This is a genomic window from Schumannella soli (assembly GCF_006517435.1).
GTDB lineage: Bacteria > Actinomycetota > Actinomycetes > Actinomycetales > Microbacteriaceae > Schumannella > Schumannella soli.
In genome coordinates this window covers 896,493-952,784 of record NZ_VHQG01000001.1, presented here as the reverse complement: position 1 = coordinate 952,784, position 56,292 = coordinate 896,493, and the positions used below count along the sequence as shown (strand labels likewise).

Below are 56,292 nucleotides of genomic sequence, written 5' to 3'. Positions count from 1 at the left end.
CCCGCTCCGCCCGGATGCACGTAGCGCGAGAGCTCGAACGCCGAGCTGCCGGGCAGGGCGACGCCGGACGCATCCACCCCGCCGGGAACCGTCAGATAGACCATCTCGGTGCGCACCCCCTCGAGCGCGAGGATGTCGTCAAGATAGCCGCCCTCCATCTGCTGCACGGGCGACGCCTCGAGGCCGAGCGCGACGAAGAACGCGACCGCCGCGTCGAGGTCGTCGACGTTGATGCCCACATGGTCGAAGCGCCGGATGCCCATGCGGCGAGGGTAGGCCCGCCCCGCACTGCATGAAAGTGTCGTCAGACTCGCGGTGTCGACGGGCCTGAGTGATCGCTCCACGATCCGGCCCTGATCTGGGGTTTACGCGAGCATCGTGCCGCGTGGCGTCCGGCTGAGCAGCGCTGGGAGAAACCCGGATGCGAGCGAGCGCCCCGCGCATCCGTCCCTAACTTCATCCCCACGAAGCGCGACGCCGGGAGCGACACGCGAAGCAGAACCGATCGGCGACGGCCAGCGCCGCCGACAGCACCATCCGCTCCCCCGCCGCCCACCGACCGACCGACACCGGGGGGATGATCGGATGGACCTCCAGCAGCTCTGGAATCAGCTCGCCGGCGGGCTCGGCCTGTTCATCGACGGCCTCGGCGGCGTGTTCAGCGACATCCGACCGTTCATCCCGATGGCGATCGCCGGCACGATCGTGTGGAGCATCTGGTTCGTCCGCTTCGTCATGTCGCACTCGGCGAAGCCGATCGTCAACGACTTCTCGACGACCACGTCGATCGTGGTGCCGTCGTTCCACGAAGACCCCGACATCCTGCTCGACTGCCTCGAGACCTGGCGGGCGCAGGCTCCGACCGAGATCATCATCGTGCTCGACGTCGCCGACCTCGAGGCCTATGACCGCATCACGGCGGTCGGGGATGCGCGGGTCACCCCGGTGCTCTACGAGCACGTCGGCAAGCGCTCGGCCCTCGGCGTCGGCATCCGCATGGCGAAGGGCGAGGTGCTGGTGCTCGTCGACAGCGACACCCGCTGGACGCCGGGCCTGCTCGAGAACGTGCAGATGCCCTTCGTCGACCCGGAGGTCGGCGGGGTGAGCACGCAGCAGAACGTGTTCCAGCGCGAGACGAGCGTGTGGCGTCGCATCGCCGACTGGATGGTCAACCTCCGCTACGCCGACTACGTGCCCGCGCAGGGCAAGGCCGGCGCCGTGGCGTGCCTCTCGGGACGCACCGCCGCCTACCGCCGCGCGGCCGTGATGCCGGTGCTCGATCAGCTCGAGAACGAGTTCTTCCTCGGCACGCGCTGCATCGCCGGCGACGACGGACGCCTCACCTGGCTGGTGCTCGCGAGCGGCTACACGACCCGCCACCAGTCGTCGGCGAAGGCGCTGTCGATGTTCCCGGCCACGTTCCGCGCCTTCGTGAAGCAGCGGGTGCGCTGGAGCCGCAACAGCTTCCGCTGCTACCTGACGGCGATCTACAAGGGCTGGCTGTTCCGCCAGCCGATCATCACCCAGCTGACGGTGCTGCAGATCCTGCTCACGCCGGTGACGATGGGGATGAGCCTCACCTACCTGATGTTCTCGCGCCTCGATCTGACGCCGATCGGCATCGCGCTGACGCTCGGCTGGGTGCTGCTGGGCCGCGGCATCCGCGGCGTCTCGCACCTGCGGCAGCATCCGCGCGACCTGCTGCTGCTGCCGCTCATGACGCTGACCGTGATCCTCGTCGCCCTGCCGATCAAGGCCTGGGCGTTCGTGACCATGAACAAGCAGGGCTGGCTGACGCGCAAGGCGGGCCAGATCGGCGGCGACGGGCAGGATGCGGCGAGCCTCGAGCCGACACCGGCGACGTCGTCGACACGTCCGGCCCGTCCCGCGTCGGCGCCCGAGCGCGAGCTGGAGCCCGAGGAGGTGGCGGCATGATCCGCCCGACGAAGCCCGACACCACGAAGAAGCCCACGCGCCCCGGCCGCTCGGCCGCCCGCACGCTCGCGATCGTGGTCGCCGTCGGCGCCGTGATCGTGACCGTCGCCGGCATCGCCGGCCCGCCGATCGTCGGGCTCATCACGCACCCCGACGGCCGCCGCGACCTGCACTCGGCGGCCGCGGTGCCCGGTCGCGCCTACTCGGGCGATCCCGCGAACGAGGCGGCGCTCGTGAAGCACGAGGCGCAGCGCGTCGTCGACGCGCAGGCCGCCGCGGCCACGGCCGCGGGGCGCAAGGTCGACGTCACGCGCTCCTTCCGGGTGCTGACCGACGGCAAGCCGACGCTGGTGATGCCGGGCCGGGCGACGCCGTACTCGCTCGGCGAGCTCGCCTCCACCTCACCCGATTCGGTGCGCGACGCGGGCGGCGGCGTCTTCGACGTGGTCGAGCACCTGCTCGTGACGCGCGGGGCGACCCTGCTGCTCGGCGCCGGACAGACCGTGCGGCTGGCGAGCGACGCGAACGGCTTCGCGAGCCTCGTCTCGGTCGGCGGCACGATCGTGAGCGCCGGCACCGCCGCGGCCCGCACCGTGATCGAGAGCTGGGATGCCGCCTCCGGCGCCCCGGACCAGGCCACCGCCGACGGCCGCGCCTACGTGCGGGCCAACGGCGGCGCGCTGACGCTCGCGAACACGGATGCGAAGGGCCTCGGCTTCTGGAGCGGCGCGACCGGCGGCCTCTCCGCCTCCGCCGCGACCGGCACGACCCGCGCGCTCAACCAGATCGGCTCCTCCACCGCGGGAACGCCCTCGGTCTCGCTCGCCCCCTCCGGGTCGGCGACGACGACCGTGAAGCTCGACGGGGTGTCGACCGACGGCAACGCCTACGGGCTGTTCCTCGACGGCGTGAACGGCGCATCCGTCACCGGCGGCACGATCGCGAACAGCCTCGTCGACGGCGTCTACCTGCGAAGCTCGACCGACACGAAGATCACCGGCACGACGCTGAGCGGCAACGCCGTCGACGGGCTGGTCGCCTCGACCGCGTCGTCGCGCCTCGTGCTCGACACGGTGACGGCATCCAAGAACTTCCGCAATGGCGTCACGATCGACGGTCGTCCGGTCGAAGACGGGCCGAACCCGAGCGGCGCCGGGGTGAAGGGCGCCGTGAAGTCGGCGACGATCACCGGTCTCACCGCGACCGACAACGCGCGCTACAGCGTCGACGTGCTCGGCGGATCGCGCACCACGATCTCCGGAGGATCGCTGACCGGCGGGCTCATGGGCGTCGCCCTGCGCAGCGGCGCCGCGTCGACGACGATCGAGAAAGTCGCGATCCGCGGGCAGCAGCAGCACGGCATCGCGGTGCTCGACGACACCCGCGGCGGAAAGCTGACCGGCAACCGCATCGACGACACCGGCATCGGCATCTACGTGCGCAACGCCGGCGCCGTGCTCACGGGCAACCGGATCACGGATGCGGCGGTCGACGGCATCAGCCTGGTCGGCACCCTCGGCGGAACCCGCGTGACGGGCAACACCATCTCGGGAACCGGCGCCGGAGCGATCGACACGGATCGCGCCATCAACCCGCACGTCGAGAACAACATCATCGACGGCTGGGTCGCCAGCCAGTCGCTGAGTCGTGTCGTCGGCGGCATCTTCAGTCCCCTCACCGTGATCTGGTCGGCCGTGCTCGCGCTCGTCGCCTTCGCGGTCATCTACCGCCTCGGCGCCCGCGACCGGCAGCGCCAGCGCGCCCCCCTCCAGTCCTTCAGCCGCGGCGTCATGACGCGTGAGGCCGCCGGGAGCATCCGATGACCCTGAACCGCAGAACCCGCACCATCGCCCTCGCGACCGGCATCGCCGTGGTCGCCGCCGGAGCGCTCGTCGCCGGGGCCGCCGTCGCGGCCACGCGGTCGGCGGAGTCGGCGAGCGGCGCCGGTGGCGCCGCGTCCTCGAAGTCGGCGCCCGCATCCACCTCGCCCTCCCCGTCTCCCTCGGGCTCGGCGAGCTCCGCGGCGAGCGCCGTCTGCGCGAAGCCGACCGTCACGGTATCGAGCGCGAAGACGTTCACCGCCGCCCTCAAGGCCGCCAAGGCCGGAACCGTCATCAAGCTCAAGGACGGCACCTACAAGGGCGACTTCACCGGTCGGGCCGACGGCACCGCCGCGAAGCCGATCGCCGTCTGCGGCGGAGCGGATGCGGTCGTCACGACGGGCAGCACGAGCGACGGCTACGGATTCCACGTCGACGGCGGCGACTACTGGGTACTCGACGGCTTCACCGTGACGAAGTCGCAGAAGGGGGTCATGGTCGACGCGGCGAAGAACGTGACCGTGCGCGGGCTCACCGTGACCGGCACGGGCGACGAGGCCATCCACCTGCGTGAGAACAGCACCGACGCCCGGGTGATCGGCAACACGATCTCGAAGACGGGCCAGCGCAAGGCCGACTACGGCGAAGGCATCTACGTCGGCTCGGCCGAGTCGAACTGGAAGCAGATCACGAAGGGCCAGCCCGATCGCAGCGACCGCGCCCTCATCCAGGGCAACCGCATCAGCGCCACCACGGCCGAGTCGATCGACGTCAAGGAGGGCTCGACCGGCGGTCGCATCATCGGCAACTCCTTCGACGGGAGCGGCATGAAGTCCGCCGACAGCTGGGTCGACATCAAGGGCAACGGCTGGACCGTCACCGGCAACACCGGCACCGCCGCGCCCGAAGACGGCTTCCAGACCCACGAGGTCGCCGACGGCTGGGGCACCGGCAACGTCTTCTCGGGCAACCGGGCGGATGTCGACGGCTCCGGCTACGGCATCAACGTCACCAAGAAGCTGAGCAACGTCGTGCGCTGCGACAACAGCGCCACCGACGCGGCCAAGGGCCTGTCGAACGCCGACTGCACGCCCAACTGATCCCCTCACCCATCCGCAACACGACGAAAGGAACGATCGTGAGCACCTCGAACGAGAACGATGGCGCCGCACCTCAGCGCATCACCGTCGTCGGCACCGGCTACCTCGGCGCCACGCACGCCATCTGCATGGCGATCCTCGGCTACGACGTTCTGGGCGTCGACGTCGATCCGGGCAAGGTCGACCGTCTCGCCCGCGGCGACGTGCCGTTCTTCGAGCCGGGGCTTCCCGAGAAGCTGGCCGAGGCGCAGGCGACGGGACGCATCCGCTTCACGACCGACTTCGACGAGGCCGCCGACTTCGGCGAGGTGCACTTCATCTGCGTCGGCACCCCGCAGAAGCCCGACAGCTACGCCGCCGACCTGCGCTACGTGCAGTCGGCCGTGCGCGAGCTGGCCTCGCGCATCCACGGCGACGCGCTCATCGTCGGCAAGTCGACCGTGCCGGTCGGCACAGCGGCGGATCTGGCCGAGCTGGCCGACGAGGTGAGCCCCGAGGATGCGCGCATCGAGGTCGCCTGGAACCCCGAGTTCCTGCGCGAGGGCTTCGCCGTCGACGACACGCTGCACCCCGACCGGCTCGTGTTCGGCGTCGCGTCGGAGCAGGCCGAGGCGACGCTGCGCGATGTGTTCAGCCCGATCGTCGACGAGGGCGTGCCGGTGCTCGTGACCGACATCCCGACCGCCGAGCTGGTGAAGGTCGCCGCGAACTCCTTCCTCGCCACGAAGATCTCGTACATCAACGCGATGGCCGAGGTGTGCGAGGCGACCGGCGCCGACGTCGACTCGCTGTCGGCGGCGCTCGGCCTCGACGACCGCATCGGCTCGCGCTTCCTCAAGCCCGGGCTGGGGTTCGGCGGCGGCTGCCTGCCGAAGGACATCCGGGCGTTCCGCGCCCGCGCCGAGGAGCTCGGCGTCGGCGACGCGGTCGCGTTCCTCGCCGAGGTGGATGCCATCAACATCCGCCGCCGCACCCGCACCGTCGACCTCATCCGCGAGCTCGTCGGCGGCGACCTCGCCGGCAAGCGGGTGGCCGCGCTCGGCGCTGCGTTCAAGCCGAACAGCGACGATGTGCGGGATGCGCCGGCGCTCGACGTCGCGCGTCTGCTCTATCTCGAGGGCGCCCACGTCACCGTCTACGACCCCGAGGCGAACAGCAACGCGCACCGCGCCTACCCCGACCTCGACTACGCCGACTCGCTCGAGGAGGCGGTCGTCGACGCGGATGTGGTGGCCCTGCTGACCGAGTGGTCGGAGTTCCGCGAGGCCTCCCCCGCGTCGCTCGAAGAGGCCGGCGCGCATCCCCGCATGGTCGACGCCCGCGACGTGCTCGACCAGGAGGCCTACGTGGCAGCCGGCTGGGAGTTCCGCGCCCTCGGCCGACCCGCCCCGCAGGCTGGTCGGGTCGCGGCCCGGGTGCCCGCCCACTGACTCACCATCACTCGTCGACTCACCATCAACGACAGCGGGCATCCGACGGGGGGCCCGCGCGAAAGGATCAGGATTCCGATGAAGACGCTTCCTGCTGTCATCGCCGTGGGAGCTCTCGCGATCGTGGGGGCCGGAGCGGCCGTTCAGCTCAACACCGACACGCACGACGACTCGACGAAGACCCTCGCGGGCTCGGCGATCGAGGTCACCGAGACCGCGCCCGACAGCGCACCGGCTCCGGCCGCGCCGCTGCCGGTCGTCGCGCCGACCACGCCGCCGGTCGAGACGCCCGCGTCGAGCGGCACCGCCGCGCAGCCGGCGCCGGCGAAGGCCGCGCCCGCTCCGGCGGCTCCTGCGCCCGCACCGGCGCCCGTGCAGCAGCCCGCGAAGGCTCCGGCACCGCAGCCCGCCCCGCCCTCGAACCGCGGCAGCGGAGGCAACGGCGGCGGGCACGACGACGGCCATCGCGGCGGATGGGGCGGCGGAGACGACCACCGCGGCTCCGGCGGCGACGACCACCGCGGCGGCGGCAACGGCGGCGGATGGGGCGGGGGCGGCCACCGCGGCCGCTGACCTTCCGGCGTCGAGGCGTAGAGTCCGATCGTGAGGACTCGTCGGGCGCTGCGGTCCATCATCGGCGCGGTGACCACGGCTGCATGCCTGGTGCTGCTCAGCGGATGCCTGGCCGTCCCGGCTGCAGGCTCGCTCGGCGGCGGTGCATCCCGCGGACTCGTGCTGGACGCCTCCGAGCTGACCCTTCCGGTCTGCGACGCCGACATCCGCGTCGAGGTGGAGTCGCTGACCGCTGAGCCCGACTGCCGACTCGAGCAGCACCTCACTCTCGTCTTCCCCGATGGCACCGAGCTCGACGTGAGCCCGAACACCGGCGCGGCGAACCAGTGGGACACCGCGTCGCGCCGGCACTGGGCGTACGCGGCGGTCGGCGACTACGGCGCCGCCGCCGCCACCTTCACCGACGACTGCCACGACTACGTCGAGTGGGGTCGACCGGATGCGCTCCGCAAGCTCGAGGACGCCTTCGGCGCACATCACGCCTGGGCCTGCGACTGAGCCGACTCCGTGCCACTCAGGGCCGGACCCCGCCGCATCCGCTCGGCCGTTGATAGCGTCGAAGCACATGGACGGCGTCGATCCGGAGGATGCGGGACGCGGCCGACGCGGGTCGTCGGACCGCCCGCAGGGTGAGCCGTCGGGTGGTTCCCGGCCCGCGGAGGCGGGAGACACCGCGAGCGAGCGCGAACTGCCGAGCGAGAACGACGCGGTGCGCCGCCATCGTCGGCTGCGCGGCGAGGCCGACCTCGACGAGGGATCCAACGCGACCCTCTGGGCGCCCGACCAGCACACGGCGCGCATCGAGACCGAGATCCAGCAGGCCATCCGCCGCGGCGACTTCGACGACCTGCCCGGCGCCGGCAAGCCCCTGCGCGGCATCGGCGGGCGCATGGACGAGGACTGGTGGATCCGCCAGAAGATCGAGAACGAGGACCTCGGCGGCCTCGGCCCGCCCGCCCTCACCCTGCGCACCGAGAACCAGCGACTGGATGACCGGCTCGACCGCCTGCACCGCGAAGCCGAGGTGCGCGAGCACCTGGCCGACTTCAACGCACGCGTGATCGACGCGCGGCGCCAGCTGCTTGGCGGCCCGCCCGTCGTCACACCGACCCGCGACATCGACGCCGAGGTGGCGCGCTGGCGCGAGCGCCGGATCGCCCGCACTCAGGCGCGGGCTTCGCGCGAGGCCGAGGAGGCCCGCGCCGCCGCCGAGGCCCGCGAGCCGTCGTGGTGGGAGCGCGTCCGCGAGCGCCGCCGCGCCCGCCGCGCCGACCGCTGACCGCCCCCACGTGACGCGTCCCACGCGACGCAACTCAGGAGAAACGCGTCCATCCGGCCCGTTTCTCGTCACATCCGGCCGATTCTGCTGAGTTACGTCACCCTGGCGGTCACGCAGATGCGTCCGGCCGCTCCTCCGACTCCTCCGACGCGGCAGGCTCCCCCGCGTCCTCGACCGCACCCGGCATCGCCTCCAGCGCGACGATCCGCCGCGCTTCGATCACGGCGTCGTCGAAGTCGGCGTCGGGGTTCTCGAGCAGATGCGCGGTCGTGAGGGCGTGGATGCGCACGCCCTCATCGGCGTTCCGCGTCGCCGCGGCCACGACAGGACCGGCGACATCCTCCAGCATCCCGAGCGCCCGGCTCAGGCTGCGTCGCAGCGCGCGGTCGCCGCGCCCGAACTCGGCCGCGAGCTCGACGGCGAGCGCCGCGCGGTCCTCGGTGGTCGATGGCACGAGTCCCGCTGAGGTGCGCCACGCGGCCCGCGCCACCTCGTCCGACTCGTCGTGCAGCAGCTCGGACGTGATCGACGGCCACGCCCGGGCATCCCCGATCTTCGACAGGGTGTGAAGCGCCTGGCTGCGTGCCTGCGCGATCGGCGACGTCAGCTCCTGCACGACCCGGTCGACCGCGACCACCGGATCGTGACGGATGAGCGCCCACGTCAGCATCTCCCGCACGAAGAAGTCGGGCTCGACGGCGCAGCGCGCGACCAGCACGTCGACGTAGGCGTCGTTCGGGCGGGTGCCGGCGGTGAGCGCCGCCTGCAGCCGGTGGGATGCGTCGCCGACCTCGAGCGCCGCGGCGAGCCGCGCGGCGGCGGTCTCGGGCGCCGTCGCGCCGTCGCGCTTCGCGTCGCCCGCGGACAGCTCGCTCAACTCCTCGCCCTCCGACTCGGGCGTCAGGTCATCGGTCATCGTGTGCCTCCGCATCCATTCGACACCGTCCGACCGCGTTCCGGTCGGGTGTGACGCGGATCCCTCACACCCCGATCCGGTACCCCTCGCCGCGCACCGTCTCGACGACATCCGCGCCGAGGCGCCGGCGCAGGTGGCGCACGTAGACGTCGATGACGTTCGAGCTGCGGGCGGTCTCGATTCCCCAGATGTCGGCGAGCAGCTGCTCGCGAGTGACCGTGGCTCCGGGGCGGCGCATGAGGTACTCGAGCAGCTCGAGCTCGCGGATCGGCAGCGTCTCACTGACGTCGGGGGTGGATGCGGTGCGTCCCATCAGGTCGAGCGTCAGGTCGCCGACGACGAGCACGGTCTGCACGGCGCGGGCCTTGCGCAGGTTCGCCTCGACGCGGGCGACGAGCTCGTCGAAGCGGAAGGGCTTCGGGATGTAGTCGTCGGCCCCGGCGGCGAGTCCGCGCACGATGTGCTGGGGCGCGTTGTCAGCGGTGACGAGCAGGATCGGCAGCGAGCCGTCGAGGCGGCGGATGCGTTCGAGCACGCTGATGCCGTCGAGCTCGGGCAGCCCGATGTCGAGCAGCACGAGCTGGTACCTCCCCGACAGGGCGGCGTCGAGGGCGGCGGTCCCGGTGGAGACCCGCTCGACCAGGAAGCCCCCGCGGGTGAGCGCGCGCACGATGAGCGACGCGAGGCGGTCCTCGTCTTCGGCGACGAGGATCGAGGTCATGCGCCGCGGCCTCTCGATGAGGTGGATGCGCGCTCCCGTTCCTCCTGCAGCGCGCCGAGACCGGGCACGTCGTCGAGACCGGGTGCGGCGGCGTCCGGGTGATCGGCGAGGTCGGCACGGTCGGACTCCGCGCGGTCGTGTCCGCCCGCGCCCGCGCCCGGCCCGGCCAGCCGACCCGCACCCGCACCCGCACCCGCACCCGCCGCATCCGTCTCGGTCGAGACATCAGTCGCGGACTCCCGCGCCAGCCGCCGCTCCTCCTCGATGCGCAGCGCTGCCGCCGAGAGGCGGGGCAGCACGAGGCTGAAGGTGTTGCCGCTCTCCGACACGCTGAGCTCGGCCCGCCCGCCGTGCCCGGCCGCGATCGCGCTGACGATCGCGAGGCCGAGCCCCGTGCCGTCGGCGCGTTCGGCGTCGGCGCCGCGCACGAAGCGGTCGAAGATGCGGCCGCGCAGCTCCTCGGCGATCGGCTCGCCGTGGTCGCGCACCGAGAAGCGCACCGCATCCCCTTCTCCGACGCTGCTGAGCTCGACGGGGGCGCCCGCCGGGGAGTACTTGTCGGCGTTCTCGGCGAGCTGCAGCCAGGCCTGGATGACGCGGCCCCGCTCGAGCCGCGCTTCACCGGTGGCCCGTTGCGTGACCGTCCAGGGGCGGTCGGAGAGCATCGCCGCCCGCGCCAGCACGTCGTCGGTCAGCAGGGTCAGGTCGACGACGCCGAAGTCGGGGGTCGCCGTGCGCACCTCGGTCAGGTCGGCGAGGTCGTTGAGCAGCAGCACCATCCGGTCGATCTCCTCGATGCCGATGCGCCGCGCCTCCGTCACCTCGTGCTCGTCGGCGGCGTCGAGCAGTTCGAGCTCGCCGCGCACGATCGAGAGCGGGGTCTTCAGCTCGTGCCGCACATCCTCGAGCAGCTGCCGCTGCTGGTCGACGCCGGTCTGGATGCGGTCGAGCATCGAGTTGACGGTCACCGTCATCGCCGACACGTCGTCGCGTCCGGCGACGGGGATGCGCTCGTCGAGCGCGTCGGTGGAGATGCGGGCGGCGGTGCTGTTGAGCCGACGCAGCGGCTTGAGCAGTCGCCCGGCGATGAGCCAGCCGATGACGCCGATCACGACCCACGACAGGGCGGCGATGCCGGCGTAGACGCGGAACGTCGCGTCGAGCGAGGCGAGCTGCGCGTTCGTGTCGATCGCGACGACGTAGATGCCGGTGTCGGAGCTGGAGCCGATCGTGATCGGCGCGGCGAGGTAGCGCAGGCTGGTGCCGTCCGGCTCGCGGAAGGTGTTCAGCCGGGGCTCGCCCGTCGCCGCCGTGCGGATCACGGCATCCGTGAACCCGTCGACCTCGGCGAGGCGCACCGTGTCGCCCATGCCCGACTTGTCGTCGGCTTCGCCGTTGAGGATGCCGAGGGTTCCGCCCGCCTCGGGAGGGACCGACACCGACATCAGCCGGTCGAGCGCGTCGCCGACGCTGGGGAAGCTGTCTTCGGCATCCACGATCTGGCGCGCTTCGGCGAGCTGGCCCTCGAGCCGGTCGTCGACGGCCTGCAGCGTGGCGGTGCGCTGCAGTTCGTAGGAGACGACGCCCGCGACGCCCAGCCCGAAGGCCGCGGTCACGAGGATGCTCACGACGATGCGCGAGCGCACCGACCAGGTCGCTCGACGGATCCGTTCCCCCAGGTTCGGCATCACGTCAGTATCGAATCAGCCGCGCGCCCCTCGACCCCGCATTAAACATCTGTCACGCAGTTTCAGCGGGGGCACAGGTTCGGCTGCCGGCCCGCGGTCACCCCGGTTCGCCGGAGATCGGGTTCGGGACGTGTCCGAGGCCGCGTCGCGCGAGTGCCGCCTCGAAGGCGGCGTGAGCACGGATCCGGATGTACTCGTGACCGGCGGTACCCGCCCTGAACGCGATCACCACATCGCCGCCGTTCCGGGTGATCGTGTAGTCGCCGGAGCGGAAGTGCGTCTCGCGCCCGTAGCGGTAGCCGAGATCGCCCACCAGGTCGAGCTGTCCGTCGCGGCGTTCGTAGATCCATCCGCCTAGGTCGTACTCGGTGACCACGAATTCGCGACCACCGGTGTCGCCCTTCAGCGTCACCCAGGTGCTGGCGCTCGTGAAGGCGAAGATCCCGCTGAACAGCAGGCCGAACACCGCGTTCGCGGCGAAGCCGAGCACCAGCACGGTGCCGATCAGCCAGCGCGCGACGGCCGAGCGCACGCCGTAGCCGGTCAGGAGACCGGCGGCGCACAGCAGGAGTCCGAGAGAGATCGTGCCGAGGAAGAAGAACAGCGCGGCGACCTGCGACGAGTCGCCGATCGGGAACAGCGTCACGCGCAGCGACCCGGCGGAGCGATCCCCGAACCCCAGGGTCATGATCAGCCAGCCGGCCGCGCAGATCAGGGTGAGCTGCAGACTGATCGTCGCGAAGATGAGAGATGCCCGCACTCGCGGCAAGCTAATGACGAGGGCTGAGCGGCACCCGACCTCCGGCCGAGAGATCGTCGGCCGGGGTTGTCATCCCGTGGCGGCGGACGCGCCCGACCCGGAGACCTCCGCGTCCCCCGCATCCGCGCCGCCGAACACCGCCGGCAGCAGCGCCAGCAGTTCGTCGAGCCGACCCGGCGCCGCGAGGCCCGGCAGCACGATGCGCCACAGCTCCTCGAGGCGGTCGACGAGATCGACCCAGTCGGCGGTGACACGCGACGCGACCTGGATGCCGGTGAACGACGAGCGCAGAACGCGTCCGGCCGCCGCCGGGTCGAGGTCGGGCGCCAGCTCGCCGAGCTCGATGGCGCGCTCGATGAGCGCCGCCGACGCCTCGGCCCAGGCCTCGTAAGGGTGCGCGACCAGCTCGGGGAACTGCTCCAGCGACTCGGTCGAGAGCCTGAGGCCCGCCTGCACGATCCGGTCCGACTGGATCTGCCGCGCGAGCGCGAGACTCACCTCGATCATGGCGCGGGCGCCGTCGACCCCGGCCGGCAGCGCGATCGATCGGGCGTGCTGCTCGCGGATCAGGTGCGCCGCCAGCTCGTGCTTCGAGGCGAAATGGAAGTACAGCGAGCCCTGCGTGACGCCGGCCCGGGCGATCACGTCGGCGAGGGTCGCGCTCGCGAAGCTGCGCTCGGCGAACACCTCCGCGGCGGCGTCGACGATCGTCTCGCGGGTCGCGATCGCGCGGGCTTGCTTCGGCACGGCGTCAGTATGCCCGGGTCGAGCCCGGAACCCGTATCCCGCTCGCGACGACTGCGCGCCGACGGTGCGTCATCGCGAGCCGGCCGGCGCGACCGAGATCGAGGGATGCGGTGCGCTCGGCGCCGAGGAGTCGTCCGGGTGCGCCGAGAGGAACCCGGCGGCGACGCCGACCAGGACGGCCGCGACGATGTAGATCCCGCAGAGGATCAGCGCGCGGCGTCGGGAGTGGGGCACGCGCCCATCTAAACCGAGCGCTCTCCCTGTTTCGTCGAGATCGCACGCACCTCACCCCCGGTCTCGCCCCTCACGTTCCGTGGCGGCGCGATATGCACCCCGACCGGGGGCCACTCAGCCGCGGTCGGCGGCGTCGAGGTCGGAGAACGACTCCGGATGATCGTCGAGCCATCCCCACCGACTCGTCGGCCAGCTCAGCACGACGGCGCGCCCGACCACATCCGAGTAGGGCACGAAGCCGCCGCCCGACTCGTCGGCGTGCGCCCGCGAATCGAGCGAGTTGCCCCGGTTGTCGCCCATCACCCAGAGCGAGTCCTTCGGCACCACCACGTCGAAGGGGTCCGCCGAGTCAGCGCCCTGCTGCTTGTTCACGAAGCCGTCGTCGATGGGCTGGCCGTTGATCTCGATCTGGCCTGCGCCGTTGCAGCAGGTCACGTGATCGCCGGGCAGGCCGATGACGCGCTTGATGAGGTGGTCGTCGCTGTCGGGCGCGGTGAGACCGACGATCGAGAGCGTCCAGTCGAGCCAGGTCGGATCCGATCGCGGGGTCGCCGAGCTGTCGGAGCCGTCGGCGAGCCAGCCGCCGGGGTCGCGGAACACGACGATGTCGCCGCGCTGCAGCGGGAACACCTTCGGCTGCAGCTCGTTCACGATCACCCGGTCGTCGCGGATGAGCGTCGGGTTCATCGAGTCGGAGGGGATGAAGAAGGAGCGGAACAGAACCGCCTTGATGAGCGCCGAGATGACGACCGCCGCGACGATGATGACGACGAGGTCGCGCAGGAAGGTCTTCCAGGTCGAGGGGCGGCGCTCCCGCCGGAGACGCGCGCGCAGACCTCGCGTCGCCGGTCCCGTCTCTGCTGCCGCATCCATGTCGCCCCGCCCTCCGCAAACTGAGGAACAGTAACATCCGCGCGCGACGGATCAGCGGCGGATCCGTCGACGGGCTCGGCGACAGCCTCGTCGACAGGCTCAGCGACGACCTCGGGCGGCTTGACGACGAGGGCGGGTGCCGAGGGGCTCAGGCCGCCGAGAAGGTGACTGTTCCGTCGGCGGCGATGACGATGTTCACGTTCTCCGCGCGGCCGTCGGCGGCGGTCGCCGTGCACGGCACGGTCGAGCCGAGCTTCCAGTCGGCGTCGGGCGTCGAGCAGGTGAGCGTCCAGGTCGAACCCACCTGCTTGTCGAGTTCCTGCTCGGCCTGGTGCCGGATCGACGCCGCCTGGATCCGCGTGCCCTCGCGCTCGAGCGCCGTGCCGCCGAACATCGCGGCGACACCCGCGCCGACCGCCAGCAGGAAGCAGATGACGAAGGTCAGCTCCATCGGCCACATCTTCTGGCCGCGGCGGCGCACCTCTTTACCCCGCGCTCCGAGGTACAGCCATGGCGTGAGGATGATCGCGAGCGCCGGGTTCGGGGGTTCGTAGCCGCGCTTCTTGAGCTGGTGCGCGTCGACCGCGGCGAGCGCGACCATCGGGATCGCGGAGATCAGCCCCCAGGCCCAGCGCGGAACCTGGTCGATCGGCAGATCGGGGTCGCTCACCACGAGCAGGAAGACGGCGACGAAGATCGACCCGCCCGCCCAGAGCGGCGCGGTCGCCATGAGCCAGCCGGGCACGGTGTTCGGCGACCCGACGGCCGCGACCTCGGCGACGTAGCTGCTCATCGCCGAGTAGCCGTTCGCGAGGCTGCGCTGGGCGGGATCGCGCGACCACGCGGCGGGGCTCGACGGCAGGTCGGCCGGATGCTGCGCCGCGATGGGTGCGGCAGGGGCGTTCGTGGCGTAGGGCGAGACGGGCGCGGTGGGCTGTGCGGGCATCGCCGCGGGAACAGCAATGGCGACAGGGACGTGCGACGCGGCGGGTACGGCCGGAGCCGGCGCGGCGGCGGGCACAGGGCGGGATGCGGCGGCGCTCGGCAGCGGACGCGTCGTCTCGCTCCAGCCGGCGCCGTTCCACCAGCGCGCCTGGGTGGCATCCTTCGGGTCCGCGTACCAGCCGGGCGCGGGCCGCGTCGCGGTGTCGCTCACAGATCCCTCTCGCGCACGATCCCCCGATCGCGCCGTGCCGGCCCAGCCTAGGAATGCTCGACAGCTGTCGCACGCCCCCGTTCGGGGCCGCGGTGCCTCTTCGCGACGATGGTCGCCTCGGTTCGCTGCGGTCCGGGGCCGAAGCCGCCGTCCCGAGCACTGAGCCGCATCAAGGTCGAAGTGCCACCTCAGACCTTGATGCGCCTCGCTGCCGAGGGCGTCGGTGGGATCGCGTCGCAGATCGGCTTCGACCTCCCCGACGCCGGCTCGTTCTACACCGCGGCGGGCAGCCAGGCGAGCAGTTCGCTCTCGTTGACGACGCCGATGGTGGCTGCTCCGGACTCGAAGAAGAGGGCGATGGTGACAGCGCCCGGGTCGAGTACGCCGCGAGCGAGTTCGCCGACGTAGCTCGCGCGGCCTCGCGAGGCGACGAGGTCGCCAGTGGACTCCGCGCCGACCCGAGCGGCGGCGGCCGCCGCTGCGAAAGCCTGCCCGAGCGTGGCGCCATCATCGGCGGCGGCGGTCAATGCGTCGCTGGCAGGTGCGAGCGCGTCGATCATGGTGTTGTCGCCGACCTTCGCTCCTCCGAGCTTCTGGATCGTGGCGAGTCCGGAGGCGACGCCGGCGGCGAGCTCGACGACGTTGGCCCCGTCTGCGGAGGCGCTTCGGGAGATGTCGCGGAAGCACATGCCGAAGAGCGGACCGCTCGTGCCCCCCGTGGCGAGGAAGCCGCGTGACATAGCGCCGAACACGGTTCCGAAGGTCGCGATGTCGCGGTCGGGGAGCGCGTCGGACGTTCGGCGCAGAGCGGAGGCGATGTTGGTTCCGAAGTCGCCGTCGCCAGCGAGCCGGTCCAGGTCGGTCAGGGCCTGCTGCGCCGCTCCGAACGCGTGGGTGAAACGGGTGATCCAGTCGAAGGCGTGAGTTCCTGCGATCAGTTCGGTCATGGGTTTTCTCCTTACCAGGTGAGGTTGGGGGTGCGGACCGGCGCATCCCAGGCGCCGATGAGGTCGTCGTCGGCGACCGTGAGGGTCACCGACGCTCCGTGCATGTCGAGTGAGGTGACGTAGGAGCCGACGAGGGATCGGGCCACGCCGACTCCGCGACCGGAGAGGAGGCGGTGAACCTGACGGGCGATGATCGACAGCTCCAAGGGGTACGCCCCGCCGAGCCCGTTGACGACGGCGATCACGGACGCTCCGCGCTTGAGTTCGAGCTCGTCGGCGAGCGGAGTGACGAGCTGCTCGACGAGCTCGTCGGCGGTGGCGAAGGGGATTCGAGACACACCGCGCTCACCGTGGATGCCGACTCCGAACTCGACCTCGTTGGGCTCCAGGTCGAATGCGGCACGGGACTCGCCGGGGTGCGCGCAGGCGCTGAGCGCGAGCGCGAGGCTTCGGGACCGGGCGACGACGCCGCGGCCGTGCTCCGCGACCGTGGCGAGGTCAGCTCCCGATTCGGCGAGGGCGCCGCAGACTTTCTCAACCACGAGGGTCGCGGCGGTTCCGCGACGTCCCGGCCCGTCGGCGGCTCCGTCGGAGGCGAGGTCGTCATCGACGATGACGGTCTGCATCTCGATGCCGTCGTCGCTGACGAGTTCGGCCGCGATCTCGAAGTTGAGGACGTCACCGGTGTAGTTCTTGACGATGTGGAGCACACCGTTTCCACTGTTCGCGAGGCGGGTGCCGGCTTGGATCTGTTCGGAGGTGGGGCTGGCGAAGACGGCGCCGCAGACGGCGGCGTCGAGCATTCCGGTGCCCACGAAGCCAGCGTGGAGCGGCTCGTGTCCGGAGCCGCCGCCCGACACGAGGCCGACCTTCCTGGCAGCGGGAGTGGCGCGGCTGACGACGTTCGACTCCGGGTGCCAGGCGACGAGTGAGGGGTGGGTGAGGGCGAGGCCGTCGAGTGCCTCGGCGATGATGTCGTCGGGCTGGTTGACGAACTGGCGACGTGCTGTGGTCATGGTCTGTCCTGTCCTGGTGGTGGGGTGCGGGGAGTGTTCGAGGTGGGGGGAGAGCGCTTCGAAGAGGAGCGCGGTGGATGCGGCTCCGGGGTCGATGTGGTCGACGCTCCTGACCCCGAGGTAGCTCGCCCGGCCTTTGCGGGCGACTAGCGGAGTCGTCGCTTCGCGTCCAGCTGCGGCGGCTGCGAAGGCGTCGACGAGCGCCTGGCGGAGAGAGGCGCCTCGTTCTGCGGCGACCTCAAGCGCTTCGACCGCGGGGGTCAGCGCGTCGACCATCGTCTTGTCGGCTGGCGAGGCGCGCCCGAGTGTCACGACGCCGCTCAGCCCGGCACGGAAGGAGCTCGCCAGTGTGGCGACGTCGATGCTCTTCGCGGAGCCGACATGTCGAGCCATCTCGACGAACAACGCTCCGTAGAGCGCGCCGCTGGCGCCCCCGACGGTGGCCACCAGCGTGACGCCGGCCTGCCCGAGAAGTTCGCCGACGTTCGCAGGGTGTTGACCTTCGAAGCGCTCGCGTAGCGCACGAGTCCCTCGAATCAGGTTGACGCCATGGTCGGCGTCGCCGATAGCGGAGTCGAGTTCTGTCAGCCAGTCGAGCTCGGTCGCGGTCAGCTCGTCGAAGCGGTGGAGCCAGTTGACGAGGTCGGCGACGGTCAGGCTCTGACGTCGATCGCTGGCGTTGGATTCAGACACGCTCGTCCTTCTCGACGAGCGCTTCGGTCAGCGTGCTGCGATCAGCACGGGTTCGGGAAACGAGCGTGAAGGCGCCCGCGGCAGCGATCCCGGCGGCCAGCTCGGCGAGGACGTAGACAGGCCACTGCTCCCAGTGCACGTCTCCGCCGAGGATCTGGAGGATGAGCATCGGACCGGTCGTGCGAGCCGGGTTGATCGAGGCGCCCGTGGCGGGAGCAACGGGGATGATCGCGGCGAACACCACGAGTCCGATTGCCATGCCGGCGAATCCGGGCGCCGCCTTGCGGTGGATCACTCCGAAGACGGTGAACACGAGAACGAACGTGCCGACAAACTCCGCGATGAAGGCCTGCCAGACCGGGATGCCGCCGTACGCGGCGACCCCGAGGCCGTAGTCGACGGCTTTCGGCCCGAGGACTCCGAAGATGGCGAGGGCTCCGAGGCTCGCGCCGAGCACCTGCGCTGCCAGGTAGCCGGGAACGTCTCGCCAGGGGAACTTCTTGGTCACGGCGAGCGCGATGGTGACGGCCGGGTTGATGTGGTTCCCGGAGATGTATCCGAAGACGTAGACGGTGCCGATGACGATCGTCGCGAACGAGAGCGACACGAATCCGAGGCTGGCCATGTCGAACTCGCCCTTGTTGAGGATGAGGGCTGCCGGCACTGATCCGACTCCGATGAAGACGAGGAATGCCGTGCCGACGAATTCGGCCGCGAGTCGCTGCCAGGTGCGGTTGTCGTCCATCGCTGTTCTCCTTTGAACAATCGGGGTTCATTCGACATTGTCGAATGCAATTCGGTAGTATCGAATCGTGCACGGCGATGACGAAGTTGTCAACTCGTCAGGGAGAATGAGTCCCCGGCCTGACGACGGGCAAAGGAGTGTTGGCAGTGATCCAGTCGATCGACCGCGCTGCGAAAGTGCTCAATTTGCTGCAGGGCGCTCGTCATTTGGGGATCAGCGATCTGGCAGCCGCGATGGAGCTGCCGCCTTCGACGGTCCACGGCATCGTCAAAGCACTCCAGGCGCACAAGCTCGTCGCCCAGGAGCGCATCGGCAACCGATACGTGCTCGGCCCGGCCCTCGTGAAGTTGTCCAGCGTCTACCTCGACACACTCGACGTTCGAGCTCGCGCGATCCGCTGGATGCACGACCTGTCGCGCGAGACGGGCTTCGCAAGCCGACTCGGAGTCGAACTATTCGGGGACGTTCTGGTCATCCACCATGACGGACGACCTGACGGCTCCGAACAGATGCCGGAGACCGGTGCCTCCATCCCCAGTCACGCTTCGGCGATCGGGAAAGTGCTCCTCGCCTTCAACTCCGAGCATGCCGACGACGTGTTCGCCAATCCGCTCCGCGAGCTGACCGGTTACACGATCACCGACGCCCAGGAACTGGCGGACGACTTCATGTCGGTCCGGAAGAACCTGATCGCCTACGAGAACGAAGAGGCAGTGATCGGCGAATCGTCGATCGCCGCGCCGGTGTGCGATTCAACCGGGGATGTCGTCGCCGCTGTCGCGATCGTGATCCCGTCGAACGAGACGCCGGTCGACGAAGCGACGCTCACACGCCTGATCGAGACCGCGCGCAACATCTCCCGAGATCTCGGCACGCCCAGCTGGCCTCCGACGCCGAACTGACGTCGCGATCCGGTCAGCCGGCGGCTCCGGCGGCGGTCGTCCGCGAGGTAGCCCCGACCCCGAGAACGCGAAAGGCCCCCGGGAATCCCGGAGGCCTTTCATTCGCGTGCGCGAGGGGGGACTTGAACCCCCACGCCCCGGAGGGCACTGGCACCTGAAGCCAGCGCGTCTGCCAATTCCGCCACTCGCGCGCGATGGCCGCGTCACCGCGACCAACCGTGCGAGATTATCACAGCGCGCGGGGCCCGGGAGACCACTCGAGGCACCGGGGGATGCACCACGCGACGGCGCCCAGCGCCTCGCGCAAGCGACCTCCGCGCGTCCATTCCCTGAACTCCCGTTCAGGCTCCGCGCGGCGCGTACCAGGCTCGCTCAAGCCCGCCGACTAACATCGTGCTGTCCGAGTCGGCCGAACAGGAGCTCCGTTGGGGATTCTCGACAACTTCGAGAAGGGTCTCGAGCGCGTCGTCAACGGCGCGTTCGCGAAGACCTTCAAGAGCGGTCTGCAGCCGCTCGAAGTGACGTCGGCCCTGCGCCGCGAGCTCGACACGAAGGCCGCCGTCGTGTCGCGCGACCGCATCCTCGCCCCCAACCGCTTCACGGTGCGCCTCGCCCCCGGCGACCACCAGCGCATGACCTCGCTCGGCCCGGCGCTGATCGACGAGTTCACGCAGCTCGTGCAGCAGCACGCGACCGCACAGCACTACAGCTTCGCCGGCGGCCTCTCGATCGAGCTGCTGCGCGACGACAAGCTCAGCGAGGGCGTCGTGCGCATCGACTCGAACACGGTGCAGGGCACGGTGCGCTGGGTTCCGGTGCTCGACGTCAACGGCAAGCGCTATCCGCTGAAGAAGTCGCGCACCATCCTCGGCCGGGGCAGTGAAGCGGATGTGCCGGTGGATGACGCGGGCGCCTCGCGCAAGCACGTCGAGGTGCTCTGGGACGGCAAGCGCGGCCAGATCAACGACCTCGGATCGACCAACGGCACCCGCCTCAACGGCTCGCCGCTCAAGCAGGCCCCGCTGACCCCCGACTCGGTCATCGACATCGGCCGCACCCGCATCGTGTTCCGCGTTCTCGCGCAGGCCGACGACCCGACCGGAGGGCGCCGGTGAGCGATCTCGTCCTGCTGGTGCTGCGCATCGGCTTCCTCCTTCTGCTGTGGGTGTTCGTCTTCGCGATCGTCTACGCGCTGCGTTCCGACCTGTTCGGGCAGCGGGCACGCAAGAAGGACGGCGCCGCGGCGGCATCCCCGTTCCCGTCGTCGCCGATGAGCGCGGCCCCGGTCGCCGCGGCCGGCGCCGCGAGCGCCGTCACCGCCCCGGTCTCGAGCGCCCCGAGCACTCCCCCGCCGACCGGTGGCCGGCCCGGTGCGAATACGGCCCGCCGCCTCGTCATCACTTCGGGCCCGCGCGAGGGCACCGAGCTGGAACTGCCCGGCGAGCAGCTCGCGATCGGCCGATCCAGCGAATCGGGTCTCGTCATCCGCGACGACTACACGTCGACGCACCACGCGCGGCTCATGCTCTGGAACGACCAGTGGGTGGTGCAAGACCTAGACTCGACCAATGGCACGTTCCTGGACGGGCAGCGCGTGACGCTGCCGACGCCCGTGCCGCTCGACACGCCCGTGACCATCGGGCAGACGACCTTCGAACTGCGACGGTAGGCCTGTGACGACCCCCTCCAGCGCGGCCGTCTCGCACGTCGGCAAGATCCGGGCCTCGAACCAGGACTCCGGCTACGTCGGGCCGAACCTGTTCGTCGTGGCCGACGGCGTCGGAGGGCACGCGGGCGGGGATGTCGCCAGCGCCATCGCGGCGAAGCGCATCGCGGAGGCCGACCAGCGCTATCCGACGGCGCAGGACGCGGAGTTCGCGCTGCAGTCGGCGCTGATCGCCGCGAACCAGCTGCTCGCCGAGACCGTCTTCGAGCATTCCGAGCTCACCGGCATGGGCACGACCGTGTCGGCGCTCGCCCGGGTCGGCGACCAGATGGTCATGGCGCACATCGGCGACTCGCGCGTCTACCTGTTCCGCGAGGGCGAGCTGTCGCAGATCAGCGCCGACCACACCTTCGTGCAGCGCCTCGTCGATTCCGGCCGCATCACGCCGGAGGAGGCGGCGGTGCACCCGCGCCGCTCAGTGCTCATGCGGGTTCTCGGCGACGTGGATGCGGCGCCCGAGATCGACACCCTCATCCTCGAGACGCGGCCGGGCGACCGCTGGCTCATCTGCTCCGACGGACTCTCCAGCTACGTGCCCGAGGAGCGCATCGCCGGCGTCATGATGCACGTCGGCGAGACCGAGGCCGCCGCCTACCGCCTCGTCAAGGAGGCCCTCGACCACGGCGGCCCCGACAACGTCACCGTCGTGCTGCTCGACGTCGAAGACGGGCCCGGCGAACCGCATCCGCCCCGCTTCGTCGGCTCGGCCGCGGTTCCGCTCAGCTTCGAGAACGAGACCTCGCGCCGCCCGCTGCGCCTGCCGACGCTGCTGCTGCATCCGCTCAAGGCCACGCAGCCCGACCCGAGCCACTTCGAGCCCGACGGCGAGGACTACCTCGACGAGCTCATCGAAGAGGATCGCCGCCGCGCCCGCCGCCGCCGCGTCACCTGGCTCGTCATGGCGGGCCTCGCGATCGCCGCGATCGTCACCGCCTGCCTGGTCGCCTACAACTGGACTCAGTCGCACTACTTCGTCGGCGAGAACAAGGGCACCGTCGCGATCTACCGCGGGGTGCAGCAGAACATCGGGCCGATCTCGCTCTCCGAGCTGTACCAGTCGACCGCGATCGACGTCGCCGACCTCAGCCCGGCCCAGCGCGACACCGTCAAGCGCACCATCAGCGCCGACGACCTGAAGGATGCGCTCGACATCGTCGCGCGACTCTCGGCGGCGGCGGGGGGCTGACGTGAGCGCATCCACCTCCTCGGCAGCCGGCCCGTCGCTCGCGACCGGGCCCGGGCGGATCAGCGACTTCACGAGCAGCATCCGCATCCGCCTGCGCGAGCCCGCGCGGCTGCGCAACGTCGAGCTGCCGCTGCTGCTGTTCGCGATCGGGCTGTCGATCGGCGCGATGGCGCTCGTGCAGCTGGGCGCGCAGGGCCAGTTCGACGAGGGGATGCTCGCCCTCCCGGCTGCGCTCGGCGGTCTCGCCCTGGTGGGCCACATCATCCTGCGGGTCACCGCTCCCGGCGCCGATCCGTTCCTGCTGCCGATCGCGACCGTGCTCAACGGCATCGGCATCGCCGAGATCTCGCGCCTCGACATCGCGAAGCCGCGACTCGGCTGGGAGGCGCTGGCGGTCAAGCAGGTCGTGTTCAGCGCGATCGCGATGATCCTGGCGTTCATCGTGCTGGCGGCGTTCCGCAACATCCGCGTGCTGTCGCGCTACCGCTACATCGCCATGTTCGTCGGCATCGCGCTGCTGCTGCTGCCGATGGCGTTCAAGCCGATCAACGGCGCGCAGGTGTGGGTGACGATCGGCGGCATCAACTTCCAGCCGGGCGAGCTGGCGAAGATCGCGCTGGCGGTGTTCTTCGCCGGGTACCTGGTGACCGCGCGCGACTCGCTGTCGATCATCGGCCGCCGGCTGGGGCCGCTGCAGTTCCCGCGCGCCCGTGACCTGGGTCCCATCCTCATCGTCTGGGTCGTCGCGATGGGCGTGCTCGTCGTGCAGCGCGACCTCGGAACCTCGCTGCTGTACTTCGGCCTGTTCCTGGTGATGATCTACGTCGCCACGGCCCGGCTCAGCTGGGTCGTGCTCGGGATGACGCTGTTCATCGGCGGCGCGCTCATCGCCAGCCAGACCCTCGGGTACGTGAACGGCCGCTTCGTGACCTGGCTGGATGCGTTCTCGAACGCCCAGTACACCGCCGACCGCGGCAGCTACCAGGTCGTGCAGGGGCTCTTCGGGCTCGCCGACGGCGGGCTGATCGGAACCGGTCTCGGCCAGGGCCGCCCCGACATCGTGCCCGTCGCCGAGAGCGACTTCATCATCCCGAGCCTCGGCGAGGAGCTCGGTCTGATCGGGCTGTTCGCGATCCTCGGGCTGTACCTGCTCATGGTGTCGCGGGGTCTGCGCATCGGCCACCTCGGCGACGACGACTTCGGCCGCCTGCTGGGCGTCGGCCTGTCGTTCGTGATCGCCCTGCAGACCTTCATCGTCGTCGGCGGCGTGACCCGCGTCATCCCGCTGACCGGGCTCACGACGCCGTTCCTCGCGGCCGGCGGGTCGTCGCTCGTCGCGAACTGGATCATCGTCGCGCTGCTGCTGCGGCTGAGCGACGGCATCCGCCCCGCCCGCTTCCCGGGAGGACTGCAATGAGCCGCGAACTGCGTCGCGTGAGCATCGTCGTGCTGGCGATGTTCGCCGCCCTGTTCCTGTCGACGAGCATCATCCAGGTCGGGCAGAGCGACAACCTGCGCAGCGACTCGCGCAACACCCGCACGATCCTCGCCAGCTTCTCGGCCGAGCGCGGCGACATCATCGTCGACGGCCAGCCGATCGCCTCGTCGACGCCGGTGGATGACGACTATCAGTTCCTGCGGCAGTACGCGGCCGGGCCGCTCTACGCGCCCGCGACCGGCTACTCGATCATCAACGGCGAGCCGCGCGGCGTCGAGGGCGCCCTCAACCGCGAACTCGCCGGAACGGCCGACTCGACCTTCCTCGCGCACCTCAACCAGATCATCACCGGCCAGCGGCCCAAGGGCGCCTCGGTCACGCTCACCCTCGACGCCAACCTGCAGCAGATCGCCTGGGATGCGCTCGGCGACATGACCGGCGCGGTCGTCGCCCTGAACCCGAAGACGGGCCAGATCCTCGCGATGGTGTCGAAGCCGTCGTACGACCCGAACTCGCTCACGTCGCACAACCGGCAGGAGGCGCTGGCCGCCTACGACGCGTTGAACGCCGACCCGACGAAGCCGCTGCAGAACCGCGCGATCGGCGGCGACCTCTACGCTCCCGGATCGACGTTCAAGCTCATCACGACGGCGACCGCGCTCGAGAGCGGCGACTACACGCCGGACAGCGAGTTCCCCAACCCGGGCAGCCTGACGCTGACCGGCACGAGCACGACGATCACGAACTCCGAGGGCGGATCGTGCGGCGGCGGTGCGACCGCGTCGATCGCGACGGCGCTGCGGCTGAGCTGCAACATCCCCTTCGCGCAGCTGGGCGGCAAGCTCGGCGCGAAGGCGATCCAGGCGCAGGCCGAGAAGTTCGGCTTCGGCGACGACTCGATCGACATCCCCCAGCACGTCACCCCCAGCCAGTACCCGCTGTACACCGACGCCGCGAAGGTCGAGCAGTCGGCCTTCGGCCAGGCCGACGACCGCGTGACCCCGCTGCAGATGGCGATGGTCTCGGCCGGCATCGCGAACGGAGGCATCGTCATGAAGCCCAACCTGGTGCAGGAGATCACGGCACCCGATCTGAGTCCGCTGCAGGAGTTCCAGTCGACCGAGTACGGGCGCGCGGTCAGCGAGCAGACGGCGACGACGATGACGCAGATGATGGTGAACGGCGTGAACAGCGGCGCCGCCAGCAATGCGAGAATCAGTGGAGTACAGGTCGCCGGCAAGACCGGCACGGCGCAGAACGGCGTCGGCGATCCGTACACGCTGTGGTTCACCGGCTTCGCACCGGCCGATGACCCGCAGATCGCGGTCGCAGTCGTCGTGGCGAACGGCGGCGGGCAGGGTCAGAACGGTTTCGGCAACACACTCGCGGCTCCGATCGCGAAGAAGGTCATGGAGGCGGTGGTGAAGCGATGAGACCGACCAGCGGGCTCACCTTCGGCGGTCGATACCAGCTCTCGTCGCGCATCGCGATCGGGGGCATGGGCGAGGTCTGGCAGGCGACCGATCTCGTGATCGGGCGCACCGTGGCACTCAAGATCCTCAAAGACGAGTACATGGGCGACCCCGGCTTCCTCGAGCGCTTTCGCGCCGAAGCCCGTCACGCCGCGCTCGTCAACCACGAGGGCATCGCCAACGTCTACGACTACGGCGAAGAGGAGGGCAGCGCCTACCTCGTCATGGAGCTCGTGCCCGGCGAGGCGCTCTCGGCCGTGCTCGACCGCGAGCGGGTGCTCTCCACCGACCGCGTGCTCGACATCGTCGCGCAGACCGCATCCGCCTTGCACGCCGCGCACATGGCCGGCCTCGTGCACCGCGACATCAAGCCGGGAAACCTGCTGATCACGCCCGAGGGCCGGGTCAAGATCACCGACTTCGGCATCGCCCGCATCGCCGACCAGGTGCCGCTCACCGCCACCGGCCAGGTCATGGGCACCGTGCAGTACCTCTCGCCCGAGCAGGCGAGCGGACACCCGGCGTCGCCCGCCACCGACGTCTACTCGCTCGGCATCGTCGCCTACGAGGCCCTCGCCGGCCGCCGCCCCTTCACGGGCGAGTCGCAGGTCGCGATCGCGATGGCGCAGATCAACGAGGCGCCGCCCGAGCTGCCGGTGACGATCTCCGAGCCGGTGCGCAACCTGGTCTACGCATGCATCGCCAAGAAGCCCGCCGACCGTCCGGCGAGCGCCGCCCACCTCTCGCGGGCCGCGCAGGCGCTGCGGCGGGGGGATGTCGCGGGAGCGATCGCCGCCGTGCCCGGTGTCGCGGGCGGCGACCCGGTCGAACTGCTCGGGGCCGCCAACGCGGGCCAGACGCAGGCGACGCGCGTGCTCACGAGCGCCTCCCCCACCCCGACGACGTCGCTGCCGACGCAGGAGGAGAAGAAGAAGCGGCATCCCGCCTTCATCCCCCTGCTCGTCATCGTCGCCGTGCTGCTGGTGGCCGCGGTCGCGGTCGTTCTCGCCGTGGTGCTCAACCAGGGCGACGGCACGGGCGGCGACACGAGCTCGCCCTCGAACTCGAAGACGGCGTCGAAGCCGCCGTCGAACTCGCCGAGCCCGACCAAGTCGAGCAACGTCGACGTGAACCCCGACGACTACATCGGCAAGAACGTGGACGAGGTCAAGAACGCGCTGAGCAAGCTCGGCTTCAACGTGAGTGTCAATGACGGCGGCAACGCGCCCGACCCGAACAGCGCCAACACGGTCACGAAGCTCAGCACCTACGGCTCGCTGCCGAAGGGCTCCGACATCGCGATCACCGCCTACGGCGCCTACCCGGGCCCGGGCACACCGCCCACGCCGACGAGCAGCCAGACGAGCGTCGCGAGCGGCGGCACCCTCACCGTGTCGTGGCAGGCGTTCTCGAACTGCCCGTCGACGAACCCGCTCGATCACTACGTGTTCACCGTCTCGGGCGGCACCGCGGCGAGCGGCACCGACTTCTCGAACGTGCCCGGCACGGCGACGAGCCTGCAGATCACGGCCGCATCCACCGGCAACGTGACCGTCAGCTACACCGCGGTCTGCAACGGGCTCGCTCCGACCGGGGCATCGGGAACCCTGACGGTTCCGATCGACAGCTCCGGCGGCGGAGCGGGCGGCGGCGGCACCGGCGGCGGCGCGGTCGGCGGCGGTGTCGCCCCCGGCAGCGCCGGACCGACGACGTCGCTGAGCGGTTCGCGCCGCAGCTGAGTTCCGACACCGGGTCACAGCCCGGTCACGACCTCTGACGAGACCTCGTCTCCGCAGGGAGCCCCCAGTACCGCCCGGGTAGACTCGCGCTGTCCCCTGCCCGGTCTTCGGGCCCGTCCCCCTCCAGGAGCCACCGTGAGCGACAGCGTGACCGAAGGCGTGCGTGTGCTCGCCGGTCGCTATCAGCTCGGTGAGCTGCTCGGCCGGGGCGGCATGGCCGACGTCTACCTCGGCCTGGATGCGCGACTCGGCCGCCGCGTCGCGGTCAAGCTGCTGAAGCCCTCGCTCGCGAACGACCCCACCTTTCGCACCCGCTTCCGCCAGGAGGCGCAGGCCGCGGCGCGCATGGCGCATCCGACGATCGTGCGCGTCTACGACGCCGGCGAGGAGACCGCGACCGACGCCGACGGCGTCGAGGTGCAGATCCCCTTCATCGTCATGGAGCACGTGCAGGGCACGCTGCTGACCGAGCTCATCGCCAAGGGCCCCGTCGCCCCGGCCGAGGCCGTGCGCATCATCGACGGCGTTCTCACCGCGCTCGAGTACTCGCACCGCGCCGGCGTCGTGCACCGCGACATCAAGCCGGGCAACATCATGGTCACTTCCAACGGCCAGGTGAAGGTCATGGACTTCGGCATCGCCCGCGCGATCTCCGAGTCGACCGCGACGATCGCGCAGACCAGCGCCATCCTCGGCACCGCCCAGTACTTCTCGCCCGAGCAGGCACGGGGCGAGTCGGTGGATGCGCGCACCGACCTCTACTCGACCGGCGTCGTGCTCTACGAGCTGCTCACCGGCAAGGCGCCGTTCCGCGCCGAGTCGCCGGTCGCCGTCGCCTACCAGCACGTCAGCGAGGCGCCCGTCGCGCCGAGCGCGCTCGTGCCGTCGGTCTCCCCGGCGCTCAACGCGGTCGTGATGCGCTCGCTCGCGAAGGACCGCACCGAGCGCTACCAGTCGTCGGCTGAATTCCGGCAGGAGGTCGGCATCGCGGCCGAGGGCAAGGTCCCCAGTCGCACGCCCGCCCGCGGCGACGAGTTCAACGCGACGCTGTTCGGCGTCGGCTCGGGCGGAGCGCCCGAGGAGACGCTGCGGCGTCTCGCGAACGACGACGAGGATCGCGCGCCGCGCACGACCCAGTCGCGGCCCCCGGTCGCCTGGGTCTGGGCCGGCGTCATGATGACGGTGATCGTCGTCGTCGCGGCCATGGTGTGGGTGTTCTCCATCCAGGGCTCTCCGCTGCGCATCGCGACCTCCGTCACGGTGCCCGACGTGGCCGGCCAGGAGTACGACGCCGGCAGCCGGGAGCTCACGGGCAAGAACCTGACGGTGCAGCGTGCCGAGCGCGCGAGCGTCGACGTGCCCGAGGGGTCGATCATCCGCACCGAACCGCGCGCGGGGCGCACCGTCAGCGCGGGTGAGCAGGTCGTCGTCTACGTGTCGTCGGGTCCGACGGCGGTGACGGCGCCGAGCGTACTGCTGCGGTCGCTCGACGAGGCGAAGCAGATCCTCACCGACAACGGCCTCGAGCTGGGCGAGCAGACGCAGGCGCAGTCGCCGACGGTCCCGGCCGGTCAGGTGATCTCGAGCGATCCGCCGGCGGGCACCCCGAACGTCGACGCCGGCACGAAGGTGAACATCGTCATCTCGACCGGAACGGTCGACGTGCCCGATGTGCGCGGCAAGTCGATCACCGAGGCGCAGACGATCCTCAGCGGACCCGACCTGCAGCTGATGCCCGCGCCGAAGGCCGACAAGGGCTGCACCGGCCAGACGGTCAAGTCGCAGTCGATCGTCGGCGAGCAGCCTCAGGGCTCCACGGTCGAGCTCGTCTACTGCGCGGGCACCTGACCGGTCTCCCGTCGGATCGCCGCGCGATCCTGCACCAGCGGCGGAATCAGACCTGGGTGCGCACCAGCGGCGTGAGGCCGACGGCCCGCTCGGCCGCCTCCGGCATCCCGCTCGCCGCGAGCCAGTTGCCGAGCATCGTGTAGCCGCCCTCGGTCAGAACCGACTCGGGGTGGAACTGCACGCCGTACACCGGCGCCGTCTGGTGCTCGACGCCCATGACCACGCCGCCGGCCGTACGCGCCGTGACGGTCAGCGAGTCGGGCACGGTCCCGTCGACGATCGCGAGCGAGTGGTACCGCGTCGCCCGGAACGGCTGCGGCACCCCGCGGAACAGCGTCGAGCCGTCGTGCTCGACCTGCGAGGTCTTGCCGTGCATGAGCTCCTCGGCGTGGGTGACCGTGGCGCCGAGCGCCTCGCCGATGGCCTGGTGTCCGAGGCAGACGCCGAGCAGAGGGATCCCTCCGTCGATCGCCGCGTGCACGACGGGGATCGAGATGCCGGCCGAGGCGGGATCCCCGGGGCCGGGCGAGAGCAGCACGGCGTCGTACCCGGCGATGCGCGCCGGCACCGCATCCACCTCGACGCTGTCGTTGCGGATCACCTCGGTCTCGGCGCCCAGCTGCTGCAGGTAGCCGTCGAGCGTGTAGACGAAGCTGTCGTAGTTGTCGACGACGAGGATGCGCGTCATTGCTGATTCCCTACGGTCACGTCCTGCGGGGCGACGAACTGGTCGAACCACGGGAACACCCACATGATCAGCGCGACCGTGATCGCGGCGAACACGACGATGAGGATCAGCACGCGCACCCACCACGGGCCGGGCAGCACCCTCCACAGCGCGGCGTACATCAGCTGCCTCCGTTCACGGTCGCGGCGATCTCCTTCGGCGGCCCATCGGCGCGCGGCGTGAACTTGTCGAACACCGAGTATCCGATGATGCGCTCGGCGGTCGAGTAGAAGGGGTTGCACGTGGTCAGCGTCAGCAGGCGCTGCGTCGCGGCGACGCCGTCCTGCTGGGGCACCGGGTCGAGCACGCCGACGCCGGTCGGCTTCACGTACTCGAGGTTGCGGAAGCTGTACTGGTACCAGCCGTCCTGCGTCTCGATGAAGATGTGGTCGCCGACCTCGAGCTCGTGGATGCGGTGCAGGGCGCCGCCGTAAGCGCTGCGGTGCGAGGCGATGACGAAGTTGCCGATGTCGCCGGGCATCTGGGTCGACGGGTAGTGGCCGACCTCGTACTTGTTGAGCACCTGGGAGACGCTGACGCCCTCGGCGATCGGCCGGTAGAAGTCGGTGCCGAAGCGCGGGATGGCCAGCAGCGCGAAGCGCTCGGCGTTCTTCGGCGCCGTCTGCACGGGCGGGTTCTGCGAGATGTCGCTGGCGGGCTGGCTGGGCGCGGCGGTCGGCTTCTGCGCGTCTTTGTCCCACTGCTGCGAGAGCCCGGTGGCCTCGTTCTTGAGCCGCGGCGCCGAGAGCTGGTCGTCGAGCCAGAGCTGCCAGCCGAGGAACATCAGCACCAGCACTCCGGCGGTGATGAGCAGTTCGCCGGCGACGCCGACGACCGAGAGGCGGCGCTTCTTCGCGGGGCGTCGGCGGCGGTCGGTGGAGGCGACGGTCGCGGCAGGGTCGGCATCCGACCTCGCTGCGGAGCCCTCCGGCGAGGTCTCCGCGCCGGCGTCATCGGGAAACAGATCCTCGATGCCGCCGTGGTCATCCCGCCCCTGAGCCATGCGCACGATTCTAGGCGTGCGAGGTGCCGGGCAGACTCCCCGCAACCGGGGAGGTCGCCCCGAGGATCCGCCGATCCGAGAGGCTCTCTCATCAGGCTAGAATCACGGGCATGGCCAGGACCCGCCCGACCACCAAGCCGGAACCGCAGCGACAGAGCGGCGACTCCGTCCCCAACCCGATCTGGTTCAAGCCGGTGATGTTCGGCTTCATCCTCATCGGCCTGGTGTGGATCCTGATCTTCTACATCAGCGGCTCGCAGCTGCCGATCCAGAGCATCCAGGCCTGGAACCTCGCGATCGGCTTCGGCATCATGCTGGTCGGCTTCCTGATGATGACGCGCTGGCGCTGACGCCGCGCATCCTCGAATCTCCGCACGAAGGCGGGTCACTCTGGTGGCCCGCCTTCGTCGTCTCCGCGGAGATGCGCCTCGGAATTACACGGATGTGATTCTTTCCCCAGCTGTGGATGAACCTGTGGACAGTCGCGTCGACGGCTGTGGACGAGGCTGTGGATGAAACCGTGGACGGCTGTGGAGAACCCGCGTCGAACACGACGAAGCCCCGCCGACCAGAGAGGCCGGCGGGGCTTCGTGAGAACAGCGCCGCGTCGGGGCGCGACCCCTCAGGTGGCGAGGATCCGCACCGTCGCCGCGACGATCGCGACCACCCAGATCGCGACGATGATCGCGACCGGCGTCGACGGCCGCGACCGCGCGCGGTACTCGAAGCGCCCGATGATGAACGCCGCGAGCCCACCGCCGATCAGGCCGCCGAAGAGCATCGCCAGGTTGCCGCCGAACAGGATGCTGATCATCACGTTCAGGGCGATGATGATGAGCAGCTGGGTTCCGACGCCGCCCATCGACCGCTGCACGATGAAGTATCCGGCCAGCAGGCCGAACAGCGCCCCGCTGAATCCGAAGCCGTAGATGATCGACTGCGGCTCGGCGTAGACGAGGATCGTCGCCGCGGCGCCGACCACGGTTCCCGTCACGAAGATCAGCAGGAACTTCCCGCGCCCGAAGCTGCGTTCCGCGCTCGGTGCGATGAGGAAGAAGAACACCGATCCCAGCAGGAAGAACAGGATCGACGAAAAGGCGCCAGGGAAGGCGAGCGCCGCCGTGAAGTAGCGCCAGACCTGCCACGCCGTCGCCGGGTCGGAGTTCGCCGACAGCCATTCGAACGGCAGGCCGTTGTAGCCGAGGTTCTGCGTGAACAGGCTGATCAGCCAGAACAGCACCGAGGCGCCGAGGATGCCGTAGGTCAGCACCGGCGCGTTCGAGTCGGGGTGCAGCAGGCTCAGCGTCGACTGCATCCAGCGCGGACGCGCACCGCGGCGCGCGGCGCGCTGCTGCCGCTTCGATCCGGACGTGGACTGCCACTTCACCGAGCCGCCGGCCTCCCGAACGCACTCGGGGCACTGCACGCCGACGGGCGCGAGGATCTGGCACTCAGGGCAGATCGTGCGGCCGCAGCGCTGGCAGAGCACCCAGCTCTGACGGTCGGGATGCCGGTAGCAGACGGAGGGGTCCGCCTCGGCCTGGGGATCGGTCACGAGACGGGGACGACCTCGATGGAGTTGATCACGACATCCTCGAGCGGCTTGTCGCGACCGTCGGTCTGCACGCCCTCGATGGCGTCGACGACGCGCTTCGACTCGTCGTCGGCGACGATGCCGAAGATCGTGTGCTTGGCCTGCAGCCACGGGGTGGGCACGGTCGAGATGAAGAACTGCGAGCCGTTGGTGCCGCGGCCCATCTGCTTGCCGGCGTTGGCCATGGCGAGCACGTAGGGCTCGTTGAAGTTCAGCTCGGGGTGGATCTCGTCGTCGAACTGGTAGCCGGGGCCGCCGATGCCGAGGCCCAGCGGGTCGCCGGCCTGGATCATGAAGTCCTTGATGATGCGGTGGAAGATCGTGCCGTCGTAGAGCGGGGTGGTCTTCTTCTCACCCGTCTGCGGGTGGGTCCACTCCTTCGCTCCGGTGGCGAGGCCGACGAAGTTGTCGACGGTGACGGGGGCGTGGTTGCCGAGCAGGTTGACGCGGATGTCGCCCTGGGTCGTGTGGATGGTGGCGACAGCGGTGTGTGCGGACATGCGGGTGATTCTTCCATGCGGTGCCTGTGTTCACCGGATGCGCCCGGTCGGTGTGGGATGCGCATCCACTGTGCTTTCAGTGGACGTGCAGACGGCAGGGGGTCCGTTCGCCGGATCGGCGTGGAAGGATGAGGGAAACCCCAACGCGAAGACGGAGGTCGACGTGGCATCGACACGCAAGCGGAAGCGCGAGCTGAAGCGACTGAAGAACACCGCGAGCACCGTGGTCGACGAGCAGCGCGAGGTGCTCGAACACGCGGGCAAGGTGCTGCGCGAAGCACGCCGGCAGATGGGCGACTACGCCCGCACCGACGTCGCCCCTCGATTCTTCGAGGCCTACGACTCCCGGGTGAAGCCCCGTGTGGCGCAGAGCGTCGCCGCCGGCCGTGCTGCGGCCTATGTCGGCCGCAACCGCCTCGCCGACGACGTGATCCCGGCGGTCGCCGGCACGATCAGCTCGACGCTGGCCGTGCTCGAGGCCGCGAAGGACCCGCGCGTGCGCGAGCTCGTGAAGAAGGCCGAGAAGAAGACGAAGAACTACGGCAAGTACGCGGCGAAGCAGGTGCGTCCGGCGAAGTCGGGCGGCCCGGGCAAGTACATCCTCGCCGCGTTCGGCATCGCCGCCGTCGCCGCCGTGGCCTACGCCGCCTGGCAGACGCTACGCGCCGACGACGACCTGTGGATCGAAGACGTCGCCGACGTCGACCCCGCGGTCTGAGTCAGCTCAGCTGAGAATCACCGAAGGCCCGCGCCGCTCATCCGAGCGGAGCGGGCCTTCGTCGTTCAGTCCGCGCTGACCGCGCGGGCGAAGCGCAGGCGCAGGTTCGCCGAGCGCATCAGGATGAGCGCGACGACGGCGACTGCGGCAGTGCCGACGCCCATCGGGATCCAGCCTGCGGCGTCGGGACTGCTCGCGGCGAGCACGACCCAAGCCGGCCCGGCGGAGAGCAGGAGCGCATCGCCGTAGGCGCGATCGGCTCCGAGGAGGTCGAACGCCAGGATCAGCGCCAGCGCGCCGGTGGCGATCAGCCCGGGGTTCAGGATCTGGTCGAGGGAGCGACTCCAGAACACCTCGAGTCGCTGACCGCCCCAGATCAGCACCGGCGCGGCGGTCAGGGCGACGCCGGCCAGCACGTAGAGCGGCGAGAACCGCACTGCGCGCTGCGATCCGATCGACGCCGAGATCGCGAGCAGCGTCAGCACGGCCAGGGTCGTCGCCGACGGCCTGGCGATGTTCCAGGGCGTGATCGGGGCGGTCACGAGCGCGATCGACACGGCCATCGAGGCGGCGAAGGCGACCATCATCGCGACTCGCCAACGCAGCATCCCGAGCACGAACCCGACCAGCCAGAGCAGATCTACGACGGCCGCCCCGCTGACGAAGGGGCCGAAGCCGGCATCGATGAGCAGCTGACGCTCCGCGTAGCGGTGCAGGTCGCCGAACCAGGGCGCCCACTCGAGGAAGACGAGCTGGATCGCGGCGAGGGCTCCTCCGCCGCCGAGCGCGAGGGCCGAGGCCATGCCGCGCGAGCGTGCCGGCAGGATGACGGCACCGCGCTGGCGCAGGCCGTTGATGCGCAGGTCGCGCACCTCGGCCGGCGTGAGCGCATCCCGCCCCTCCGCCTCGACGACGTCGAGCACGGTTCCGGCGAGCGCGGCGCCATGAGCGCGACGCCAGCGGGCGGGGTACCAGCGCAGTTCGCGCTCGACCCGCTGCTGGAGCAGGGTGGGTTTCGGGGTCGGCGTCGACGCCGGCAGCTCGAACGCCGACATCACGAGACCGCCGGGGTGACGCGGCCGGCGACCGGCAGGGCGTGCACGCGGGCGAGGGCGCGACGGGCGGAGGCGGCGCGGCGCTCCGCCTCGGCGGCGAGCACGGCCACGCCGTCGGTCGTGAGCGCGTAGCTGCGCCGCAGCCGGCCGCTCACGATCTCCTCGGCCACGACCTCCACCCTCCCCTCCCCCGTCAGGCGATCGAGGGCGCTGTAGAGGGTTCCGGGCTGCAGCCGGATCGCGCCGTCGCTCGACTCGGCGACGTCGGCGATGATCGCGTAGCCGTGCCGGGCTCCGGCGGCGAGCGAGGTGAGGATCGCGAAGGTGGGTTCCTGCATGAGCTGGGCCATGCCGTCGACGATAGTCAGATGATCGACATATACCGATGAGCGACACGCGGTCAGCGCCGTGCCTGTCGCCCCGGCGCCCTCACGAAATCGCCGGAAAACAGGGCCCCCGCCGGCTGTCCCCCGTCCGGGTGACAAAAAGTTTGGTGAACAACGGTCGAAAGCCTTCCTATCGGACGGGATTGCTGACTAATTTTGAGCAGTGCTCTCTGCTGACGAAGTGATCGACCAGATCCACGACGACGTTCGCGCGAACGACGAGCGCGCTGCGCGGATGCCGGCCTTCACCGCCGCGATCGACGCCGTGCGCGGCGTCGCCGTCTCCGCGGCCCGCGACATCCGGGTCGAGACCGACTCCACCGGACACGTCACCGGCATCGAGATCAGCGAGACCGCACTGACCGGCGGTGCCCGCAAGCTGTCACGCGAGATCCTGCAGACCATCAACGCCGCCGAGCTCGTCGCCAAGCGGAAGGCCGTGCAGAGTGTCGCCGAGCTGCTCGGCGACGACGACCCGATCACACTGCAGCTCGGCGCCGAGCTGAGTGCCCGCGAAGCCACCCTGACCCACCCGGCCGCCGCCGCATCCGGCGCGACCGCGACCATCGACCCGACGCGACCGGCACCCGGCACGCCGAGCGAGACCAGCATCAGCAGAGGGGAACGCAAGCAGTGACTGAGGAGATCGCACTCGACTTCGACAAGCTGCGGCAGCACGCCGCGCTCGTCGGCTCTGTGGCGGATGACGTCAGCAAGGCCATCGCATCGGTGAAGGGCGGCAACCTCGCCTCCGACGCCTTCGGCATCATGTGCGCCTTCCTGGTGCCCGAGACGCTCGCCATGACGGTCGCCGGCTCGGGGATGCTCGGCAGCAAGCAGTCGCTGCTGCTGCGCACCGCCGTCGAGCTCAAGCAGACGGCGTCCCAGTGGGAGCAGATCGAGACCGACGTCAAGGGCACCTACGACACGATCACGAAGGCGATGGACTGATGACCGCGGCAGCTGCGACCACGACCTCGCCCTTCAAGGGCAGCAACATCCTCAACGACGGCAAGGCCCTCTCGGCCGCCGTCAAGAACGGCAACTGGCTGGATGGCGGCATCGCGTTCCTGCAGGGTCTCGGCGACGCCGCCGCAGCCCTCAGCGACCCGATCGGCACGATCGTCAACTGCGGGCTCGGCTGGGTCATCAACCACCTCGGCCCGCTCAAGCAGTGGCTCGACAAGCTGGCGGGCAGCCAGTCGGCCGTACAGGCTTTCGCGAAGACGTGGACCCAGGCCGGCGACGTGATGCGCCAGGCCGGCGGCACCCTCGCCACCCGCCTCAAAGACCTCGAGGGGATGGCGGGCAAGACCGTCGACTCCTACCTCGCCTACGCCTCGGACGCGGCAGAGCACGTCGCCGCCTCCGGCGACTGGGCCGACTCGATCTCGAGCGGACTCAACACCGGCAGCGAGCTCGTCGCCAAGATGCAGAGCGTCGTCAAGCAGGGCATCTCGAGCGTGCTCGCGACCGCGATCGAGGCCATGGCCGTCGTCGCCGCCTCGTTCGGACTCGGCATCGGCTACGCCATCGCGCGCGTGGTGACGAAGGTGAACCAGATCGTCAACAAGGTCGTCAAGCCGATGCTGCAGGTGCTGCAGTCGGTCAAGTCGCTCGTCGGCGTCGTGCAGTCGTTCAAGCAGCTGTTCGGCGGCAGCGAGAAGCTGATGCAGAACATGGTCACGGTCAGCCCCGAGGCCCTCAAGCTCGCCGACACCAGCTACACCGACGCCTCGGCCGCGACGAAGCTCGGAGCGACCGGCGCCGAGAACCTCGCCACGGCCGGCGCGAAGGCCGACCGCGAGAACGCCGACCTGGTCAGCGCCGACGGCCCCATCTCGGGCGGGCAGGTGCACCTGGCGAACACCTTCGGCTCGGGCGGGGGCGTCGGCGTCAGTCTCGCCTCCGGCGGCGTCGGCGGCGGACTCGGGGCCGCGGGTTCCGGTGCGGGTCTGCTCGGCGGCGGAGCCGCCGCGGGTGCTGCCGCTCTCGCGAGTCGCGGCCTGGCGGGGACGATGGCGGGCGGCGGACTGCTCGGTCGCACCGCGGTCGCGGGCGGACCCACGGCCGGCGGCGCCGGCGCGGGAGCCCGCGGCGGCATGGGCATGATGGGCGGCGGACGCGGCGGCGACACCGGATCGCGGCTCGGACGCCGCGGCGGTCGCCGTCTCGACATCGAGATCATCCCCGACGACGACGACGAGCAGGCCTGACACTCGGGGCACCGCCTCGCGTCGCGTCGTCGCACGCGCGTCCGTTCAGCGCCCGGTCCGCTTCGGCGGCCGGGCGCTGCGGCGTTCTGCGTCGGGCGTACTCCGGCGACGACACAACTCAGGAGAAACGGCGTCAGACGAGGCGCGTGCCCCATCTGGCCACAGATCTCCTGAGTTGCGTCACCGGATCGGGGGCTGCGGGCGGGGCACGACCCGTCGGGCGGACGGCGGTGTGCCGACGAGACCGGTCAGGCGTGCGACGGGGGCGAGTAGACGAGCTGGCCGGTGATGAGTCCGCGCTCGCGACTCACGACCTGCGCACGCCCCGGCTCCGACGGGATCGGCTTGACCCGGCCGATCAGGGCGCCCTCCTCCGGATTGCCGCCGAGCAGGATGCCGGTGACGCCGAGGTCGGTGAAGCGCTGGATGATCGGGTCGTAGGCCGCTCGGCTCGCACCGCCGGAACGACGAGTCAGGATGACGTGGAGGCCCAGGTCGCCGGCCTGTGCGAGCAGCGGCTGCAGCACCGCGATCGGGTTGCCCTGGCTGGTCGCGACGAGGTCGTAGTCGTCGATGAGGATGAAGCCCTCGGCGCCCTTCCACCAGCTGCGCTCCCGCAGCTGGTCTGGCGTGACATCCGCCCCGGGGATGCGCGACGAGAAGAACGCCGACAGCTCGGCCATGCCGCCCGTCGCCATCTCGTGCGAGGTGAGGTAGGCGCCGACGTACTCCTGCGGCAGCTCGCCGAGCAGCGCGCGGCGGTAGTCGACGACGAAGAGCTTCGCCTCGTTGGGCCCGTAGAGGCGCGTGATCTCCTGGGCGATCCCGCGCAGGAACGACGACTTGCCGGTGCCGGCGTCGCCGTAGAGGAACAGGTGCGGCTCGCTGCGCGGGTCGATGCCGAACGGCGCGAGCGCCTGCTCGTCGACGCCGAGCAGCAGACGCGGGTACTGCGGGCCCGCCTGCTGGCGTGCCTCCTCGAGGCTCAGCAGCTTCGGCAGCAGACGCAGCTTCGGTCCGCGTGGGCCCGTCCACGCGGCGGAGATGCGCGCGATCAGGTCGTCGACGCCGTCGACGAGCTTCGCCGCATCCGCGATGCCGTCGATGCGCGGCACGGCGCCGAGCATCTGCAGGCCGCCGGGCGCGAGTCCGCGACCGGGCTGCCCCGCCGGCACGTTGATGGCGGCCTTGCGGGCGATCTCCGAGTCGCTCGGGTCGCCGAGGCGCAGCTCGAGCCGGGTCTGGATGAGGTCTTTCAGGTTCGAGCGGATGTCGAGCCAGCGGTTGGCGGTGACGATGAGGTGCACGCCGAAGCTGAGGCCCCGGGCGGCGATCGTGAGGATGGTCGGCTCGAGCAGCTCGTATTCGGTGCGCAGGGTCGACCAGCCGTCGACGATGAGGAAGACATCGCCGTAGCCGTCATCCACGACCCCCTGCGAGCGCCGCAGTCGATAGGTGTCGATCGAGTCGATGCCGTTCTCGCGGAAGTAGATCTCGCGCGCGTCGATGATGCCCTGCACCTCGGCGACCGTGCGGCGCACCGACTCCTGCTCGGTGCGGGTCGCGACGCCCGCGACGTGCGGCAGCTTCTGCAGACCGGTGAAGGTTCCGCCGCCGAAGTCGAGCACGTAGAACTGCAGCTCGAGCGGGGATGCGGTGAGCGACAGCGAGGTGACGAGCGAGCGCGCCATGGTCGACTTGCCGCTGAGCGGTCCGCCGACGATGGCCGCGTGTCCGGCGGCGCCGCCGAGCGTGACGGTGAGGCGCTCACGGCGCTGCTCGAGCGGCACGTCGACGATGCCGAGCGGCACCGTGAGCCCGCCGGCGGCGCGCCACGACGGCGACACGAGGCCGAGCTGCGGGTCGACGACGAGGTCGGACATCAGCTGGTCGAGCGACGGCGGCTCCTTGAGCGGCGGCAGCCAGACCTGGTGCGCCTCGGGGCCCTTGCCGGCCATGCGGTCGACGGCGATCTGGAAGGTGCTGCGCTCCTCTTCGGGCTCGCGCTGCACGAGGGCGTCGGGGTCGACCTCGGGCTCCGGCTCCTCGCCGGTCGCCGCGGCGGTGAAGATCTCGATCTCGGCCGCGATCTCGCCCGGGCCGCCCCCCGACGAACCGGACGTGATGCGACGCCGCGGCGGAGCACCGGAGACGTAGGCGGCGCGGAACTGCACGAGCTCGTCGGTGCCGACCTTGAGCAGGCCGACGCCGGGCTCCTGCGGCAGCGTGTAGGCGTCGGGCACCCCGATGACGGTGCGCGACTCGGCGGCCGAGAAGGTGCGCAGGCCGATGCGGTACGAGAGGTAGGTGTCGAGTCCGCGCAGCTTGCCCTCTTCGAGGCGCTGGGATGCGAGCAGCAGGTGCACCTGCAGCGAACGGCCGACGCGGCCGATGTTGACGAAGCTCTCGACGAACTCGGGCTTCGCGGCCAGCAGCTCGCTGAACTCGTCGGCGACGATCAGCAGCGCCGGCAGCGGGGCGAGGTCGGTGCGACCTCCGCGGCGCGCCTTCTCGTAGTCGGAGACGTTGGCGAAGTTGCCGGCGGCGCGCAGCAGCTCCTGGCGGCGCACGACCTCGCCCTGCAGCGCATCCTGGAACCGGTCGACGAGGGCGAGCTCGCTGCCGAGGTTGGTGATGATCGCCGAGACGTGCGGCATGTCGGCCATGCCGGCGAAGGTCGCACCTCCCTTGAAGTCGACGAGCACGAAGTTGAGCTGCTCGGAGCTGTGCGTGAGGGCGAGGGCGAGCACCAGGGTGCGCAGCACCTCCGACTTGCCCGAGCCGGTCGCGCCGATGAGCACGCCGTGCGGGCCCATGCCCTGCTGCGCGGCCTCCTTGATGTCGAGCACGAGCGGTACGCCGTTCGTGTCCTGTCCGATCGGCACGCGCAGCCGGTCGCGCTCGAGTCGCGGCGACCAGACCCGGTCGTAGTCGATCTCGCGCACATCCGGCATGCCCAGCAGCTCGACGAGCTCGGCCTGACCCGAGAGGGCGACCTCGGCACCGGTGGCGGCACCCGCGTTCGCGAGCGGCATGAGCCGGCGTGCGGTCGCCTCGGCCTCGGCGATCGAGACGGTGTCGGGGGTGAAGCGGTCGGCGAGACGGCCGAGCGCCACGACCTCGGCCGGCGCGGCGGCGCGCACGTCGCCGGCGAGGGCGAGGCGCAGCGTCAGGGCGTCGTCGAGCTCGTTCCAGCGGGCGGGCAGGTCGAGCACCGTGACCCCCTGCATCCCGTCGGCGCCCACGACGGGCGAGTCGTTCGGCAGGCGGGCGCCGTCGACGAGCAGCAGCACGTGCGGCATCTCACGGCCCGCTCCGCCGCCGGCGACGAAGCGCGGCCGCTCGCGCAGATCGGCGGGCAGCAGATCTTCGAGGTCGGCGAGGTCGGCGCCGATCATGCGGGCCGCCCCGAGTCGGTCGGAGCTGCGCACCGAGTGCGTGTGCGGCAGCCACTTCGTCCACTCCCAGAGCGGCAGCTGTGCGGGACCGGCGAGCACCGCGATCTGCAGGCTCTCGGGATCGTGCAGGGTCGCGAGGCCGAGCACCATCGAGCGGGCGAGCGAGCGCACCGCCTCCTCGTCGGCGCCGGTGACCTCGACGCGGGCGTAGTCGCCGAGATCGACCGCGAGCGGCAGGCGGGGCTGCACCTCGTGGGTGAGCATGAAGCGGTGGGCCGCTGACGCGGCGACCGGATCGAGCTGCGCGAGCGGCGGCAGGTCGGGGGCCTCGAGGGTGATGCAGAGCGGCTGATCGGCGACGCCGATGCGGGTGTGCAGGAAGTCGTCGTCGCCGCCGGACCGCTCCCAGACGCGGGTGCGCTCATCCGCCATGAAGGGCAGCACGGAAGGGGCGGGGTTCACCCAGTTGCCGTGCCGGCGCTGCTGGCGGGCGGCCGTGCGCACGGTGTCGCGCAGCTCCTTCAGGTACGCGAGGTACTCGCGCCGGTTCTCGAGAACGGATGCGGCCCGCTGCGAGCGCTGTCGCCATCCGTTCACGGCGACGAAGCCGAGTGACGAGAGCAGGAACATGCCGCCCGTGATGAGGCCGGTGGCGTTCTGCTGCGAGAACGTGATCATGACGATCGAGCCGATGCTGCCGAGCATGGGCAGCGCCGACATCAGCACACCGCCGGCGCCCTCGCTCGGAGCGAGCTCGGGCGGCGGCTGCACCTGCACGGTGCCGCTGGGCACGCGGGGCGGCGCGAGCCGGGGTCCTCTGCTCACTCGGGATCCTCCAGAAGCGTGCTGATCGTGAAGACGCGGTTGCCGAGCCGCACGCGGGCGCCGTCGTCGACGGGCGTGCGCACGCCGGGCGCGAGGCGCTCGGCCTCGCCGGTCTCATCGACCAGGAAGGTGCCGTTGGTCGAGCCCGAGTCGGTGACCCAGGTGCCCTGGCGGGTGAGCTCGAGTCGGGCGTGGCCCTTCGAGACGGTCGATTCGGGATCGCGCACGGCGACCGCGATCTCGAGGGCGTCGTCGGCGCTCGGGTTGCGGCCGAGCAGCACGGTCGCCGGGATGGGCGCCTGCTCCTGCTGGCCGGTGTCGAAGGTGAGCACGACGCGGGCACGACCGCGCAGCTCGGTCAGGGTGAGCTCGGTGTGCCAGTCGCCGGGCGCGCCGCGACCCGGGCTCGCGTCGGCGGGAGGGGAGGCCGAGTCGGGCGGCAGCGAGTAGGCGACGCGTCCGCCCGCACCCTGGCGGTCGCCGGCCGGGGCGGGGTGAGCCGGGGCGCCCGGCTGGGGTGCGGTTGCGGGCGTTCCCGGCTGGCCGGCACCGGGTTGGAGCGCGGCCGGCGGCACGGGTGCGGATGCGGTGGGCGGCGCGATGCCGGGGGGCGGCGCGACCGCGTTCGGCGGCGCGGCGGGCGGCGCCTGCTGCGAGAGGGTCTGCTGCTCGACCGGCTGCTGCGGGAACGGCCGCTGCGCGGGGATCGGCTCGGACGGCGAGGCGCCACCCGGCTGTCCGGGCGCGCGCGCGGGCGGCGGGGTCGCCGGAGTCGGCGGGGCGACAGGAGGCTGAGCGGCGGGATGCTGAGCGGCGGCCGGCGGGTCGGCGTCGGGTTGCGCGGGTGTCGGCTGCGCCGCTCCCGGCTGAGCGCCGCCGAGCGGCACCATGCCCGGCGTGACCAGCCCGGGCATCGGCGCGATCGCGCCGGGCACGCCGCCCGGCTGGGCGACGGGCACGGAGCCCGTGGCGGGGACCCCGCCGAGCCCCGACGCGGGGTCGAGCGAGAGCGGCACCGCCGTGGACGCGAGAGCCGGTGCCGCGGCCGGCATCCCCGGCGCCGACGACGAACCGGGTGCGGCGGCCGGACGACCGCCGTGCAGCTGCTGTGCGGCGGCGCCGCGGGCGCGCTTCGGCACCGCGACGACGACGGTGCCGGCGGCGAGGTCGCCCCACGAGCGACGTCGGCCGGAGCCGTCGAAGGCCGCCGTGATCTCGACGAACCAGGCGCCGATCCCGCCGACGAGCCAGCCGGCGGAGGTGATGACGCCGCGCAGCAGCGAGCGTCCGAGCCCCGGTGACCACGGACGGTCGAGGCGGGCGACGCGGATGCGCAGCAGCAGGTTGCCGATGCCGAGCCCGGTGCGCGCCTGCAGCACCACGAGTCCGAGCAGCACCTCGGCGACGATCACCGCGGTGAGAACCGGCGAGCGCAGCAGCAGCTGGGCGGCCACGCCGACGGCCGCCACCACGATGACGTCGACCGTGAAGGCCGCGAGGCGGGCTCCGACGCCGGCCGTGCGCTGACCGTGGACGATGCCGCGAAGGTCGGCGACGGCCGCGGGTGCACCCCGTGTCGGCGTCGGTGGACCCGGGGTCCCCGGATACGGGCCGGCCGGCGTGATGCCCGCGCCGGGTGCGCCCGGGGCAGTGGCGAGACCTCCCGGCGCGCCCGGCATGACCGGGGCGCCCGGCGGCGCGGCCGCGACGACGCCGTGCGGCGCGACGACGAGTGGTGCGCTCTGCGCCTGCTGGGGCGAACCGCAGTAGACGCAGCGGGCGCTGCCCGGCGGCAGCGGCTGGCGGCAGTTCCAGCAGGTCTGGCCGCCGGCGGAGGTCGTCGGCGCGCTCATGAGGTCATCATCCCTCGCAGCAGGTCGATCACGCCCGCGGCGAGCAGCCCGGCGGGCAGGGCGAGGGCGACGGTCATGCCCTCGAGCACGTCGGCGAAACGCGACCACGACAGCGAGCGTGCGCCGCGCGAGATCGGGATGACGGCGGCGCCCGTCGCGACGCCCGCGCCGAGCGCGACGGCCGCGATGAGCAGCACCCAGCCGACGTCGCCGAGGCGGGTGATGGCCACGACCCCGGTGCCGATCACCACGAGGGCGGCGGCGCGCGGAAGCCACTGCAGGGCCGGCACCGCATAACGGCGCGCCCCGAAGATCAGCGCCAGGGCGACGCAGACGAGCAGCCCGATCTGGCCGCCGAGCACGATGCCGTCGCGCGAGAACCCCGACACCGCGGTCGGCGCTCCGAGCGCCGCCGCCGTGCAGACGATCGCGGTGCCGACGAGCAGACGGGCGGATGACGCATCCACGAGTCCCCGCACGGCCGCGAGCCGCACCGAGACACCCGGCTCGGGCAGCTGCTGCCGCACCGACCAGCGCGTCGTCTGGTAGCGCTCGTAGTCGATGAACATGCCCGGCGGCACGTCGAGCAGGGTCGTCGGCAGGATGCGCAGGGCGACCGGGGTGAGACCGAGCGTCAGCGCCGACGCGGCCGTCGCGTCCAGCCCGACCAGCAGGGTGAGGCCCCAGATGCCCGCGAGCACGAGCAGCAGCACGGTGCCGGTGGCGACACCGGCGCGCATCGAGCCGGAGCGGGCCAGCAGGGCGAGCAGCCCGGCGACGACCGCGGCGGCGAGCAGTCCGGTGAGCACGGCGGCCTGCGTCGTCGCGGCCGGCAGCAGCGGAACCGCGCCGACCCCCGCCGCGAAGGCGAAGGCGAGCGGCGCGACGGCCGAGACGATGCCGGTATGCCGGGAGGTCGCGACGGCGCTGGCGATCGCGCTCAGCGCGAGCACGCCGGTCGCGACGAGGCGCGCCATCGGGTCGAGCGAGCCGGGCAGCAGGAGCGCGAGCACGGCGGCGAGGATGCCGGCCGTCGCCGCGATCCAGGTGATCGACGAGGTGCTCGTGACCGTCTCGGTGCGGTCGCGGCGCCGACGCGGGGCGACGACCCGCTCGCCCAGGTCGATGACGGCGAGCACGTCGCCGTCGCCGAGGCTGCCGATCTCGCGGTCGAGCTCGATCTCCGCGCCGGACGGGCTGACGAGCATCCGCCCCTCGCCGACGGCGTCGACGCCGAGGCGGTGCAGCACGCTGTCGAGGCGCGCGCTCAGCGGCAGGGAGAGATCCCAGCGTTCGGCGCCGTCGATGATCGCGATGCGGCGCCGCTCCTCGGTCGCGGACGGCACTTGATGATTATTCACGTCGGAACGACTGCGGGCGAACCCGGCGGTCGCGATGTCATCCCTGCTCGGTGAAGCGCTTCGCCGACGACTTGTCGCTGGAGACGTATCCGGCGGCGATTGCCTCGGTGCTCCGGCCGATCTGGCCGAGGATGCTCGTCATGTCGTTGATCGAGACCGACCAGCTGCGCTGCGCCTCGGTGTACGCCTGACGTGCCGCGCCATCCCAGTTCGCCTCGAGCGCGCGCACGCGCTGTTCGAGGTCGCCGAGCACGCCGGCGAGGTGACGGCTCTCCTGACCGAGCGAGGCCGCGACCTCGCGCAGGGTCTCGGGGGTGACCGAGAAGCTGCCGTTGGCGATGTCGCTCATCACTGTCCTCCCATGAGGCTGCCGAGCCCCTTGATGGTCTGCTGGTGCGACTCCTCGGTCGCCGCCTGGTCGCGCTCGGTGGCGCGCAGCGACTCCTCGAAGTGCGCGAGGGTGTTCTGCAGCTTCTGCACGTCGGCGTTCCACCGCTGCATGAGCTGGTCGTGCGACTTGGCGGCGTCGCCGACCCAGGCGCCCTGCAGGGTGTCGAGGTGGCCCTGGATGCGACGCACGGTCGCGGTGACGTCGTCGTGCGCGCGGCGGGCGGCCTCGGCTCCGTCGCGCAGCGCCCCCTCGGTGGCGGAGATCTTGTCGGCCATCAGCTCAGTGCTCCCTCATCGTCACCCGACGCGCGTCCCCCGGCGCCGGCGGACGCCGACCGCGGCGTCGCATCCTCATCTTCATCGATCTTCGGGGCGAGCGGGCCGCCCATGCCGCGGCCGGACTTCTTGCCGTTCGATCCGCCGCCGCCGGCTCCGCCGCCGCCCATCATGTTGTTGGTCGCGCCGCCGCGGCCCTCGCCGGCCGCACCCGCTGCGCCACCGGCCGCTCCCGCACTGCCGCGGGTGCTGCCGCCCATGAGCCCGCGCCCGGAGTCGGCGGTCGCGCCGGCGCCGCCGCGTCCGCCGCCGACGCCCCGACCACCGGCACCGGCCCCGGCGCCGCCCATGACGCCGCTGACTCCGCCGCCGCCGAGACCGGCGAGGCGACCGGCCGCCGCACCGCCGAGGCCCGCGAGCTTGCCCGCGCCGAGCGCCGCCGCGGCGCCGAGGCCGCCGCCGAGCGCAGCGCCGCCGAGCCCGCCGCCCAGACCCCCGCCGAGACCGCCGCCCAGCCCGCCGCCGAGCCCGCTGCCGATCGTGGTCGATCCGCCGCCGAGCGAGCCATCAGCCGTCACGGGGGGCTGCAGCGTCGTCGGGCCGGTCCACGAGCCGTCGCCGGAGCCGACGGTGTGATCGATGAGCGAGCCCGGCTTCGCGCTGCCGACATCGGTCGCGGTGGGATACGCCGGCTTCGCGCCGCTGCCGCTCGCCGACGAACCTGTCGTGCTGCCGTTCGGTCCGCGCGTGTTCGTGGAGGACGATGTCGACCCGTCCGTCGTGCCGTCGTCGATCACCCTGTCGCGCGGATCCTGCCATTCCTGGCCGTTCACCTGATCCGCCGTCGCCTGATCGATCGTGCTGCTCGCCGCATCGACCGCAGCGCGAGCAGCCGCTTCCCGTTGACTGCTCATCCAGCTGTTGATCGCGCCGATCGCCGCCTCGCCGGCGATGACGGTGATGGGGCCGAAGTGGATCGCAGTCCCGATCTCGACACCGCGCACGATGCCGGTGACGGTCGAGCTCATCTCGCCATCCGGCAACTCTCTGAGCGCCTTCTCTGCAGCCTTTCTCGCATCGTTCGCCGTGCCGACGTTCGTGTCGACGACGCCGAGGTCGTCGAGCAGCTTCTCCGCGGTCTTGTAGATGCGGAGAAGACTCGCGGTGGCCGCGGTCGACGACTCTCCCTTCAGCCCGTGCTGACTGGGATCGCTGAGGGTGTCGACGATGGGCATCAGCGCCTCGAGCTGACTGGCGAGTGCGGCCGTTCCGGCCACGCTCCAGTCGCGGCTCCGGTCCGCCAGCGCGATGAGCTGCTTCTCGTATTCGCCCGTCATCTCGTTCCTCCTCCAGATGCGCTGCCGCGACGCGACAGCACGACGATCACGACGACCACACCGGCGACGAGCACCAGTCCGCCGAGCACTCCCACCACGACGAGGCCGATCCCGATCGGCGTGAGAGTTCCGCTCTTGGACGGTTCAGCGGAATGAGAACTGTCGGATCCCGCATCACCGCCCCCGACGAGCGAGGCCTTCTCCTGCGCGACGTCGTCCTCGGTGGGAACGCCGGAATGGTTCGGCTCGTCCATCAGCGGGTTCTCGTCGGCGTACTGAGTCGGATCGACACGCAGCATCCGCGTCGCCGATGCGGCGCCGTAGCCATAACCGTTCGACGACCGGCGCAGCTCATGGTCGTCGGTGCCGGTGTTGCGGATGAGCGATTGAAGCAGCTGGTTCCCTGTCGCCTTCGGGTACTTCTGAGCGACGAGCGCCACCATCCCCGCGACGAGGGGCGTCGCGAGCGAGCTGCCGCCGAGGCGCACCGAATTGTCGCCCCACGACAGGGTCGGTGTGACCGCGGCCTGCGACGAGAAGCTCCACCCTGCTGCGACCACCGTCGTGTAGTCGAATGCGACCTCGGTGCCGTCGTCCTGAGTCTGCAGCGAGCCGTCCTGCTTGAACGCGTTCACGCTGACGACGCCGTTGGCGCGTTCGGGGAAGTCACCCGAAGCGCGCCCGGCGACGTTCGGATTGGCTGCGACGATGATCACCCCGCGAGCCAGCGCCTGGGTGATCGAGTAGACATCGCCGTCGTACTGGTTCACCGAGCCCTGCGAGATCGAGATGATCCGATTCCCATCCGCGACGGCCTGCCGGATGGCGAGGCCGAGATTGGTGTAGTCCCGGCCGTCGATCTTCTTCCGGCATCCCGAATCGGCAGGGCCGACGGAGTAGAAATCGAGATCGACATCGGGGGCGATGCCGCGCACCGAGCCGGGTCCGGTGCCGTTGCCGATGAGCAGGGCGGTCACGTCGGAGCCGTGCACCGTCGACGCGGTCGCTTCAGTCGATGCCGCGGGAGCTCCGCAGACATCGGGTTCGTGCACGTCGAGATGTGTCCCCTGGAAGACAGCCAGGTCGGAATTGATCCCGTTGTCGATGACGGCCACCTTCACGCCCGCGCCGGTGATCCCCGACGCCTGCGCCGCGGGGATGCTGTACTTCTCGAACCACCAGTTGCCGTCGTCGGCGAATGCTGCCGGTACGGGGCCGCCGATCACGAGCACTGCACCGGCGGCCGATACTGCTATCGCACGCCTCACGCCGATCCTGCCGAGGTGACGCGCTCGCCCAGCCGTCGCCCTGACAGGTCGGCGCCAGGCTGACGCGAGCCCCCGTTCCGATCTCACTGGATGCGCCCGCCAGTCAGCTGACGCCAGCGGCGTCGGCCTTGTCGTCGGCGGTCGAGTCCGCATCGGTCCCGTCAGCGTTCGATGCTGTGCCCTCACCGGAAGCGGGGGACGGCCGCGCTGCCGCGGCGTCGAGCATGGCGAGGAACTTCTTCGACTCGTCGGCCGAGATCCGATTCTGCTCGAGTAGCTGCTTCGCCGCCTCGCGCAGGGCGTCGGAGTTCACCGTCAGATCGGCGCGCAGCGTGTCGGTGGTCGTGGCCACCGCCTGCACTGCCGAGGTGAGCCAGGAGTGGAACCGCTTCTCGTCCTTCACGCCGTTGCTGCCGCTGATGGTGTCGATGACGTCCTGACCGGTCGAGATCCCTTGGCTCGAGAGCGTCAGCTTGCGCAGGTTGTAGAGCAAGGTCTCGAGGTCGAGCGCGATGTTGGACGCGGCCATGTGCGGAGCCTTCGGTGTGAGCGGGCGGATGGAGACGATGATGCCGCGCGAACGGGCCGCCGCCGGATGGCGACGGCCCGCAGCGCGGCGAATCAGGTCAGACCGAGAAGCGGCCGGCCGACGAGTTGTCGCTCTGGGTGTACTGCTGCGCGATCTCCTCGGTCTTGCCGGCGATCTGCTGCAGGAGGCTGTTGAGCTCGTTGACCGACTGGGTCCACTTGCGCTGGGCCTCGTCGTAGGCCTGCTGAGCGGAGCCGCTCCACGAGCCGCGCAGCTTGCCGACCTCGCTGTCGAGGTCGTCGAGCTTCGACTGGATGCCGGAGGCGCCACCGCGGATCTGGCCCGAGAGGGCGACGACCTGGGCGGGCTTGACGGACATGCTTTCCATGGGGATCCCTTACCTTTCCTGGCTCAGCCGGTGTCTCAGGCGCCCATCAGCGAGCCGAGGCCCGAGATGGTCTGCTTGTGCGACTCTTCGGTGGCGTTCTGGTCCTTCTCGGTGCCGCCGAGGGCGTCTTCGAGGGTGATCAGCACGTTGTTGAGCTTGCTGGTCTCGTTGTCCCAGCGGGTGAGGAGCTGGTTGAACGCGACGGCGGCGCTGCCCGACCAGTAGCCGGAGACCTGCTCGATCTCGCCACGGAGCTTCTTCACCTCCTGGTCGATACCGGCCTTGGCGGTGCCGACCGCCTGGGCTCCGCGCTTGAGTGCGCCTTCTTCGGCCGCGATGACATCTGCCACAGCATTCCCCTTGTCTGAGATGGTGTCGACATGCTGCTCTGCCCCCGAAAGGGGGGTCTTGGCAACACGGATGACGCAAGGCTATGCGCTCACCGCATTATCGACAAGACCTCGGAACCGGGGATTCACCCACCGGCTACCCCCTGGTCGAGGGACGCCGCCGGGAGAGCAGCACGATCAGCACGATCACCCCGGCGATCACGATGAGACCGCCGACTGCTCCGAGAGCGATGAGCTCTGTCGGGATCGGCGACGTCGTCCCTGGCTGCTCGGCACCGTCGGAGCGCCCCGACTCTGGGCTGGCCTGAGCCTCATGGTCCGTCTTCACTTCGGCCGCGACATCCGCCTTCGTCGGCTGACCCAGGTGATCGGGTTCGTCCATCAGTGGATTCTCGTCCGGGTACCGAGTCGGGTCGACGCGGAGCATGTGCGTCACCGACGCGGTTCCGTAGCCGTAGCCGTCGTCCGACCGCAGCAGCTCGTGATCCTCGCCAGCGACGATCCGGCGATGCGCACCGCGTTGTCGCCCCACGCGATCGCGGGCTTGACCGCCGCCTGCGACGAGAAGCCCCATCCTCCTGCGACGACGGTCGTCGACCGGAACGCGGCGACGCCGCCCCCGCCCTGCGTCTGCAGGGATCCGTCTTCCTTGATCGCGTTAACGCTCACGACGCCGTTCGCCCGATGGGGGAACGGGCTCGTCGTCTCGATCGTCGAGTTCTCGCCGCCCGCGACGATCACGATCCCGCGCGCGAGCGCCTGGGTCACGGCGTGGATGTCGCCGTCGTTCTGCGCCGAGCTCACCAGCGAGATCGAGATCACGCGGTTGCCGTCAGCGACGGCCTGACGGATCGCTCTGCCGATAGCCGAGTAGGTGCGCCCGCCGATCTCCGTGTTGCAGGAGCTGCTCGAGCCGGCCTCAGAGCCCGCATCGATTCCGTAGAAGGTCACAGCAGCACCAGGAGCCGCGCCGCGGACGGCGCCCGGCCCGGTTCCATTGCCGACCAGAAGCGCGGTCACATCCGACCCGTGAACCGAGTCCGTGGTGGCGGTCGTCGTCGCTGCCGGCCCACCGCAGAAGGCCGGCTCGTGCACCGTGAGGTCGGCTCCCTGGAAGACCGCGAGGTCGGGGTTGATCGCCGAGTCGATGACGCCGATCTCGACCCCCGAGCAGGCGAAGCGGACGCGCTGCGCGCAGCTGGTCCGTCGATCGGCCGAGCCGCGCATCCACTCGGGAAAAACTCACGAACAACCTGACCCGGGAGCCCTTCGTTCTCTGAGGATGATTAGGCTGACCGGGAATGCGTCAGCTGCGCGGATGCGCACGATGGCAGGAGCACGCGTGAGTACGACCGTGAGCACGTCACGGGCACTGCTGAGGGTGTCGATCCAGAGCGAGGGTCGGCGGCTCGATGTCGGCGTGCCCGCCCAGCTGCCCCTCGTCGAGCTGATGCCCGGCTTCGCGCGCGGCCTCGGCGTGCTGGATGCGACCATGACGCACACCGGCTACGCCCTGCAGCGGGCGGATGGCACCCGCCTCGACCCGAGCCGCGGCGCCGCCGAGCAGGGCGTGCTCGACGGCGAGCTGCTGACGCTCGCGCGCGGCGTGCAGCTGGCCGAGCCCCGCGTCTACGACGACATCGTCGAGGCCGTGATCGACGCGACCGGCGAGCAGAACCGGCCGTGGACCCCCAAGGACAACGCCCGCACCGCCCTCGCCGCGAGCCTCACGCTGCTCGGCATCTGCGCCGTGCTGCTGCTCGCCGGCGGCGGCGACGGGCCCTCGGCGCTGCTGCGCGCGATCATCGCCGGTGCCGGAACCGTGCTGCTGCTCGCCTCCGCCGCCGTCATCGAGCGGCTCGGCCAGGCCGAGACCGGGCGCGGCCTCGCGCTCGCCGCCGCCGCGTTCGCCGCGCTCACCGGCTACCTGCTGACTCCGTCCGGCGACGGACTGTACGGCTGGCCGCTCGCCGCCGCCGGAGCCGGCGCCGTCGTCGCCGGCGGCATCGCGCTGCTGCTGAACCCCGCATCCCGCGCGATCCTGCTCGTGCCGCTCGTGCTCGGCGGCGCCATCGGCATCACGGGCGGCATCGCCGGGCTCATGCCCGGCAGCCAGCAGAGCGCCTACGCCCTGATGGTCGCGGTCGTGATCACCCTCGCGAACGCGCTGCCCTGGCTCGCGATGACGTCGACGCGCATCCGGGTGATCTCACCGCAGAGCGACCAGGAGATCTTCGACGACCCCGACCCGATCGATACCGAGCAGGTGCGCGCCCGCGCCGCCGCCGGCCACCGCGTGCTCGTCGCGCTGCGCCTCGCGCTCGGGCTCGCCGCGCTCGTCGGCGCCCCGATCGTCGCCGGCGCCAGCCCGGCCGGCGCCGCGCTCTGCGCGCTCGGCTTCATCGGCATCATGATGCCCGCGCGCCAGAGCTTCGCCCGCGCCGAGGTCGTCGTGCTCATGGCCCTCGGCACCGCCGGCATCGCGATCACCGGCGTCACCACGAGTCTCGCCCAGCCCGACCTGCGGCTCGTGCTGCTCGTCGCGCTGCTGACGGTCACCGTGATCGTGATCTTCCTCACGCTGCTCGCGCCGCGCGCGCGGATGCGCCTCACCCGCCTCGCCGACACGGCCGAGGTGCTCGTGATCGGACTCCTGCTGCCGCTCGGCGTCATCGCCGCCGGAATCGCCTGGGCGTGACGTGGCCACCAAGAGCGATCTGATCGAGGCGCAGAACTTCTCGCGCCGCCGCCTGCTCACCGCGTTCATCTCCGGCGCCCCCGGGGGACGCGAGCTCGAGCCGTCGAAGCCGCTGCGCGCCGTCATCGTCGCGATCGCGCTGACCGTCGCCGTCATCCTCGCCGGCGTGTTCTACGGCGTGATGCAGCCGGGCCTGCCCAACGACTGGGGCAACAACCGGCTCATCATCGCCAAGGACACGGGCGCCCGCTACGTCAGCTCGAAGAACGTGCTGCACCCGGTGATCAACTCGGTGTCGGCGCGGCTGCTCATCCCGAGCACCGACTTCAAGGTCATCACCACGACCCAGGCGCGGCTCGCCGGCGTGAAGCTCGGCGCCCCCGTCGGCATCGTCGGCGCCCCCGACACGCTGCCCGCCGCGAACCGGCTCATCAACGACGGATGGACGGCCTGCGTGGCCGACGACGGCGGCAACCGGGTGCGGATCGGCGGCTCGACCGCGAGCGCCACGAAGGATGCGGTCGTCGTCTCGTCGGGCGGTCAGATCTACGTCGTCGCCGACGACACCCGCTTCAAGGTCGACCCCGAGCAGACGGATGCGGTGCTGCGGGCCGCCGGCATCGACTCCTTCGCGCCGGTCGCCGTCGACCCCGCCTGGCTCGACCTGTTCACCGAGGGCGCCGACCTCGAGGCGATCGTCACGACCGACGCGGGCACCCCCGTCGCCGGCACCTCGCTCAGCGTGGGCGACGTCGTGCACATCACCGGCCAGCCGGTCAGCAAGCGCTTCCTCATGCTCGAAGACGGCACCTTCGGCGTGCTGAGCCCGCTCGCCTGGCAGCTCTACCAGCTCGGCAGCGGACGCGGCGGCGACCGCGTGCTCGAGGTCGCCTCGGCGGATGTGGCGAACATCCGCAACGCCACCGCACCGGTCGGCGGCGCTGACTGGCCGAGCTCGACCTTCGCTGCGCTGTCGAGCGACACGCGTCCGTGCGCGCTGCTGCAGCACGACGCCCGCGGGCTCGCCCGCACCGTGCTCGCGACCACCGCGACGACCGAGGACGCGGATGCCGCACTCACCGTGTCGGCCGGGCGCGGCGCGATCGTGCTGGCCGGCGGCCGCGGCGCGCAGGGATCGCCGCTGCTCACGATCATCGACGCGACCGGCACCGCCTACGCCCTGCCCGGCGCCGACGAGGACACGGTGGCGCGGCTCGGCTACACGCTCGAGCAGGTCGGCCGCGCCGACCAGAGCTGGATCCGCCTGTTCAAGACCGGGCCCGCGCTGAGCACCGCCGCGGCCGGAGCGGAGCCGGGCGGCGGTCCGGCCGAGCCGGGTTCGACGCCCTCCGCCGGCGCCTCGTCGAACGCCTCCGACTCGGACGGCTGACCGTGCTCGGCACCGCGCGCGCCGCGCACATCCACGGGGTCGGCCGGATCCGCCGGGCCCCGCGGGCTCAGCGACCCGGCGGGACCCGGTCCGGTGAAGCTCGACCTCGCGCGGCACGAGCGGGCGCGGGGCTGCTCGGCGCCGGGCTCGCGCTAGCGCTGCTCGGCGGGGCCGGGGGAAGCGGAGGCGTCGCGGACACGGCGGGATCCGGCGCGACCGCGATCGGGACGAGCGGCGCCCGGGTCAGCGTCGACGCCGACTCGGGATCGAGCGACTGCACCGCCAACGGCGGTACCCGCATCGCGCAGACCCCTCCCGCGCTCGCCCAGCTGCAGTCGGAACTCGCCTGGGGCGTGAGCCGCGGCACGGGCGTCGTCGTCGCCGTCGTCGACTCGGGTGTCGACGCCCGTAATCCGCACCTCGCCGGCGTGCTCGCCGGCGGTGTCGACCTGGTCGGCGACGGCGCAGGGCAGAACGGCTACGCCGACCTCGACGGGCACGGCACCGCGATCGCCGGCCAGATCGCCGCCCGCACGATCGACGGCTCCGGTGTGCAGGGGCTCGCGCCCGAGGCCCGCATCCTCTCGGTGCGGGTGTTCTCGACGACCGAGCAGGATGCGCGCAAGGCCGGCTACGGCCCGACGATCCCGCGCATCGCCGAAGGCATCCGCGTGGCCGCCGACGCGAACGCCCAGGTCATCAACGTGTCATTGAGCAGCGCCTCCGACGCCCCCGAGCTGCGGGATGCGGTGGCCTACGCGACCGCGCGCGGCAGCCTCGTGGTCGCGAGTTCGGGCAACGCCGACAACAGCCAGTCGGTCGAGGAGAAGGCGTCCGGCGCGGCGCGCTACCCGGCCGGAGACCCGGGCGCGCTCGGCAGCGGCGCCGTCGACGCGGCGGGCGCGGCCGACGGCAACAGCGTCAACGGCCCGCACGTCTCGATCGCGGCGCCCGGGCAGAACATCGTCACCTCGGCCAGCAACGGCATCGACTGCGTCTACTCGAGCGATGCGGCGCACACGAGCTTCTCGACCGCCTACGTGTCGGCCGCGGCCGCGCTCGTCGCCGCCGCGCATCCGCAGGAGACGCCGGCGCAGTGGAAGTACCGGCTCGAGGCGACCGCCGTGCGGCCCGACCCCGACCGCCGCGACGACGCGATCGGATGGGGCGTCGTGCAGCCCTACGACGCCATGACGCTCGCGGTCGGCGGCGCCCTGCGCGGACCCGAGAGCGCTTTCGGCGGCGGCACCGCATCCCCGCCCGCCGATGATCAGCGCGACCTGGCGCTCGCCCACAGCGACCCGGCGAGCACGCTCGCGACGACCATCTCGATCGTCGGCGCGGTCGCGGCGGCGGCGGTGCTCGGCGTCGTGGGCGTGCTCGGCTACTACCGCCGTCGACGCCGCGCGGAGGAGTCGCCCGACGAGTTCGGGGTCTGAGCGCGGGGCGGATGCCGGCGGGTCAGGGGGCGAGGAAGGCCGCGACGATGAGGATGAGGCCGCCGATCGTCACGACCACGGCGGCAGCCGCGAGGATCAGCGCGAGGCGGCCGGCGCGCCGAGCCGAGCGTGCCACGGAGGGCATCGACGGGGCGACGGCGCGCGTCGCCTCGATTCCGGGAGGCAGCTCGGGCACGATCGGCGGCGTCGGCACCGGGCGCGGCACGTAGGCGTCGCGGGCGCCGACCCCGGCGCCCGCGGCGGAGGGAGCCTCGACGAGTCCGCTGGGCAGCTCGACGCGGGCGAGCTGCGCCGCCGTGCGCCGGGCGCGACGCGGGCCGAGCTGACCCGGGTCGGCGAAAGCGGCGGGGGCTGCGGCGGCTCCCGCTGCGGCTGCGCTGGATGCTGCGGCCAGGCCGCCCGAGCCGCCTGCTCGGTCGGCGAGGGCGCCCCCGCGCGCGTCGGGCGATGCGACGCCGACTCCGGGAACCCCGGCGCCGCCGGGCGTGCTGCCGACAGCCGGCGCACCCCAGCCGCGGTCGGCGACGATCGTCTCCTCCGCATCCACGACGATCGTCTCGTCGCCGACAACGGTTCCGCCCACCAGCAGCGTGCGTTCGTCGGCCTCGTCGAGTGCCCCGATCGCGATCGTGCGCTCGTCGGCGTCATCTACGCCCTGCGGTCCGGCCGATCCGGCCGCTCCCTCGTCGGCATCGCCCATCAGGCTCGACAGGTCGAGGGATCCGGTCGCCGTGCGCGGACGCTCGTCGTCGCTGGTCATCGGGTCGCCGTCGCTCAGATCGGGATCGTCGCGCTCGCGGAGAGCTCGATCGAGTCGGTGCGGTCGGCGGTGCTGGCGGCGCCGCCCGCGCGCACATCCACGACGAGCACGGTGATGTTGTCGCGGCCGCCGGCGCGCTTCGCCGCATCCACCAGCGCCGCCGCCGCCGACTCGGGACGTCCCGCCATCGTCAGCATCGCGCGGATCTGCTCGTCCTCGAGCTCGCCGTGCAGCCCATCCGAGCAGATCAGCAGGCGCTCCCCCGTCGTGACGGGCATGAGCCAGGTGTCGGCGCGCGAATCAGGGGCGCCGATGGCCCGGGTGATCACGTTGCGGTGCGCGAAGTCGCGGCGGCCGTCGGCGGTCAGCGATCCGGAGTCGACGAGGGCCTGCGCCAGGGAGTGGTCGACCGTGAGCTGCTCGAGCTCGGAGCCGAAGAGCCGGTACACGCGCGAGTCGCCGACGTTGACGATGAGCCAGTGCGGCTCGCCCTCGTGCTCGAGCAGCACGACGCCGGTGACGGTGCTGCCGGTGCCGCGGCTCGTGGTGGTGGCGATCTCGGCGACGTCGTTCTCGGCGCGGGTCAGCGCCCGCCGCACCCCGGCCGGGTCCACGTCGCCGCGCCCGCACAGCTCGATGCGGAACGCCGCGACGACCGCCGCGCTCGCCCGGTCGCCGGCCTCGTAGCCGCCCATCCCGTCGGCGACCAGGTAGACCGGGCGCTCGGCGAGTGCCGCGTCCTCGTTGGCGGTGCGCTTCAGCCCGACGTCGGTGAGGCCCGAGACCATGAGGTCGACGAGGTCGAGGCGGGCGCTCACGAGCGGTCCTCGGTGTCCCACTCGGATTCGACACGGCTCGCCGCCTCG

General features: G+C 71.3%; 57 protein-coding genes and 1 tRNA gene (2 of these 58 running past the window's edge). 23 read left to right on the top strand and 35 right to left on the bottom strand.

What is annotated here, in order from left to right; translation table 11 throughout:
• A protein-coding gene (locus FJ657_RS04335) for a VOC family protein (protein ID WP_141162405.1) crosses the window boundary here: on the bottom strand, positions 1-263 show its 5' portion. 217 nt of this gene lie to the left of the window's left edge; the window shows 263 of its 480 coding nt (coding positions 1-263); the start codon lies at positions 261-263; its stop codon lies beyond the left edge, outside the window.
• Positions 264-585: 322 nt separating this feature from the next.
• Between FJ657_RS04335 and FJ657_RS04330 the strand changes: the two genes are divergently transcribed.
• The 7 genes from FJ657_RS04330 (at position 586) to FJ657_RS04300 (ending at position 8,137) form a co-directional block, all read left to right on the top strand.
• On the top strand, positions 586-1,935 hold the full coding sequence (locus tag FJ657_RS04330) for a glycosyltransferase (protein ID WP_141162404.1): 1,350 nt from the start codon (positions 586-588) through the stop codon (positions 1,933-1,935).
• Positions 1,932-3,758 (top strand): right-handed parallel beta-helix repeat-containing protein, encoded by a 1,827-nt coding sequence (locus FJ657_RS04325; protein WP_141162403.1) that lies wholly within the window; start codon positions 1,932-1,934, stop codon positions 3,756-3,758. The genes FJ657_RS04330 and FJ657_RS04325 overlap by 4 nt, the downstream gene beginning before the upstream one ends.
• Positions 3,755-4,855, top strand: a complete 1,101-nt coding sequence (locus FJ657_RS04320) for a right-handed parallel beta-helix repeat-containing protein (protein WP_141162402.1) — start codon at positions 3,755-3,757, stop codon at positions 4,853-4,855. The genes FJ657_RS04325 and FJ657_RS04320 overlap by 4 nt, the downstream gene beginning before the upstream one ends.
• A gap of 38 nt (positions 4,856-4,893) precedes the next feature.
• On the top strand, positions 4,894-6,285 hold the full coding sequence (locus FJ657_RS04315; protein WP_141162401.1) for a UDP-glucose dehydrogenase family protein: 1,392 nt from the start codon (positions 4,894-4,896) through the stop codon (positions 6,283-6,285).
• Between the two features lie 78 nt (positions 6,286-6,363).
• Positions 6,364-6,858, top strand: coding sequence for a hypothetical protein (locus FJ657_RS17030; RefSeq protein WP_181408863.1), 495 nt, complete (start codon positions 6,364-6,366; stop codon positions 6,856-6,858).
• A gap of 30 nt (positions 6,859-6,888) precedes the next feature.
• Positions 6,889-7,356: a hypothetical protein gene (locus FJ657_RS04305; protein ID WP_141162400.1), complete on the top strand. Its 468-nt coding sequence runs from the start codon at positions 6,889-6,891 to the stop codon at positions 7,354-7,356.
• Between the two features lie 67 nt (positions 7,357-7,423).
• Positions 7,424-8,137 carry a DnaJ family domain-containing protein gene (locus tag FJ657_RS04300; RefSeq protein WP_141162399.1) on the top strand — a complete coding sequence of 238 codons (714 nt, stop codon included), beginning with the start codon at positions 7,424-7,426 and terminating at the stop codon, positions 8,135-8,137.
• 109 nt (positions 8,138-8,246) lie between these two features.
• On the opposite strand, the gene FJ657_RS04295 is transcribed toward FJ657_RS04300, so the two are convergent.
• The 11 genes from FJ657_RS04295 to FJ657_RS04250 form a co-directional block, all read right to left on the bottom strand.
• Entirely contained in the window at positions 8,247-9,053 is an 807-nt protein-coding gene (locus FJ657_RS04295; protein ID WP_255447130.1) for a HEAT repeat domain-containing protein, read from the bottom strand.
• 64 nt (positions 9,054-9,117) lie between these two features.
• Positions 9,118-9,774 (bottom strand): response regulator transcription factor, encoded by a 657-nt coding sequence (locus FJ657_RS04290; RefSeq protein WP_141162398.1) that lies wholly within the window; start codon positions 9,772-9,774, stop codon positions 9,118-9,120.
• Positions 9,771-11,462, bottom strand: coding sequence for a sensor histidine kinase (locus FJ657_RS04285; protein WP_141162397.1), 1,692 nt, complete (start codon positions 11,460-11,462; stop codon positions 9,771-9,773). Before FJ657_RS04285 ends, FJ657_RS04290 begins: the two co-directional genes overlap by 4 nt.
• 97 nt (positions 11,463-11,559) lie before the next feature.
• Positions 11,560-12,222 (bottom strand): hypothetical protein, encoded by a 663-nt coding sequence (locus tag FJ657_RS04280; protein ID WP_141162396.1) that lies wholly within the window; start codon positions 12,220-12,222, stop codon positions 11,560-11,562.
• Positions 12,223-12,291: 69 nt separating this feature from the next.
• A complete protein-coding gene (locus FJ657_RS04275; protein WP_141162395.1) occupies positions 12,292-12,969 on the bottom strand; it encodes a ScbR family autoregulator-binding transcription factor in 678 nt (225 codons plus the stop codon).
• 69 nt (positions 12,970-13,038) lie between these two features.
• Positions 13,039-13,203: a hypothetical protein gene (locus FJ657_RS17025; protein ID WP_181408862.1), complete on the bottom strand. Its 165-nt coding sequence runs from the start codon at positions 13,201-13,203 to the stop codon at positions 13,039-13,041.
• 114 nt (positions 13,204-13,317) lie between these two features.
• A complete protein-coding gene (gene lepB, locus FJ657_RS04270) occupies positions 13,318-14,076 on the bottom strand; it encodes a signal peptidase I (protein ID WP_141162394.1) in 759 nt (252 codons plus the stop codon).
• A 148-nt stretch (positions 14,077-14,224) separates the two neighbouring features.
• Positions 14,225-15,232, bottom strand: a complete 1,008-nt coding sequence (locus FJ657_RS04265) for a DUF2510 domain-containing protein (protein ID WP_181408861.1) — start codon at positions 15,230-15,232, stop codon at positions 14,225-14,227.
• Positions 15,233-15,504: 272 nt separating this feature from the next.
• Positions 15,505-16,179, bottom strand: a complete 675-nt coding sequence (gene dhaL / locus FJ657_RS04260; RefSeq protein ID WP_141162392.1) for a dihydroxyacetone kinase subunit DhaL — start codon at positions 16,177-16,179, stop codon at positions 15,505-15,507.
• Between the two features lie 11 nt (positions 16,180-16,190).
• Complete coding sequence (gene dhaL / locus FJ657_RS17550) at positions 16,191-17,888, bottom strand: dihydroxyacetone kinase subunit DhaL (RefSeq protein ID WP_141162391.1); 1,698 nt, start codon at positions 17,886-17,888, stop codon at positions 16,191-16,193.
• Positions 17,881-18,633 carry an MIP/aquaporin family protein gene (locus FJ657_RS04250; protein WP_141162390.1) on the bottom strand — a complete coding sequence of 251 codons (753 nt, stop codon included), beginning with the start codon at positions 18,631-18,633 and terminating at the stop codon, positions 17,881-17,883. Before FJ657_RS04250 ends, dhaL (FJ657_RS17550) begins: the two co-directional genes overlap by 8 nt.
• Before the next feature lie 146 nt (positions 18,634-18,779).
• Here FJ657_RS04250 and FJ657_RS04245 point away from each other — a divergent pair, with 146 nt between their 5' ends.
• On the top strand, positions 18,780-19,535 hold the full coding sequence (locus FJ657_RS04245) for an IclR family transcriptional regulator (RefSeq protein WP_141162389.1): 756 nt from the start codon (positions 18,780-18,782) through the stop codon (positions 19,533-19,535).
• A 107-nt stretch (positions 19,536-19,642) separates the two neighbouring features.
• Here FJ657_RS04245 and FJ657_RS04240 read toward each other — a convergent pair.
• Positions 19,643-19,726, bottom strand: a tRNA-Leu gene (locus FJ657_RS04240).
• 234 nt (positions 19,727-19,960) lie between these two features.
• Here FJ657_RS04240 and FJ657_RS04235 point away from each other — a divergent pair.
• The 7 genes from FJ657_RS04235 to pknB all read left to right on the top strand — a co-directional run bounded on the left by FJ657_RS04235 (position 19,961) and on the right by pknB (position 28,944).
• On the top strand, positions 19,961-20,650 hold the full coding sequence (locus FJ657_RS04235; protein ID WP_141162388.1) for an FHA domain-containing protein: 690 nt from the start codon (positions 19,961-19,963) through the stop codon (positions 20,648-20,650).
• Entirely contained in the window at positions 20,647-21,204 is a 558-nt protein-coding gene (locus FJ657_RS04230) for an FHA domain-containing protein FhaB/FipA (protein ID WP_141162387.1), read from the top strand. Before FJ657_RS04235 ends, FJ657_RS04230 begins: the two co-directional genes overlap by 4 nt.
• Before the next feature lie 4 nt (positions 21,205-21,208).
• Complete coding sequence (locus FJ657_RS04225; RefSeq protein WP_141162386.1) at positions 21,209-22,447, top strand: PP2C family protein-serine/threonine phosphatase; 1,239 nt, start codon at positions 21,209-21,211, stop codon at positions 22,445-22,447.
• Entirely contained in the window at positions 22,401-23,864 is a 1,464-nt protein-coding gene (locus FJ657_RS04220; protein WP_141162385.1) for an FtsW/RodA/SpoVE family cell cycle protein, read from the top strand. The genes FJ657_RS04225 and FJ657_RS04220 overlap by 47 nt, the downstream gene beginning before the upstream one ends.
• Entirely contained in the window at positions 23,861-25,318 is a 1,458-nt protein-coding gene (locus FJ657_RS04215) for a peptidoglycan D,D-transpeptidase FtsI family protein (protein ID WP_141162384.1), read from the top strand. Before FJ657_RS04220 ends, FJ657_RS04215 begins: the two co-directional genes overlap by 4 nt.
• Positions 25,315-27,096 (top strand): serine/threonine-protein kinase, encoded by a 1,782-nt coding sequence (locus FJ657_RS04210; RefSeq protein ID WP_141162383.1) that lies wholly within the window; start codon positions 25,315-25,317, stop codon positions 27,094-27,096. Before FJ657_RS04215 ends, FJ657_RS04210 begins: the two co-directional genes overlap by 4 nt.
• A gap of 135 nt (positions 27,097-27,231) precedes the next feature.
• Entirely contained in the window at positions 27,232-28,944 is a 1,713-nt protein-coding gene (gene pknB / locus FJ657_RS04205; protein ID WP_141162382.1) for a Stk1 family PASTA domain-containing Ser/Thr kinase, read from the top strand.
• Between the two features lie 46 nt (positions 28,945-28,990).
• On the opposite strand, the gene FJ657_RS04200 is transcribed toward pknB, so the two are convergent.
• From FJ657_RS04200 to FJ657_RS04195, 3 genes are read right to left on the bottom strand one after another with little or no spacing between them, the layout of a single operon-like run.
• Complete coding sequence (locus FJ657_RS04200; RefSeq protein ID WP_141162381.1) at positions 28,991-29,632, bottom strand: anthranilate synthase component II; 642 nt, start codon at positions 29,630-29,632, stop codon at positions 28,991-28,993.
• Positions 29,629-29,793: a hypothetical protein gene (locus FJ657_RS17020; protein ID WP_181408860.1), complete on the bottom strand. Its 165-nt coding sequence runs from the start codon at positions 29,791-29,793 to the stop codon at positions 29,629-29,631. The genes FJ657_RS04200 and FJ657_RS17020 overlap by 4 nt, the downstream gene beginning before the upstream one ends.
• Complete coding sequence (locus tag FJ657_RS04195; protein ID WP_141162380.1) at positions 29,793-30,674, bottom strand: class E sortase; 882 nt, start codon at positions 30,672-30,674, stop codon at positions 29,793-29,795. The genes FJ657_RS17020 and FJ657_RS04195 overlap by 1 nt, the downstream gene beginning before the upstream one ends.
• A gap of 110 nt (positions 30,675-30,784) precedes the next feature.
• On the opposite strand from FJ657_RS04195, the gene FJ657_RS04190 reads away from it, so the two are divergent.
• Positions 30,785-31,024 carry a cell division protein CrgA gene (locus FJ657_RS04190; protein ID WP_141162379.1) on the top strand — a complete coding sequence of 80 codons (240 nt, stop codon included), beginning with the start codon at positions 30,785-30,787 and terminating at the stop codon, positions 31,022-31,024.
• Between the two features lie 272 nt (positions 31,025-31,296).
• On the opposite strand, the gene FJ657_RS04185 is transcribed toward FJ657_RS04190, so the two are convergent.
• Positions 31,297-32,229 carry a rhomboid family intramembrane serine protease gene (locus FJ657_RS04185; RefSeq protein WP_141162378.1) on the bottom strand — a complete coding sequence of 311 codons (933 nt, stop codon included), beginning with the start codon at positions 32,227-32,229 and terminating at the stop codon, positions 31,297-31,299.
• The gene (locus FJ657_RS04180; RefSeq protein WP_141162377.1) at positions 32,226-32,768 is read right to left on the bottom strand and encodes a peptidylprolyl isomerase; all 543 of its coding nucleotides are present in this window, start codon (positions 32,766-32,768) and stop codon (positions 32,226-32,228) included. Before FJ657_RS04180 ends, FJ657_RS04185 begins: the two co-directional genes overlap by 4 nt.
• Positions 32,769-32,931: 163 nt before the next feature.
• On the opposite strand from FJ657_RS04180, the gene FJ657_RS04175 reads away from it, so the two are divergent.
• Positions 32,932-33,486: a hypothetical protein gene (locus FJ657_RS04175; RefSeq protein ID WP_141162376.1), complete on the top strand. Its 555-nt coding sequence runs from the start codon at positions 32,932-32,934 to the stop codon at positions 33,484-33,486.
• Between the two features lie 65 nt (positions 33,487-33,551).
• Here FJ657_RS04175 and FJ657_RS04170 read toward each other — a convergent pair whose 3' ends face one another.
• Together FJ657_RS04170 and FJ657_RS04165 are read right to left on the bottom strand one after the other, a co-directional pair.
• The gene (locus tag FJ657_RS04170) at positions 33,552-34,541 is read right to left on the bottom strand and encodes a hypothetical protein (RefSeq protein ID WP_141162375.1); all 990 of its coding nucleotides are present in this window, start codon (positions 34,539-34,541) and stop codon (positions 33,552-33,554) included.
• Positions 34,541-34,891, bottom strand: coding sequence for a PadR family transcriptional regulator (locus FJ657_RS04165; protein ID WP_141162374.1), 351 nt, complete (start codon positions 34,889-34,891; stop codon positions 34,541-34,543). The genes FJ657_RS04170 and FJ657_RS04165 overlap by 1 nt, the downstream gene beginning before the upstream one ends.
• Before the next feature lie 217 nt (positions 34,892-35,108).
• Here FJ657_RS04165 and FJ657_RS04160 point away from each other — a divergent pair, with 217 nt between their 5' ends.
• Genes FJ657_RS04160 through FJ657_RS04150 form a run of 3 tightly spaced genes read left to right on the top strand, consistent with a single transcriptional unit; the run spans position 35,109 to position 37,143 of the window.
• Positions 35,109-35,564: a YbaB/EbfC family nucleoid-associated protein gene (locus FJ657_RS04160; protein WP_141162373.1), complete on the top strand. Its 456-nt coding sequence runs from the start codon at positions 35,109-35,111 to the stop codon at positions 35,562-35,564.
• Entirely contained in the window at positions 35,561-35,878 is a 318-nt protein-coding gene (locus FJ657_RS04155; protein WP_141162372.1) for a type VII secretion target, read from the top strand. The genes FJ657_RS04160 and FJ657_RS04155 overlap by 4 nt, the downstream gene beginning before the upstream one ends.
• The gene (locus tag FJ657_RS04150; protein ID WP_141162371.1) at positions 35,878-37,143 is read left to right on the top strand and encodes a hypothetical protein; all 1,266 of its coding nucleotides are present in this window, start codon (positions 35,878-35,880) and stop codon (positions 37,141-37,143) included. Before FJ657_RS04155 ends, FJ657_RS04150 begins: the two co-directional genes overlap by 1 nt.
• Before the next feature lie 248 nt (positions 37,144-37,391).
• Here FJ657_RS04150 and eccCa read toward each other — a convergent pair whose 3' ends face one another.
• The 12 genes from eccCa to FJ657_RS04090 form a co-directional block, all read right to left on the bottom strand.
• Complete coding sequence (gene eccCa / locus FJ657_RS04145) at positions 37,392-41,366, bottom strand: type VII secretion protein EccCa (protein ID WP_141162370.1); 3,975 nt, start codon at positions 41,364-41,366, stop codon at positions 37,392-37,394.
• Positions 41,363-43,219, bottom strand: coding sequence for an FHA domain-containing protein (locus FJ657_RS04140; RefSeq protein WP_141162369.1), 1,857 nt, complete (start codon positions 43,217-43,219; stop codon positions 41,363-41,365). The genes eccCa and FJ657_RS04140 overlap by 4 nt, the downstream gene beginning before the upstream one ends.
• The gene (locus tag FJ657_RS04135) at positions 43,216-44,565 is read right to left on the bottom strand and encodes a hypothetical protein (protein ID WP_141162368.1); all 1,350 of its coding nucleotides are present in this window, start codon (positions 44,563-44,565) and stop codon (positions 43,216-43,218) included. Before FJ657_RS04135 ends, FJ657_RS04140 begins: the two co-directional genes overlap by 4 nt.
• Positions 44,566-44,617: 52 nt before the next feature.
• Complete coding sequence (locus tag FJ657_RS04130; RefSeq protein ID WP_141162367.1) at positions 44,618-44,929, bottom strand: WXG100 family type VII secretion target; 312 nt, start codon at positions 44,927-44,929, stop codon at positions 44,618-44,620.
• Positions 44,929-45,246 (bottom strand): WXG100 family type VII secretion target, encoded by a 318-nt coding sequence (locus tag FJ657_RS04125; protein ID WP_141162366.1) that lies wholly within the window; start codon positions 45,244-45,246, stop codon positions 44,929-44,931. The genes FJ657_RS04130 and FJ657_RS04125 overlap by 1 nt, the downstream gene beginning before the upstream one ends.
• Positions 45,246-46,583: a hypothetical protein gene (locus FJ657_RS17480; RefSeq protein WP_141162365.1), complete on the bottom strand. Its 1,338-nt coding sequence runs from the start codon at positions 46,581-46,583 to the stop codon at positions 45,246-45,248. The genes FJ657_RS04125 and FJ657_RS17480 overlap by 1 nt, the downstream gene beginning before the upstream one ends.
• Positions 46,580-47,851 (bottom strand): S8 family serine peptidase, encoded by a 1,272-nt coding sequence (locus FJ657_RS04115; protein WP_181408859.1) that lies wholly within the window; start codon positions 47,849-47,851, stop codon positions 46,580-46,582. The genes FJ657_RS17480 and FJ657_RS04115 overlap by 4 nt, the downstream gene beginning before the upstream one ends.
• A 103-nt stretch (positions 47,852-47,954) precedes the next feature.
• A complete protein-coding gene (locus tag FJ657_RS04110; protein WP_141162363.1) occupies positions 47,955-48,380 on the bottom strand; it encodes a hypothetical protein in 426 nt (141 codons plus the stop codon).
• A gap of 97 nt (positions 48,381-48,477) precedes the next feature.
• Entirely contained in the window at positions 48,478-48,768 is a 291-nt protein-coding gene (locus FJ657_RS04105) for a WXG100 family type VII secretion target (RefSeq protein ID WP_255447129.1), read from the bottom strand.
• A gap of 35 nt (positions 48,769-48,803) precedes the next feature.
• Complete coding sequence (locus FJ657_RS04100; RefSeq protein WP_141162362.1) at positions 48,804-49,118, bottom strand: WXG100 family type VII secretion target; 315 nt, start codon at positions 49,116-49,118, stop codon at positions 48,804-48,806.
• A gap of 136 nt (positions 49,119-49,254) precedes the next feature.
• Positions 49,255-49,545, bottom strand: a complete 291-nt coding sequence (locus FJ657_RS04095; RefSeq protein WP_141162361.1) for an EGFR-like transmembrane domain-containing protein — start codon at positions 49,543-49,545, stop codon at positions 49,255-49,257.
• A gap of 5 nt (positions 49,546-49,550) precedes the next feature.
• Positions 49,551-50,345, bottom strand: coding sequence for a S8 family serine peptidase (locus FJ657_RS04090; RefSeq protein WP_141162360.1), 795 nt, complete (start codon positions 50,343-50,345; stop codon positions 49,551-49,553).
• 115 nt (positions 50,346-50,460) lie between these two features.
• On the opposite strand from FJ657_RS04090, the gene eccD reads away from it, so the two are divergent.
• From eccD to FJ657_RS04075, 3 genes are read left to right on the top strand one after another with little or no spacing between them, the layout of a single operon-like run.
• Positions 50,461-51,816, top strand: coding sequence for a type VII secretion integral membrane protein EccD (gene eccD, locus FJ657_RS04085; protein WP_255447128.1), 1,356 nt, complete (start codon positions 50,461-50,463; stop codon positions 51,814-51,816).
• Position 51,817: 1 nt separating this feature from the next.
• Entirely contained in the window at positions 51,818-53,206 is a 1,389-nt protein-coding gene (gene eccB / locus FJ657_RS04080) for a type VII secretion protein EccB (protein WP_141162358.1), read from the top strand.
• Between the two features lie 2 nt (positions 53,207-53,208).
• On the top strand, positions 53,209-54,645 hold the full coding sequence (locus tag FJ657_RS04075; RefSeq protein WP_141162357.1) for a S8 family serine peptidase: 1,437 nt from the start codon (positions 53,209-53,211) through the stop codon (positions 54,643-54,645).
• A 22-nt stretch (positions 54,646-54,667) separates the two neighbouring features.
• Here FJ657_RS04075 and FJ657_RS04070 read toward each other — a convergent pair whose 3' ends face one another.
• The 3 genes in view from FJ657_RS04070 to FJ657_RS04060 are tightly spaced (at most 14 nt apart) and all read right to left on the bottom strand, a layout consistent with a single transcriptional unit that may run on beyond the window.
• The gene (locus FJ657_RS04070; RefSeq protein ID WP_141162356.1) at positions 54,668-55,426 is read right to left on the bottom strand and encodes a hypothetical protein; all 759 of its coding nucleotides are present in this window, start codon (positions 55,424-55,426) and stop codon (positions 54,668-54,670) included.
• Between the two features lie 14 nt (positions 55,427-55,440).
• On the bottom strand, positions 55,441-56,244 hold the full coding sequence (locus FJ657_RS04065) for a PP2C family protein-serine/threonine phosphatase (protein WP_255447127.1): 804 nt from the start codon (positions 56,242-56,244) through the stop codon (positions 55,441-55,443).
• Positions 56,241-56,292 carry the 3' portion of an FHA domain-containing protein gene (locus tag FJ657_RS04060; protein ID WP_141162355.1) on the bottom strand. Its footprint extends 1,745 nt past the window's final position, so 52 of the gene's 1,797 nt are visible here — the last part of the coding sequence; its start codon lies off the right edge, out of view; it ends in the stop codon at positions 56,241-56,243. Before FJ657_RS04060 ends, FJ657_RS04065 begins: the two co-directional genes overlap by 4 nt.

What these genes read in the sequence shown, in the direction of transcription:
- lepB (WP_141162394.1), bottom strand. Translation starts at nt 14,076, where the DNA reads ATGGATGCGGCAGCAGAGACGGGACCGGCGACGCGAGGTCTGCGCGCG.
- FJ657_RS17020 (WP_181408860.1), bottom strand. Translation starts at nt 29,793, where the DNA reads ATGTACGCCGCGCTGTGGAGGGTGCTGCCCGGCCCGTGGTGGGTGCGC.
- FJ657_RS04140 (WP_141162369.1), bottom strand. Translation starts at nt 43,219, where the DNA reads ATGAGCGCGCCGACGACCTCCGCCGGCGGCCAGACCTGCTGGAACTGC.
- FJ657_RS04325 (WP_141162403.1), top strand. Translation starts at nt 1,932, where the DNA reads ATGATCCGCCCGACGAAGCCCGACACCACGAAGAAGCCCACGCGCCCC.
- FJ657_RS04125 (WP_141162366.1), bottom strand. Translation starts at nt 45,246, where the DNA reads ATGGCCGACAAGATCTCCGCCACCGAGGGGGCGCTGCGCGACGGAGCC.
- FJ657_RS17480 (WP_141162365.1), bottom strand. Translation starts at nt 46,583, where the DNA reads ATGACGGGCGAATACGAGAAGCAGCTCATCGCGCTGGCGGACCGGAGC.
- dhaL (WP_141162392.1), bottom strand. Translation starts at nt 16,179, where the DNA reads ATGACCGAACTGATCGCAGGAACTCACGCCTTCGACTGGATCACCCGT.
- FJ657_RS04180 (WP_141162377.1), bottom strand. Translation starts at nt 32,768, where the DNA reads ATGTCCGCACACACCGCTGTCGCCACCATCCACACGACCCAGGGCGAC.
- FJ657_RS04250 (WP_141162390.1), bottom strand. Translation starts at nt 18,633, where the DNA reads ATGGACGACAACCGCACCTGGCAGCGACTCGCGGCCGAATTCGTCGGC.
- FJ657_RS04320 (WP_141162402.1), top strand. Translation starts at nt 3,755, where the DNA reads ATGACCCTGAACCGCAGAACCCGCACCATCGCCCTCGCGACCGGCATC.
- FJ657_RS04190 (WP_141162379.1), top strand. Translation starts at nt 30,785, where the DNA reads ATGGCCAGGACCCGCCCGACCACCAAGCCGGAACCGCAGCGACAGAGC.
- FJ657_RS04110 (WP_141162363.1), bottom strand. Translation starts at nt 48,380, where the DNA reads ATGGCCGCGTCCAACATCGCGCTCGACCTCGAGACCTTGCTCTACAAC.
- FJ657_RS04105 (WP_255447129.1), bottom strand. Translation starts at nt 48,768, where the DNA reads ATGGAAAGCATGTCCGTCAAGCCCGCCCAGGTCGTCGCCCTCTCGGGC.
- FJ657_RS04170 (WP_141162375.1), bottom strand. Translation starts at nt 34,541, where the DNA reads ATGTCGGCGTTCGAGCTGCCGGCGTCGACGCCGACCCCGAAACCCACC.
- FJ657_RS04070 (WP_141162356.1), bottom strand. Translation starts at nt 55,426, where the DNA reads ATGACCAGCGACGACGAGCGTCCGCGCACGGCGACCGGATCCCTCGAC.
- FJ657_RS04095 (WP_141162361.1), bottom strand. Translation starts at nt 49,545, where the DNA reads ATGCTCCGCGTCGACCCGACTCGGTACCCGGACGAGAATCCACTGATG.
- FJ657_RS04215 (WP_141162384.1), top strand. Translation starts at nt 23,861, where the DNA reads ATGAGCCGCGAACTGCGTCGCGTGAGCATCGTCGTGCTGGCGATGTTC.
- FJ657_RS04300 (WP_141162399.1), top strand. Translation starts at nt 7,424, where the DNA reads ATGGACGGCGTCGATCCGGAGGATGCGGGACGCGGCCGACGCGGGTCG.
- FJ657_RS04220 (WP_141162385.1), top strand. Translation starts at nt 22,401, where the DNA reads ATGCGCTCGACATCGTCGCGCGACTCTCGGCGGCGGCGGGGGGCTGAC.
- FJ657_RS04330 (WP_141162404.1), top strand. Translation starts at nt 586, where the DNA reads ATGGACCTCCAGCAGCTCTGGAATCAGCTCGCCGGCGGGCTCGGCCTG.
- FJ657_RS04295 (WP_255447130.1), bottom strand. Translation starts at nt 9,053, where the DNA reads ATGACCGATGACCTGACGCCCGAGTCGGAGGGCGAGGAGTTGAGCGAG.
- FJ657_RS17030 (WP_181408863.1), top strand. Translation starts at nt 6,364, where the DNA reads ATGAAGACGCTTCCTGCTGTCATCGCCGTGGGAGCTCTCGCGATCGTG.
- FJ657_RS04285 (WP_141162397.1), bottom strand. Translation starts at nt 11,462, where the DNA reads ATGCCGAACCTGGGGGAACGGATCCGTCGAGCGACCTGGTCGGTGCGC.
- FJ657_RS04290 (WP_141162398.1), bottom strand. Translation starts at nt 9,774, where the DNA reads ATGACCTCGATCCTCGTCGCCGAAGACGAGGACCGCCTCGCGTCGCTC.
- FJ657_RS04200 (WP_141162381.1), bottom strand. Translation starts at nt 29,632, where the DNA reads ATGACGCGCATCCTCGTCGTCGACAACTACGACAGCTTCGTCTACACG.
- FJ657_RS04195 (WP_141162380.1), bottom strand. Translation starts at nt 30,674, where the DNA reads ATGGCTCAGGGGCGGGATGACCACGGCGGCATCGAGGATCTGTTTCCC.
- FJ657_RS04165 (WP_141162374.1), bottom strand. Translation starts at nt 34,891, where the DNA reads ATGGCCCAGCTCATGCAGGAACCCACCTTCGCGATCCTCACCTCGCTC.
- FJ657_RS04090 (WP_141162360.1), bottom strand. Translation starts at nt 50,345, where the DNA reads ATGCGCGGCTCGGCCGATCGACGGACCAGCTGCGCGCAGCGCGTCCGC.
- FJ657_RS04130 (WP_141162367.1), bottom strand. Translation starts at nt 44,929, where the DNA reads ATGAGCGACATCGCCAACGGCAGCTTCTCGGTCACCCCCGAGACCCTG.
- FJ657_RS04210 (WP_141162383.1), top strand. Translation starts at nt 25,315, where the DNA reads ATGAGACCGACCAGCGGGCTCACCTTCGGCGGTCGATACCAGCTCTCG.
- FJ657_RS04150 (WP_141162371.1), top strand. Translation starts at nt 35,878, where the DNA reads ATGACCGCGGCAGCTGCGACCACGACCTCGCCCTTCAAGGGCAGCAAC.